Origin of the sequence: Streptomyces sp. NPDC020597, from assembly GCF_044335095.1 — a bacterium.
In the GTDB taxonomy this organism is placed as follows: Bacteria; Actinomycetota; Actinomycetes; order Streptomycetales; family Streptomycetaceae; genus Streptomyces.
On record NZ_JBIRUL010000041.1, the window covers coordinates 1 to 53,213 of the forward strand.

At 71.3% G+C, this 53,213-nt stretch carries 46 protein-coding genes, 1 pseudogene and 1 riboswitch; of the genes and pseudogenes, 26 read left to right on the forward strand and 21 right to left on the reverse strand.

Going from position 1 to position 53,213, the window contains the following annotated elements:
- Together ACH4ZA_RS37045 and ACH4ZA_RS37050 are read left to right on the forward strand one after the other, a co-directional pair.
- A pseudogene (locus tag ACH4ZA_RS37045) lies at window positions 1-289 on the forward strand (dehypoxanthine futalosine cyclase); the annotation flags it as partial.
- Window positions 290-296: 7 nt separating this feature from the next.
- Window positions 297-902: a hypothetical protein gene (locus ACH4ZA_RS37050; protein WP_319280012.1), complete on the forward strand. Its 606-nt coding sequence runs from the start codon at window positions 297-299 to the stop codon at window positions 900-902.
- 75 nt (window positions 903-977) lie between these two features.
- Here ACH4ZA_RS37050 and ACH4ZA_RS37055 read toward each other — a convergent pair whose 3' ends face one another.
- Complete coding sequence (locus ACH4ZA_RS37055; protein WP_398433511.1) at window positions 978-2,060, reverse strand: chitinase; 1,083 nt, start codon at window positions 2,058-2,060, stop codon at window positions 978-980.
- Between the two features lie 334 nt (window positions 2,061-2,394).
- On the opposite strand from ACH4ZA_RS37055, the gene ACH4ZA_RS37060 reads away from it, so the two are divergent.
- Complete coding sequence (locus ACH4ZA_RS37060) at window positions 2,395-3,090, forward strand: demethylmenaquinone methyltransferase (RefSeq protein ID WP_319280010.1); 696 nt, start codon at window positions 2,395-2,397, stop codon at window positions 3,088-3,090.
- A 5-nt stretch (window positions 3,091-3,095) separates the two neighbouring features.
- On the opposite strand, the gene ACH4ZA_RS37065 is transcribed toward ACH4ZA_RS37060, so the two are convergent.
- On the reverse strand, window positions 3,096-3,410 hold the full coding sequence (locus ACH4ZA_RS37065; RefSeq protein ID WP_398433512.1) for a PASTA domain-containing protein: 315 nt from the start codon (window positions 3,408-3,410) through the stop codon (window positions 3,096-3,098).
- A 132-nt stretch (window positions 3,411-3,542) separates the two neighbouring features.
- A complete protein-coding gene (locus ACH4ZA_RS37070) occupies window positions 3,543-4,049 on the reverse strand; it encodes a GNAT family N-acetyltransferase (protein WP_319280008.1) in 507 nt (168 codons plus the stop codon).
- 97 nt (window positions 4,050-4,146) lie between these two features.
- On the opposite strand from ACH4ZA_RS37070, the gene ACH4ZA_RS37075 reads away from it, so the two are divergent.
- Window positions 4,147-5,454, forward strand: a complete 1,308-nt coding sequence (locus tag ACH4ZA_RS37075; protein ID WP_319280007.1) for a geranylgeranyl reductase family protein — start codon at window positions 4,147-4,149, stop codon at window positions 5,452-5,454.
- A 325-nt stretch (window positions 5,455-5,779) separates the two neighbouring features.
- Here ACH4ZA_RS37075 and ACH4ZA_RS37080 read toward each other — a convergent pair whose 3' ends face one another.
- Window positions 5,780-6,580, reverse strand: coding sequence for a C40 family peptidase (locus ACH4ZA_RS37080; protein ID WP_319280006.1), 801 nt, complete (start codon window positions 6,578-6,580; stop codon window positions 5,780-5,782).
- Between the two features lie 739 nt (window positions 6,581-7,319).
- On the opposite strand from ACH4ZA_RS37080, the gene ACH4ZA_RS37085 reads away from it, so the two are divergent.
- The 15 genes from ACH4ZA_RS37085 to recQ all read left to right on the forward strand — a co-directional run bounded on the left by ACH4ZA_RS37085 (window position 7,320) and on the right by recQ (window position 25,689).
- Complete coding sequence (locus tag ACH4ZA_RS37085; RefSeq protein WP_007383963.1) at window positions 7,320-7,679, forward strand: NADH-quinone oxidoreductase subunit A; 360 nt, start codon at window positions 7,320-7,322, stop codon at window positions 7,677-7,679.
- A 14-nt stretch (window positions 7,680-7,693) separates the two neighbouring features.
- Window positions 7,694-8,248, forward strand: a complete 555-nt coding sequence (locus ACH4ZA_RS37090; protein ID WP_057584832.1) for an NADH-quinone oxidoreductase subunit B family protein — start codon at window positions 7,694-7,696, stop codon at window positions 8,246-8,248.
- On the forward strand, window positions 8,245-9,009 hold the full coding sequence (locus ACH4ZA_RS37095; protein ID WP_398433513.1) for an NADH-quinone oxidoreductase subunit C: 765 nt from the start codon (window positions 8,245-8,247) through the stop codon (window positions 9,007-9,009). The genes ACH4ZA_RS37090 and ACH4ZA_RS37095 overlap by 4 nt, the downstream gene beginning before the upstream one ends.
- Window positions 9,006-10,340, forward strand: coding sequence for an NADH-quinone oxidoreductase subunit D (locus ACH4ZA_RS37100; RefSeq protein ID WP_319280004.1), 1,335 nt, complete (start codon window positions 9,006-9,008; stop codon window positions 10,338-10,340). The genes ACH4ZA_RS37095 and ACH4ZA_RS37100 overlap by 4 nt, the downstream gene beginning before the upstream one ends.
- Window positions 10,337-11,209 (forward strand): NADH-quinone oxidoreductase subunit NuoE, encoded by an 873-nt coding sequence (gene nuoE / locus ACH4ZA_RS37105; RefSeq protein ID WP_351669714.1) that lies wholly within the window; start codon window positions 10,337-10,339, stop codon window positions 11,207-11,209. The genes ACH4ZA_RS37100 and nuoE overlap by 4 nt, the downstream gene beginning before the upstream one ends.
- Window positions 11,206-12,558 carry an NADH-quinone oxidoreductase subunit NuoF gene (nuoF, locus tag ACH4ZA_RS37110; protein WP_319280002.1) on the forward strand — a complete coding sequence of 451 codons (1,353 nt, stop codon included), beginning with the start codon at window positions 11,206-11,208 and terminating at the stop codon, window positions 12,556-12,558. The genes nuoE and nuoF overlap by 4 nt, the downstream gene beginning before the upstream one ends.
- Window positions 12,555-15,059, forward strand: a complete 2,505-nt coding sequence (locus ACH4ZA_RS37115) for an NADH-quinone oxidoreductase subunit G (protein ID WP_319280000.1) — start codon at window positions 12,555-12,557, stop codon at window positions 15,057-15,059. The genes nuoF and ACH4ZA_RS37115 overlap by 4 nt, the downstream gene beginning before the upstream one ends.
- Entirely contained in the window at window positions 15,056-16,417 is a 1,362-nt protein-coding gene (gene nuoH / locus ACH4ZA_RS37120) for an NADH-quinone oxidoreductase subunit NuoH (RefSeq protein WP_319279999.1), read from the forward strand. The genes ACH4ZA_RS37115 and nuoH overlap by 4 nt, the downstream gene beginning before the upstream one ends.
- Entirely contained in the window at window positions 16,410-17,051 is a 642-nt protein-coding gene (gene nuoI, locus ACH4ZA_RS37125) for an NADH-quinone oxidoreductase subunit NuoI (RefSeq protein WP_319279998.1), read from the forward strand. Before nuoH ends, nuoI begins: the two co-directional genes overlap by 8 nt.
- On the forward strand, window positions 17,048-17,902 hold the full coding sequence (locus tag ACH4ZA_RS37130) for an NADH-quinone oxidoreductase subunit J (protein WP_319279997.1): 855 nt from the start codon (window positions 17,048-17,050) through the stop codon (window positions 17,900-17,902). The genes nuoI and ACH4ZA_RS37130 overlap by 4 nt, the downstream gene beginning before the upstream one ends.
- On the forward strand, window positions 17,899-18,198 hold the full coding sequence (gene nuoK, locus ACH4ZA_RS37135) for an NADH-quinone oxidoreductase subunit NuoK (protein ID WP_003974374.1): 300 nt from the start codon (window positions 17,899-17,901) through the stop codon (window positions 18,196-18,198). Before ACH4ZA_RS37130 ends, nuoK begins: the two co-directional genes overlap by 4 nt.
- A 15-nt stretch (window positions 18,199-18,213) precedes the next feature.
- Complete coding sequence (gene nuoL, locus ACH4ZA_RS37140) at window positions 18,214-20,127, forward strand: NADH-quinone oxidoreductase subunit L (RefSeq protein ID WP_398433514.1); 1,914 nt, start codon at window positions 18,214-18,216, stop codon at window positions 20,125-20,127.
- Between the two features lie 5 nt (window positions 20,128-20,132).
- Window positions 20,133-21,704 carry an NADH-quinone oxidoreductase subunit M gene (locus ACH4ZA_RS37145; RefSeq protein WP_319279995.1) on the forward strand — a complete coding sequence of 524 codons (1,572 nt, stop codon included), beginning with the start codon at window positions 20,133-20,135 and terminating at the stop codon, window positions 21,702-21,704.
- Window positions 21,701-23,359, forward strand: coding sequence for an NADH-quinone oxidoreductase subunit NuoN (gene nuoN, locus ACH4ZA_RS37150; protein WP_398433515.1), 1,659 nt, complete (start codon window positions 21,701-21,703; stop codon window positions 23,357-23,359). The genes ACH4ZA_RS37145 and nuoN overlap by 4 nt, the downstream gene beginning before the upstream one ends.
- Before the next feature lie 263 nt (window positions 23,360-23,622).
- Window positions 23,623-25,689, forward strand: coding sequence for a DNA helicase RecQ (recQ, locus tag ACH4ZA_RS37155; RefSeq protein ID WP_398433524.1), 2,067 nt, complete (start codon window positions 23,623-23,625; stop codon window positions 25,687-25,689).
- Between the two features lie 124 nt (window positions 25,690-25,813).
- Here the strand turns inward: recQ and ACH4ZA_RS37160 are convergent, their stop codons facing one another.
- The 8 genes from ACH4ZA_RS37160 to fahA form a co-directional block, all read right to left on the reverse strand.
- The gene (locus ACH4ZA_RS37160) at window positions 25,814-28,738 is read right to left on the reverse strand and encodes a fumarate reductase/succinate dehydrogenase flavoprotein subunit (protein WP_398433516.1); all 2,925 of its coding nucleotides are present in this window, start codon (window positions 28,736-28,738) and stop codon (window positions 25,814-25,816) included.
- An 11-nt stretch (window positions 28,739-28,749) separates the two neighbouring features.
- Entirely contained in the window at window positions 28,750-29,670 is a 921-nt protein-coding gene (locus ACH4ZA_RS37165) for an ATP-binding cassette domain-containing protein (protein ID WP_319279992.1), read from the reverse strand.
- The gene (locus ACH4ZA_RS37170) at window positions 29,654-30,586 is read right to left on the reverse strand and encodes an ABC transporter permease (RefSeq protein WP_319279991.1); all 933 of its coding nucleotides are present in this window, start codon (window positions 30,584-30,586) and stop codon (window positions 29,654-29,656) included. Before ACH4ZA_RS37170 ends, ACH4ZA_RS37165 begins: the two co-directional genes overlap by 17 nt.
- A complete protein-coding gene (locus tag ACH4ZA_RS37175) occupies window positions 30,583-31,926 on the reverse strand; it encodes an ABC transporter substrate-binding protein (RefSeq protein WP_398433517.1) in 1,344 nt (447 codons plus the stop codon). The genes ACH4ZA_RS37170 and ACH4ZA_RS37175 overlap by 4 nt, the downstream gene beginning before the upstream one ends.
- Window positions 31,927-31,942: 16 nt before the next feature.
- The gene (locus ACH4ZA_RS37180) at window positions 31,943-32,170 is read right to left on the reverse strand and encodes a ferredoxin family protein (RefSeq protein ID WP_020130156.1); all 228 of its coding nucleotides are present in this window, start codon (window positions 32,168-32,170) and stop codon (window positions 31,943-31,945) included.
- A gap of 140 nt (window positions 32,171-32,310) precedes the next feature.
- Complete coding sequence (locus tag ACH4ZA_RS37185) at window positions 32,311-33,099, reverse strand: GntR family transcriptional regulator (protein ID WP_319279989.1); 789 nt, start codon at window positions 33,097-33,099, stop codon at window positions 32,311-32,313.
- Window positions 33,100-33,241: 142 nt separating this feature from the next.
- Window positions 33,242-34,180 (reverse strand): M56 family metallopeptidase, encoded by a 939-nt coding sequence (locus tag ACH4ZA_RS37190; protein WP_319279988.1) that lies wholly within the window; start codon window positions 34,178-34,180, stop codon window positions 33,242-33,244.
- Between the two features lie 313 nt (window positions 34,181-34,493).
- Entirely contained in the window at window positions 34,494-35,705 is a 1,212-nt protein-coding gene (fahA, locus tag ACH4ZA_RS37195; protein ID WP_398433518.1) for a fumarylacetoacetase, read from the reverse strand.
- 420 nt (window positions 35,706-36,125) lie between these two features.
- Between fahA and ACH4ZA_RS37200 the strand changes: the two genes are divergently transcribed.
- Entirely contained in the window at window positions 36,126-36,950 is an 825-nt protein-coding gene (locus ACH4ZA_RS37200) for an HAD family hydrolase (protein ID WP_057584850.1), read from the forward strand.
- Between the two features lie 31 nt (window positions 36,951-36,981).
- Here ACH4ZA_RS37200 and ACH4ZA_RS37205 read toward each other — a convergent pair whose 3' ends face one another.
- A complete protein-coding gene (locus ACH4ZA_RS37205) occupies window positions 36,982-37,464 on the reverse strand; it encodes a transglycosylase SLT domain-containing protein (protein WP_319279987.1) in 483 nt (160 codons plus the stop codon).
- A 4-nt stretch (window positions 37,465-37,468) separates the two neighbouring features.
- Window positions 37,469-37,670: riboswitch (cyclic di-AMP (ydaO/yuaA leader) on the reverse strand.
- A 756-nt stretch (window positions 37,671-38,426) separates the two neighbouring features.
- On the opposite strand from ACH4ZA_RS37205, the gene ACH4ZA_RS37210 reads away from it, so the two are divergent.
- From ACH4ZA_RS37210 to ACH4ZA_RS37225, 4 genes are all read left to right on the forward strand, one after another.
- The gene (locus ACH4ZA_RS37210; RefSeq protein ID WP_319279986.1) at window positions 38,427-39,437 is read left to right on the forward strand and encodes a polyprenyl synthetase family protein; all 1,011 of its coding nucleotides are present in this window, start codon (window positions 38,427-38,429) and stop codon (window positions 39,435-39,437) included.
- Window positions 39,438-40,006: 569 nt separating this feature from the next.
- Complete coding sequence (locus ACH4ZA_RS37215) at window positions 40,007-41,272, forward strand: outer membrane lipoprotein carrier protein LolA (RefSeq protein WP_398433519.1); 1,266 nt, start codon at window positions 40,007-40,009, stop codon at window positions 41,270-41,272.
- Between the two features lie 138 nt (window positions 41,273-41,410).
- The gene (locus ACH4ZA_RS37220; protein ID WP_319279984.1) at window positions 41,411-42,427 is read left to right on the forward strand and encodes an ABC transporter ATP-binding protein; all 1,017 of its coding nucleotides are present in this window, start codon (window positions 41,411-41,413) and stop codon (window positions 42,425-42,427) included.
- 280 nt (window positions 42,428-42,707) lie between these two features.
- Entirely contained in the window at window positions 42,708-43,529 is an 822-nt protein-coding gene (locus ACH4ZA_RS37225) for an ABC transporter permease (RefSeq protein ID WP_398433525.1), read from the forward strand.
- Window positions 43,530-43,573: 44 nt separating this feature from the next.
- Here the strand turns inward: ACH4ZA_RS37225 and ACH4ZA_RS37230 are convergent, their stop codons facing one another.
- From ACH4ZA_RS37230 to ACH4ZA_RS37240, 3 genes are all read right to left on the reverse strand, one after another.
- Window positions 43,574-44,161: an NAD(P)H-dependent oxidoreductase gene (locus tag ACH4ZA_RS37230; RefSeq protein WP_319279983.1), complete on the reverse strand. Its 588-nt coding sequence runs from the start codon at window positions 44,159-44,161 to the stop codon at window positions 43,574-43,576.
- Window positions 44,162-44,283: 122 nt separating this feature from the next.
- On the reverse strand, window positions 44,284-45,594 hold the full coding sequence (locus tag ACH4ZA_RS37235) for an amidase family protein (RefSeq protein WP_398433520.1): 1,311 nt from the start codon (window positions 45,592-45,594) through the stop codon (window positions 44,284-44,286).
- A gap of 112 nt (window positions 45,595-45,706) precedes the next feature.
- Window positions 45,707-46,225, reverse strand: a complete 519-nt coding sequence (locus ACH4ZA_RS37240; RefSeq protein ID WP_319279981.1) for a DUF6668 family protein — start codon at window positions 46,223-46,225, stop codon at window positions 45,707-45,709.
- A gap of 213 nt (window positions 46,226-46,438) precedes the next feature.
- Here ACH4ZA_RS37240 and ACH4ZA_RS37245 point away from each other — a divergent pair, with 213 nt between their 5' ends.
- A complete protein-coding gene (locus ACH4ZA_RS37245) occupies window positions 46,439-48,112 on the forward strand; it encodes a tetratricopeptide repeat protein (protein WP_398433521.1) in 1,674 nt (557 codons plus the stop codon).
- A 111-nt stretch (window positions 48,113-48,223) separates the two neighbouring features.
- Here the strand turns inward: ACH4ZA_RS37245 and ACH4ZA_RS37250 are convergent, their stop codons facing one another.
- From ACH4ZA_RS37250 to ACH4ZA_RS37265, 4 genes are all read right to left on the reverse strand, one after another.
- The gene (locus ACH4ZA_RS37250; RefSeq protein WP_319279978.1) at window positions 48,224-49,177 is read right to left on the reverse strand and encodes a M28 family metallopeptidase; all 954 of its coding nucleotides are present in this window, start codon (window positions 49,175-49,177) and stop codon (window positions 48,224-48,226) included.
- Between the two features lie 206 nt (window positions 49,178-49,383).
- On the reverse strand, window positions 49,384-49,914 hold the full coding sequence (locus tag ACH4ZA_RS37255; RefSeq protein WP_398433522.1) for a VOC family protein: 531 nt from the start codon (window positions 49,912-49,914) through the stop codon (window positions 49,384-49,386).
- Between the two features lie 63 nt (window positions 49,915-49,977).
- Window positions 49,978-50,928, reverse strand: coding sequence for an EamA family transporter RarD (gene rarD, locus ACH4ZA_RS37260; protein ID WP_319280013.1), 951 nt, complete (start codon window positions 50,926-50,928; stop codon window positions 49,978-49,980).
- Window positions 50,929-51,135: 207 nt separating this feature from the next.
- Complete coding sequence (locus ACH4ZA_RS37265; protein ID WP_319279977.1) at window positions 51,136-51,993, reverse strand: SDR family oxidoreductase; 858 nt, start codon at window positions 51,991-51,993, stop codon at window positions 51,136-51,138.
- 95 nt (window positions 51,994-52,088) lie between these two features.
- Between ACH4ZA_RS37265 and ACH4ZA_RS37270 the strand changes: the two genes are divergently transcribed.
- On the forward strand, window positions 52,089-52,481 hold the full coding sequence (locus ACH4ZA_RS37270) for a helix-turn-helix domain-containing protein (protein WP_319279976.1): 393 nt from the start codon (window positions 52,089-52,091) through the stop codon (window positions 52,479-52,481).
- Between the two features lie 31 nt (window positions 52,482-52,512).
- Here the strand turns inward: ACH4ZA_RS37270 and ACH4ZA_RS37275 are convergent.
- Window positions 52,513-53,213, reverse strand: a 701-nt coding sequence (locus ACH4ZA_RS37275; RefSeq protein WP_398433523.1) for a thiamine pyrophosphate-dependent enzyme, incomplete at its 5' end; no start/stop codon positions are given.

The following is a 53,213-nucleotide window of genomic DNA, read 5'->3' on the forward strand; positions in this document are numbered from 1 at the left end:
CCAGCTCTCCCTGCACTACGGCGCGGACGACCTCGGCTCGATCATGCTGGAGGAGAACGTCGTCTCCTCGGCCGGCGCCAAGCACCGCTCCAACCGCATGGAGATCATCGACCTGATCAGGAAGGCGGACCGGGTCCCGGCCCAGCGCGCCACGACGTACGAGCACCTCGTCGTGCACGACGACCCGGCGAACGACCCGGTCGACGAGCGGGTCATGTCCCACATCTCGTCCACGGCGATCGAGGGCGGCACGGCTCACCCCGAGCTGAAGCTGCTGACGTCCAACTAGCCGCCGCATGCTGACCATTCACGCGGATTCCAGGGACCGGGCGCTGGCCGTCAAGGGCGCGTGGATCGCCGACGCCGGGCCGCTCGCGGAACTCGTCGCCGCTCATCCGGGCGCGCGCGTGCGGACGTGGCCCGGCATCCTGACGCCGGGGCTGATCAACCTGCACGGCAACGAGCTGCTGGAGGAGGCGTACCACCCGGACCCGCGCGAGGCCGACGAACTGGGCGTCGAGCCGCTGACCGGGGAGGCGCTGGCGGCCCTCACCATGGACGACGCCCGATGGAGTGCGAGCGTGCGGCGCTGTGTGCAGCGCATGCTGGCGCACGGCACGGTCAGGGCGGCCTGCGAGGACCTGCGCAACCGCGCGGTGCGGGAGGCCCTGCACCGGTCCGCGCTGGCGGGCATGGGCCGGATCGGACGTCCCGGCGGGACACCCGCGCTCGACCCGTACGCCGCCGGGATCCCGGTGGAGTTCGCGCAGCCGCGGGAGCGGCATTCCGCGGCCCGCTTCGCGGTGTTCGACGTACGGGACGAGGCCGAACTCGCGGAGCGCGGCGCGGGCACCTGCGTGGCCACGGTGGCGGACGGCCGCCTCGTCTACCGGCGCCGGTGAGGGCGCCCCGTCAGGAGCGCGGGAGAGGGCCGCGAGTGCTCCACCGCACCTCAACCTGAACCCCTACCTCCCTCTTCACCGCGAGAACGCCTCCGCGAACGCCCCGTCCTCCTGCGCGACCCCACTGCAGTTGCTCAGCGCGTCATCCGTGTCCGTCCCGGCCGCGCACTGCCGATCCCGGAACGTCGACCACATCGACACCCATGCGATGCCCTTCTTCTCGGCGAACGCCCGCACCTGGGCCGCGTCGGCGAGCGTGAACGTCTCGTCGGCGACGTCGTTCGTGCCGACCATCGACGTCAGCGCCATCCCCCGCCACGCGGCGGAGTCGTCGGTCCCGAACACCTTCTTCAGCTGTGCCTGCGCGGCGGTCGCCGAGGCGATCGCGTATCCGCCCATGTCGCCGGCGTACGACTCGGCGTAGTTCATCGTCATGAGATTGACGGTGGAGACCTTGACGTCGTACGTGTTCGCCGACTCCAGCAGCGCCAGACCGGCGGAGTCCAGTCCGGAGGGCATCACCGGGAGCGTGAACGTGACCTCCAGGTCCGGACGCTCCTTCTGCAGTGCCGCGATCGCGGCAGAACGCCGGGCGACCGAGCCGGAGTCCGTCAACTCGTCGCCCTCGACGTCGAAGTCTGCCTGCGTGGAGCCGGCCGCGTCGAGCGCGTCCCCGTACGCCTTCGCGAGCGCCGGCGCGCTGTCGCAGGCGGCCGCCAGTTCCGTGCCGGAGGCTCCGCCGAAGGAGACCCGCACCGTGGCGCCCGTCCTCGTCAGCGCGGAGATGCGGGACTTCACCGCCTTGTCCCCGAGGGCGTCGACGCCGTTCCACTTCGGCGCGCAGTCACGGCCGTCGGCGATGACGAACGCCAGGTTGAACGTCGTCGGCGAGCCGGCGGCATCGTTGGCGGAGGCCTCGTCCGCGCTCACGTAGGGCGCGTAGGCGGTGCCAGTCCGGGTGCCGGCGCCGTGCTTCCCGGCACGCCCCGACGTCGAGGCGTCCGGCGTCGGCGAGGCGTTCGCGGACCGCCCGCCGGCCCGGACGGCGGCCGCGGGCGCCGCGTCGTCCGGCGCGCCCCCGGACTGCGCGGAGCATCCCGCCAACATCAGGGATATCAGGCAGGCGACCCCGGCCGTCGGCACCAGGAGACTCCTCATTGCGTCAGCACCCGCTCTCGTGATTTCCGCGCGGTTCGGGAAACGCGATGTGCGTTCCCGAACCCGGGGAATCTCCCACATCCCGGCGGGCCGCGGGGGAGTCGCGGGCACACGGTCGGTTCAGGGCGGCAAGCGTTCAGGACACGACATCCGTCCGCCCGAACAGGAGCTGTTCGCGACCTGGTGCACGCCGTCCGGGCCCGCGGTCGACGGACGAGGGGTCACGCCGGAGGACGACGGGGACGGTCGCCCTCGCCGGGCGGGCCGCGGCGGCGCGCGGGAGGCCGAGGCTCCTGCCGTGAGCCGGCGGGGGAGGGGCTGACACAATGACCGGGTGACCCGTGCTTCCCTGAACAAGCAGCCCCACGAAGTCGCCTCGATGTTCGACCGCGTGGCGGAACGGTACGACCTGACCAACGACGTCCTGTCGCTCGGCCAGGACCGGCGGTGGCGCAAGGAGGTCGCGAAGGCGGTCGACGCCCGCCCGGCGCAGAAGGTCCTGGACCTCGCCGCCGGCACGGCGACCTCCTCCCTGCCGTTCGCGCAGACCGGCGCGTACGTCGTCCCGTGCGACTTCTCCCTCGGCATGCTCCAGGTCGGCAAGAGGAACCACGCCTGGCTGCCCTTCACCGCCGGTGACGCGACGAAGCTGCCCTTCAGGGACGACTCGTTCGACGCCGTCACCATCTCCTTCGGCCTGCGCAACGTGCAGGACTTCGACGCGGCACTGCGCGAGATGCACCGCGTGACCCGGCCCGGCGGGCGCGTCGTGATCTGCGAGTTCTCACATCCGACCTGGGCGCCTTTCCGGACCGTCTACACCGAGTACCTGATGCGCGCGCTGCCCCCCGTCGCCCGCGCGGTCTCCTCGAACCCGGACGCCTACGTCTACCTCGCCGAGTCCATCCGCGCCTGGCCCGACCAGCCCGCCCTCGCCGAGCACCTGCGCAAGGCAGGCTGGTCGAAGGTCGCCTGGCGCAACCTGACGGGCGGCGTGGTGACCCTGCACCGGGGCTTCAAGGAGGCCTGAGGCCGTCACCCGGTGATCGCCGCGAAGGGGTCCTTCGGCCGGTCCAGCTCGCGCTCCAGCCCGCCCCCGCCGGGTCGCGGCACGCGCGGTTCGCGCACGCCCGCGCCCCCGCCGCCCTCCCCTTCGCGGAACTCGAACCACACGGTGACGACGGCGCCTCGAGGCACCTCGACGCCGGGTGGGGGGTACTGCCGTACGACGTAGTCGACGACCGCGCGGTGGAAGTCGGGCCGGTCCGGCGCGGCCAGCAGCACACCCTGCGCCGCAGCCGCCTCGCGCGCGTCCACGGCCATCAGACCGACGAGCCTCGGCACACGCACTTCGGGTGTTTTGGGTGGTATGAGCACAGATGTCACCCCCAGCGGTACTGGAAGGGTAACCGCCCGGGGGTGCCGTCCGGAAGCGTCAGGTGTCTTTCCGTAGCCGACGACTGCGCGGAGTGACCGAAGCCGTCACCAGGCTAGGCGGTAGCAGTGCGACTCCCGCGTCGACTGCGGCCTCGCGTACGTCTCCGCGAGCCGCATCCCCAGCCGCTCGGCGACGGCGATGGACCGCCGGTTGCCCGCGTCGACCATGGCCACCACCTCCGGCACCCCGGCCGCCCGCACCCGCTCCAGCGTCGACCGGGCGGCCGCCGTCGCGTACCCCCGGCCCCAGTGCTCCCGCCCCAGCCGCCACCCGATCTCGATCTCCCCCCGGGGACCCCAGTCCCGCGGCCACGGCTGAGCGCCGGTGAACCCGATGACCCGGTCGTCCGCGTCCAGCAACGTCCACAGGCAGAAGCCGTGCTCGGCGTCGTGCCGGCGCTGGCGGGCGGTGAGCTCCTCGTAGGCCGAGAGCTCCGCGGATCTCCCGCCGAAGAACTCCATGACGTCCGGATCGTCGAAGACCCGGTGCCAGGCGACCGCGTCCTCGTCCGTGGGGACGCGCAGCCGTACGACGGGGAGAGCTCGGTTCACGGGGCAGCCCTTCAGCCGGGTGATCAATGCTGCTGAATAGACTGCCCGTGTCCAGTGCCGGTCGGCACGCAGATTCCGAACTTGGGGAGATCCCGCCGTGACCGCCGTGACCGAGCCCCACTCCGAGCCCTTCACCGCGAACACCGCCGACGTCATCGTCGTCGGCGCGGGACCGGCCGGCTCCACGACCGCCTACTACCTCGCCAAGGCCGGACTCGACGTACTCCTCCTGGAGAAGACCGAGTTCCCGCGCGAGAAGGTCTGCGGGGACGGCCTCACCCCGCGCGCCACCAAGCAGCTGGTGGCCATGGGCATCGACATCTCCGAAGAGGCCGGCTGGCTGCGCAACAAGGGCCTGCGCATCATCGGCGGTGGTGTCCGGCTCCAGCTGGACTGGCCCGATCTGGCCTCCTTCCCCGACTACGGCCTCGTCCGCAAGCGCGACGACTTCGACGAGCAGCTCGCCCGCCAGGCCCAGAAGGCGGGCGCCCGCCTCCACGAGCGCTGCAACGTCGGCGCCCCGATCGTCGACGACCGCACCGGACGTATCACCGGCGTGCACGCCAAGCTGGGGGAGGACAAGCGCGAAGTCACCTTCCACGCCCCGCTCGTGGTCGCCGCCGACGGCAACTCCACCCGCCTCTCCCTGGCGATGGGCCTGCACCGTCGTGAGGACCGTCCGATGGGCGTCGCCGTCCGCACCTATTTCACCTCCCCGCGCCACGAGGACGACTACCTCGAGTCCTGGCTGGAGCTGTGGGACCGTCGCGGCCCCGGCGAGGACCGGCTGCTGCCCGGCTACGGCTGGATCTTCGGCATGGGCGACGGCACGTCGAACGTCGGCCTCGGCGTGCTCAACACCTCCGACTCCTTCAAGGAGCTCGACTGGCGCGAGGTCCTCAAGGCGTGGTGCGCGTCCATGCCGGAGGACTGGGGCTACACCCCCGAAAACATGACCGGCCCGATCCGCGGCGCCGCCCTCCCCATGGCCTTCAACCGCAAGCCCCACTACACCAAGGGCCTGCTGCTGGTCGGCGACGCCGGCGGCCTGGTGAACCCGTTCAACGGCGAGGGCATCGCCTACGCCATGGAGTCCGGGCAGCTCGCCGCCGACGTCATCGTGCAGGCCCACGCCCGCGCCACCCCCGGCCAGCGCGAACTCGCCCTGCAGCGCTACCCGCAGATCCTCGCGGACACCTACGGCGGCTACTACACGCTGGGCCGCGCCTTCGTGAAGCTCATCGGCAACCCGAAGGTCATGAAGATCGCGGCCCAGCGCGGTCTGACCCACCCGATGCTGATGAAGTTCACGCTGAAGATGCTCGCCAACCTGACGGACCCCACCGGCGGCGACGCGATGGACCGCATCATCAACGGCCTGAGCAAGGTGGCCCCGAAGGCCTGACCGGCCGGTGAGCGCGGCGGGCTCGACCGCGGGGCGGGGGCCCGCCGTTCGGCGGTCGACGCGCGGGGCCGAGTCCCTCCGCTCCACCGAATGTCGAAGTGCCCGACATGTCGGGCATCTTCGTCGCCCCGCCGTTCGTGAACGAACAGCCGGGCGTCGACGCCCCGTCCGGCGGCCGTGACGCGCGCCCCGGCGGGGGCGCACCCGGTGACGGGCCGCAGTCCGCCCCGGCGGGCGCGCGCCCGGAGAAGCCCGAAGGGCCGCTGCCCCCGAGCGGCTGCGGCCCTTGCGTGCGTGAGGCGCCCTCAGAGGCGCCCGGGAGCGGTCAGAGCACCCTCACCGCGCCGCTCGGCGGGTCGTACGACAGCGGCTTCTCGGCCACGCCGGTGGACGGGTTCTGCGCGCCGACGAACATGCCGTCGCCGACGTAGACCGCCACGTGGTACGCGCTGCCCGCGCCGCCCCAGTAGAGGATGTCGCCGGGCTGCAGGTTGTCCAGCGACACCTGGGTGCCGGCCGTCGACTGGTCCTGCGAGACGCGCGGCAGGTCGATGCCGACCTGCTTGAAGGCGGTCTGCACCAGCCCCGAGCAGTCCCACGAGTTGGGGCCGGTGCCGCCGGAGACGTAGGCGTCACCGATCTGCGCCTTCACGAAGGCGATGACGGCCGCGGCCGAACCCGTCGCCGTGGAGGAGCTCGTGCTGCTGAAGGCCTTGGCCGACGTCGAGGTCAGCGTGGTGCGCTCGGCGGCACGCGTGGCCCGCTCGGCGGCGTCCCTACGAGCGGCCTCGGCCTTCTTCTTCGCCTCGGCCTTGGCCTCGGCGAGGTCCTTCTTGGCTTCCTTGGCGGCGGACGCGGCGGCCGCGTCGCGCTCGGCGTGGAGCTGGTAGTTCGCCGCGGCCTGCTGTGTGGCCTGGGCGGACTGCGCGACCTGGGCGGCCAGGTCGCCGGTGAGCACGGGCAGTTCGAGCGTCTGCGTCACCGGTTCGGCGGCGTTGGCCGAGCCGGCTGCTGTGGCGACGGCCAGCGTGCCGAGAACACCACTGGCGACTCCGGCCCGCATCGCGATCGTCGACGCGCTGCGGCGGGGTTTCCGGTGGCTGCGTATGTGAGCGGTGAGGGACATGGGTACAACCGGTATCAGGGGCTCCTCCATACCTTCAAGAAACGTGTGGTGCGCCACAGTTGTTCAACGGACGCCCCAAATTCCCCGCCTCGAGTTCTTTATTGACGCCGTAACGGACATTGCGGACGCATGCGATCAAGCCTGTGATCATGATGTTTCGCGGTTACGCCCGAATTGCCCTGCGCCTACCACCGGTCGAGACAGTTGGCCAAGCCCCGCTCTTGGGAGCCCCTCGCGGGTGTGGCGGAGGTCACGGAACGGTTACCGGGACGCCCGCGTCTCGCGCCCGCGGCATGACGGCTTCCGTTCGTGAACGCGTGCACGCGTCCATGTCCGGCCCCTCTCTCCCTCTGATGTGTGAACGCGGTCCTGTACCAGCCCTCCGCGTCCATCTCCAATTTGCATGCAAGGGAAGCCTCTTGATATGGAGACGCCTCTCCGGCCTGCGGTGACGAGCGCAAATGTCACTTCTTGTGATCACTCTGACGCTTCGCGTACGAAGATCACCGCTGATACGACTTCATGATCGTTCGTCAGGTGGTGGAGATCACAAAGCTTGTGTAATACCCCGTGTCGCAGATCACAGAGCGGCGGGCATAGGATGCGAGGCAGTTGGGCTTGTGACCTGCTTCACATGTTCGCGATCTTCGTCTGGACGGGCGGTGTTCGCGGGCCTGCGGGCAGTGAGAGTCCGATGTCATCGCCAGCAGTCAGTGCCGACTGAGAGGAGCGAGGAGCGGTGAACGCGTATGCGCCCATCCTCGTACTGGGAGCCCTCGGGGCAGGCTTTGCGATCTTCTCCGTGGTCATGGCCACGCTGATCGGGCCGAAGCGGTACAACCGCGCCAAGCTCGAGGCCTATGAGTGCGGTATCGAGCCGACCCCCACGCCGGCCGGCGGCGGGCGCTTCCCCATCAAGTACTACCTGACGGCGATGCTCTTCATCGTCTTCGACATCGAGATCGTCTTCCTCTACCCCTGGGCCGTCACCTTCGACGCCCTGGGTGTCTTCGGGCTCGTGGAGATGCTGCTCTTCGTGCTCACCGTCTTCGTGGCGTACGCGTACGTGTGGCGGCGCGGCGGCCTGGAATGGGACTGAGGGGCCTTTAAGTCATGGGACTCGAAGAAAAGCTGCCGAGCGGTTTCCTGCTGACCACCGTCGAGCAGGCCGCGGGCTGGGTGCGCAAGGCGTCCGTCTTCCCCGCCACGTTCGGTCTGGCCTGCTGCGCCATCGAGATGATGACGACCGGCGCAGGCCGCTACGACCTGGCGCGCTTCGGCATGGAGGTCTTCCGCGGTTCGCCCCGCCAGGCCGACCTCATGATCGTCGCCGGCCGGGTGAGTCAGAAGATGGCGCCGGTGCTCCGCCAGGTCTACGACCAGATGCCCGCCCCGAAGTGGGTCATCTCCATGGGCGTCTGCGCGTCCTCGGGCGGCATGTTCAACAACTACGCGATCGTCCAGGGCGTCGATCACATCGTGCCCGTCGACATCTACCTTCCGGGCTGCCCGCCGCGGCCCGAGATGCTGATGGACGCGATCCTCAAGCTCCATCACAAGATCCAGAACTCCAAGCTGGGCGTGAACGCCGAGGAGGCGGCCCGCGAGGCGGAGGAGGCGGCGCTGAAGGCCCTGCCCATGATCGAGATGAAGGGGCTGCTGCGGTGAGCGACGCGAACGGCACCCACGGCGCGAACGGCTCCTCGAACGGGGTGAACCCCGAGAAGGACCTCTCCGCCTCCAACCTCCCCGGCCAGCGCGGCCAGGGCGGGGAGGAGGTCCGCGTCCAGCGCGGCATGTTCGGCGCCGACAACGGCGGCGACACCTCCGGCTACGGCGGCCTGGTCCGCTCGATCCGGCTCCCGGGGGCGGCGAGCCGGCCGTACGGCGGCTGGTTCGACGAGGTCGCCGACGAACTGGAGGGCGCACTGGAGGAGCAGGGTCTCCTCCCCGCCAACGCGATCGAGAAGACGGTCGTCGACCGCGACGAGCTCACCTTCCACATCGAGCGCGAGCACCTGCTCCGCGTCGCCCGCACCCTGCGCGACGACCCGGCCCTGCGCTTCGAGCTCTGCACCGGTGTCAGCGGCGTGCACTACCCGCACGACAAGGGGCGCGAACTGCACGCCGTCTACCACCTGCGCTCGATCACCCACAACCGGCTGATCCGCCTGGAGGTCAGCGCCCCGGAAGGCGACCCGCGCATCCCGTCCCTGGTCCCGGTGTATCCCACCAACGACTGGCACGAGCGCGAGACCTACGACTTCTTCGGCATCGTCTTCGACGGCCATCCGGCCCTCACGCGGATCATGATGCCGGACGACTGGCCGGGCCATCCGCAGCGCAAGGACTACCCCCTCGGCGGCATCCCCGTCGAGTACAAGGGCGCCCAGATCCCGGCTCCGGACCAGCGGAGGTCGTACTCGTGAGCACGCAGTCATCAGCCGCGTCCGCCTCGGCGCGCGAGACCACAGAGGGCACCGTCTACACGGTCACCGGCGGCGACTGGGACGAGGTCGTCCAGTCCGCGGCCCGCGCCGACGACGAGCGCATCGTCGTCAACATGGGCCCCCAGCACCCCTCCACCCACGGGGTGCTCCGCCTCATCCTGGAGATCGAGGGCGAGACCGTCACCGAGGCCCGCTGCGGCATCGGCTACCTCCACACCGGCATCGAGAAGAACCTCGAGTACCGCACGTGGACGCAGGGCACCACGTTCGTGACGCGCATGGATTACCTGACGTCCTTCTTCAACGAGACCGCGTACTGTCTCGCCGTCGAGAAACTCCTCGGCATCGAGGACCAGATCACCGAGCGAGCCAAGATCATCCGAGTGCTCCTGATGGAGCTGAACCGGATGTCGTCGCACCTGGTGTGCATCGCCACGGGCGGCATGGAACTCGGCGCCACCACGATCATGATCTACGGATTCCGTGATCGTGAAATGATTCTCGACATCTACGAGCTCATCACGGGCCTGCGGATGAACCACGCGTACATCCGCCCCGGCGGACTCGCCCAGGACCTGCCGCCCGGCGCGGTGGACCAGATCCGCGAGTTCGTGAAGAAGATGAAGAAGAACCTCCCCGAGTACGACAAGCTCGCCACCGGGAACCCCATCTTCAAGGCCCGTATGCAGGACGTCGGCTACCTCGACCTGGCCGGCTGCATGGCCCTCGGCGCCACCGGCCCCATCCTGCGCTCCACCGGCCTGCCGCACGACCTGCGCAAGACCCAGCCCTACTGCGACTACGAGACGTACGACTTCGACGTCCCGACCGCCGACTCCTGCGACTCCTACGGTCGCTTCCTGATCCGGCTGGAAGAGATGCGCCAGTCGCTCGGGATCGTCGAGCAGTGCCTGGACCGGCTGCAGCCCGGTCCGGTCATGGTCGCCGACCGGAAGATCGCCTGGCCGGCCCAGCTGGCCCTGGGCCCCGACGGACTCGGCAACTCCCTCGACCACATCAAGAAGATCATGGGCACGTCCATGGAGGCCCTGATCCACCACTTCAAGCTGGTCACCGAGGGCTTCCGCGTGCCGCCGGGTCAGGCGTACGCGGCGGTCGAGTCGCCCAAGGGCGAGCTCGGGGTGCACGCCGTGTCCGACGGAGGCACCCGCCCCTACCGGGTCCACTTCCGGGACCCGTCCTTCACCAACCTGCAAGCCATGGCGGCGATGTGCGAGGGCGGCCAGGTCGCCGACGTGATCGTCGCCGTCGCGTCCATCGACCCCGTGATGGGAGGCGTCGACCGGTGACCACCTCTTCTTCCGAGCGGGGCGTCAGCCTGGGCATGCCCGAACTGCCCGCGCCCGCCTACCCGGACGACGTCCGAGCCCGGCTGGAGGCGGACGCGCGCGAGATCATCGCCCGCTACCCCGACTCCCGGTCCGCGCTCCTGCCGTTGCTGCACCTCGTGCAGTCGGAGGAGGGGCACGTCACGCGCACCGGAATGCGCTTCTGCGCCGACGTGCTGGACCTCACCACCGCCGAGGTCACCGCGGTCGCCACCTTCTACACCATGTACCGGCGCCGGCCCAGCGGCGACTACCAGGTGGGCGTCTGCACCAACACGCTGTGCGCGGTGATGGGCGGCGACGCGATCTTCGACGAGCTCCAGGAGTACCTGGGTGTCGGCAACGGAGGCACCACCGACGACGGAAAGATCACTCTGGAGCACATCGAGTGCAACGCGGCCTGCGACTTCGCGCCGGTCGTGATGGTCAACTGGGAGTTCTTCGACAACCAGACCGTCCAGAGCGCGAAGCGCCTGGTGGACGACCTGCGCAGCGGCGCCACGGTGTCCCCGACGCGCGGGGCGCCGCTCTGCTCCTTCAAGGAGACCGCCCGCATCCTGGCGGGCTTCCCCGACGAGCGGGAGGGCGCCGTCGAGGCGAGCGGCAGTGCGGGACCGGCGTCACTGGTGGGTCTTCGCCTGGCAAAGGGAGAGACCGCACCCGCGCGCGTGGTCCATCCGCGCGACGGCGGGCCGCACGACGAGCCGCGGGACCGGGCCGTCCACGAGCCGTCGCCCACCGAGCACCTGAGTTCGCACGACGCGCCACAGGACACGTCGGCCTCCGACCCGGCTCACCCGGCAGGGCCTACCGCCGAGGAGGGGGAGTGATGACCTTGGCACCCGAACTGAAAGGCGGCAGCCCCGAGAAGCTGCTCGCACCCGTGCTGTCGGCCTTCTGGGACGAGGACAGGTCCTGGAGCCTGGACGTCTACCGAAGGCACGAGGGGTACGAGGGCCTGCGCAAGGCGCTCGCCATGTCGCCGGACGAACTGATCGCGTTCGTCAAGGACTCCGGTCTGCGCGGGCGGGGCGGCGCGGGATTCCCGACGGGAATGAAATGGCAGTTCATTCCCCAGGGGGATGGAAAGCCGCACTATCTAGTTGTCAATGCCGACGAATCGGAGCCCGGGACCTGCAAGGACATCCCGCTCCTCTTCGCGAACCCGCACAGCCTCATCGAGGGCATTGTGATCGCGTGTTACGCCATCAGGTCGTCTCATGCCTTCATCTATCTGCGTGGCGAAGTCGTCCCCGTTCTGCGGCGGTTGCACGAGGCCGTGCGCGAGGCCCAGGAGGCCGGCTACCTCGGCGAGAACATCCTGGGCAGCGGACTCGACCTCCAGCTCACCGTGCATGCCGGCGCCGGCGCGTACATCTGCGGTGAGGAGACCGCGCTGCTCGACTCGCTCGAAGGCCGCCGTGGTCAACCGCGGCTTCGTCCCCCCTTTCCTGCGGTCGCGGGCCTCTATGCGTGCCCGACTGTGGTGAATAACGTCGAGTCGATCGCGTCAGTTCCCGCCATCCTGCAAAAAGGCAAGGAATGGTTCAGGTCGATGGGAAGCGAGAAGTCCCCGGGCTTCACGCTCTACTCCCTCAGCGGCCACGTCGCCAGCCCCGGCCAGTACGAGGCCCCGCTCGGCATCACCCTGCGCCAGCTCCTCGAGATGAGCGGCGGCATGCGGCCCGGGCACCGGCTCAAGTTCTGGACGCCGGGCGGCTCCTCGACGCCGATGTTCACCGACGAGCACCTCGACGTCCCCCTCGACTACGAAGGAGTGGGCGCCGCGGGGTCCATGCTCGGCACGAAAGCCCTGCAGTGCTTCGACGAGACGACCTGCGTGGTGCGTGCCGTGACCCGCTGGACCGAGTTCTACGCACACGAGTCCTGCGGCAAGTGCACGCCGTGCCGCGAAGGCACGTACTGGCTCGTGCAGCTGCTGCGCGACATCGAGGCCGGCAAGGGCGCGATGTCCGACCTCGACAAGCTCAACGACATCGCCGACAACATCAACGGCAAGTCCTTCTGCGCCCTCGGCGACGGCGCCGCATCGCCGATCTTCTCCTCGCTCAAGTACTTCCGCGAGGAGTACGAGCAGCACATCACGGGCCGCGGCTGCCCCTTCGACCCGGCCAAGTCGACGGCGTGGGCGGACAAGCACACGGAGGTGAACGCATGACGGTGACCACCAGCGCTCCCTCCGGAGGCGGCGAGGCGACGGTCCCGCCGGAGGATCTCGTGACGCTGACGATCGACGGCGCCGAGATCAGCGTGCCCAAGGGCACCCTGGTCATCCGGGCCGCCGAGCAGCTCGGCATCGAGATCCCCCGCTTCTGCGACCATCCCCTCCTCGACCCCGCAGGCGCCTGCCGCCAGTGCATCGTCGACGTCGAGGGCCAGCGCAAGCCGATGGCGTCCTGCACGATCACGTGCACGGACGGCATGGTGGTGAAGACACACCTCACCTCGCCGGTCGCCGAGAAGGCGCAGCACGGCGTGATGGAGCTGCTCCTCATCAACCACCCGCTGGACTGCCCGGTCTGCGACAAGGGCGGCGAGTGCCCCCTGCAGAACCAGGCCATGTCGCACGGCCAGGCCGAGTCCCGCTTCGAGGGAAGGAAGCGGACCTACGAGAAGCCCGTGCCGATCTCCACCCAGGTGCTCCTCGACCGGGAGCGGTGCGTGCTGTGCGCCCGCTGCACCCGGTTCTCGAACCAGGTGGCGGGCGACCCGATGATCGAGCTGATCGAGCGCGGGGCGCTGCAGCAGGTGGGCACCGGCGAGGGCGACCCCTTCGAGTCGTACTTCTCCGGCAACACCATCCAGATCTGCCCGGTGGGCGCGCTGACCTCGGCGGCGTACCGGTTCCGCTCCCGGCCGTTCGACCTGGTCTCCTCCCCGTCGGTCTGCGAGCACTGCTCCGGCGGCTGCGCCACCCGCACCGACCACCGCCGCGGCAAGGTCATGCGGCGGCTGGCCGCCGAGGACCCCGAGGTCAACGAGGAGTGGCTCTGCGACAAGGGGCGCTTCGCGTTCCGGTACGCGCAGCAGCGGGACCGGCTCGACACGCCTTTGGTGCGCAACGCCGAAGGGGACCTCGTACCGGCTTCCTGGCCGGAGGCACTGCAGATCGCGGCTCAGGGTCTGCTGGCGTCACGCGGTAGGACCGGCGTGCTGACGGGCGGCCGTCTCACCGTCGAGGACGCCTACGCGTACAGCAAGTTCGCGCGCGTGGCGCTCGACACGAACGACATCGACTTCCGGGCGCGGGTGCACAGCAGCGAGGAGGCCGACTTCCTGGCCGCCCGCGTCGCCGGCCGCGGCCGCGATCTGGACGGTACGGGCGTCACGTACTCCTCCCTGGAGAAGGCGCCCGCCGTCCTGCTGGTCGGGTTCGAGTCCGAGGAAGAGGCGCCCGGCGTCTTCCTGCGACTGCGCAAGGCCTGGCGCAAGCACGGCCAGCGGGTGTTCTCGCTGGCCACGCACGTCACCCGGGGCCTGGAGAAGGCGGGCGGCACGCTGCTGCCGGCCGCTCCGGGCACGGAGACCGAGTGGCTGGACGCGCTGGCGAGCGGCTCCGGCCTGGCGGACGCCGGCGCCACGGCCGCACAAGCGCTGCGGGCCGAGGGCGCGGTGATCGTCGTCGGTGAACGGCTGGCTGCGGTCGAGGGCGGGCTGACCGCCGCGGCCCGGACCGCCTCGGCGACCGGCGCCCGGCTGGTGTGGATTCCGCGCCGGGCGGGGGAGCGGGGCGCGATCGAGGCGGGCGCCCTGCCGTCGCTCCTGCCGGGCGGCCGTCCGGCCACCGACCCCCGCGCGCGTGAGGAGGTCGCCGCGGCCTGGGGCCTGGCCGAACTCCCGCACCGTTACGGCCGGGACACCGGGCAGATCGTCGAGGCCGCCGCCTCCGGCGAACTGCAGGCGCTGCTCGTCGCCGGTGTCGAGGTCGCGGATCTGCCCGACCCGGCACGCGCGCGTGAGGCGCTGGCCGAGGCCGGCTTCGTGGTGTCGCTGGAGCTGAGGCCCGGTGAGGTCACCGAACACGCCGACGTCGTCCTCCCGGTGGCCGCGGTCGCCGAGAAGCCGGGCGCCTTCCTCAACTGGGAGGGCCGGGTCCGCTTCTTCGAGGCGGCACTGAAGCCCGACCAGATGACCCGCCGTGTGGCGCCCGCCGACGCGCGCGTGCTGCAGATGCTCGCCGACGCCATGGACGTCCATCTCGGTCTGCCGGATCTGCGCACCGCCCGCGCGGAGCTCGACCGGCTCGGGTCCTGGGAGGGTCCCGGCGCCTCCGAGCCCACGGAGCAGGCCGCGCAGTTGCCGCGGCCCGCCGCCGGGGAGGCCGTCCTCGCCGGACACCGTCTGCTGCTCGACCAGGGCGTCCTGCAGCAGGGCGACGAGGCGCTCGCCGGGACCCGGCACGCGGCACGCGCGCGTGTCTCGGCCGCCACGGCAGCCGAGGCCGGTGTCGAGGACGGCGGCCTGCTCGCCGTCACCGGACCCGCAGGAACGGTCGCACTGCCGCTGCAGATCACCGTGATGCCCGACCGGGTCGTCTGGCTCCCGCTGAACTCCACCGGCCGGGGCGTCGCCTCCGACTCCGGGGCCACGCCCGGCTCCCTCGTACGCATCGGACCGGCGACGCTCGCCGCCGACGCCCCCAAGGAGGTGGAGGCATGAGCCCGTACTTCGCCGCTGAAGACCTCTCGATGTTCGGCCGCGACCCCTGGTGGCTGGTCGTCGTCAAGGCGGTCTTCTGCTTCGCCTTCCTGATGGTGACCGTGCTGTTCTCCATCGTCTGGGAGCGCAAGGTCGTCGCCTGGATGCAGTTGCGCATCGGCCCCAACCGGCACGGTCCCTGGGGCATGCTCCAGTCCCTCGCCGACGGCATCAAGCTGATGCTGAAGGAGGACCTCGTCGTCAAACGCGCGGACAAGGTGGTGTACATCCTCGCGCCGATCGTCGCGGCCATCCCGGCCTTCATGGCGATCGCGGTGATCCCCTTCGGTCCCGCCGACAACGAGGTCTCGATCTTCGGCCAGCGCACCACGATGCAGCTGACCGACCTTCCGATCGCGATGCTCTACGTCCTCGCGGTCGCCTCCGTCGGCATCTACGGCATCGTGCTGGCCGGCTGGAGCTCCGGCTCCACGTACCCGCTGCTGGGCGGCCTGCGGTCCTGCGCGCAGATGATCTCCTACGAGATCGCCATGGGCGCGGCGTTCGCCTCGGTGTTCCTCTACTCGGGGTCGATGTCGACCTCGACGATCGTCGAGCAGCAGCAGGACCGCTGGTACATCCTCCTGCTGCCGGTCTCCTTCGTCCTCTACATCATCACGATGGTCGGCGAGACCAACCGCGCCCCCTTCGACATGCCGGAGTCCGAGGGCGACCTGGTCGGCGGCTTCAACACCGAGTACTCGTCGATCAAGTTCGCGATGTTCATGCTCGCCGAGTACGTGAACATGGTGACGGTCTCCGCCGTGGCGACCACGCTCTTCCTCGGCGGCTGGCGCGCCCCCTGGCCGATCAGCGGTTTCTGGGAGGGCGCGAACCACGGCTGGTGGCCGATGCTCTGGTTCGTCGTCAAGGTGCAGCTGCTGCTGTTCTTCTTCATCTGGCTGCGCGGCACGCTTCCCCGCGTCCGCTACGACCAGCTGATGAAGCTCGGCTGGAAGGTCCTGATCCCGGTGTCGGTGACGTGGCTGATGCTCGTCGCGACCGTACGGACGCTGCGCAACGAGAACTACGACTTCACCGACATCGCCCTCTACGTGTGCGGCGGCGTTCTGGTCCTGCTGTTGCTCTCCTTCGTCGCGGACATGTTCCGCAACGCGCGGAAGGAGGCTCAGGCCCCCGCCGAGCCGGCCGAGTTCGACCCGATGGCGGGCGGATTCCCCGTGCCGCCGCTGCCGGGGCAGGAGCTGCCGCCGGTGCCGAGGCGCCGCCCGAGCCGGGAGCGGGAGCTCATTGTCAGTGGTGGAGTGGACACTGTGAGTGACGGATCGCTGGATGGAAAGGAGGCGTCCGATGGCTGAGGAGCCCAAGGAGACCAAGCCCGGTTTCCAGAACCCCGTGGCCGGCTTCGGCGTGACCTTCAAGGCCATGTTCAAGAAGCGGCTGACCGAGCAGTACCCGGAGCAGGAGAAGACCACAGCTCCCCGGTTCCACGGACGGCACCAGCTCAACCGCCATCCGGACGGCCTGGAGAAGTGCGTCGGCTGTGAGCTGTGCGCCTGGGCCTGCCCCGCCGACGCCATCTACGTGGAGGGCGCGGACAACACCGACGAGGAGCGCTACTCCCCGGGCGAGCGGTACGGACGCGTCTACCAGATCAACTACGCCCGCTGCATCCTGTGCGGCCTGTGCATCGAGGCGTGTCCCACGCGCGCGTTGACGATGACCAACGAGTTCGAGCTGGCCGACTCCAGCCGCGCCAACCTGATTTTCACCAAGGAGCAGCTGCTCGCCGGCCTCGAGGAGGGCATGGTCGACTCGCCGCACGCCATCTACCCGGGCACGGACGAGCAGGACTACTACCGGGGGCTGGTCACGGAGGCCGCGCCCGGCACGGAACGCCAGACGGCCGTCTCCAAGGGCGAGAGCCCGCAGGACGCGGCCTCCGCGTCCGGCTCGGGCGAGCCGGCGTCGGAGGAGGTGGTCGGCCGATGAGCGCGCAGCTCGCCGCCTACGCCACCTCGACCGGCGAGGCCTTCCAGTTCTGGGTGCTCGGCACGGTCGCGGTGGCCGGCGCCCTGTGCACCGTCTTCATGAAGAAGGCCGTGCACAGCGCGCTCTGTCTCGCCGGCACCATGATCGTCCTGGCGGTGTTCTACCTCGCCAACGGCGCCTACTTCCTGGGCATCGTGCAGATCGTGGTCTACACCGGCGCGATCATGATGCTCTTCCTGTTCGTGGTGATGCTCGTCGGCGTCACCGCGGCGGACTCGCTGAAGGAGACGATCAAGGGGCAGCGCTGGCTGGCCCTGCTGTGCGGTCTCGGCTTCGGCGTCCTGCTGATCGCCGGCATCGGCAACGCCTCTCTGACGGAGTTCAACGGCCTCGCCGAGGCGAACGCGCACGGCAACGTGGAGGGCCTCGCCGCCCTCATCTTCACGAAGTACGTCTTCGCCTTCGAGATCACCGGCGCCCTGCTCATCACGGCGGCCGTGGGCGCCATGGTGCTCACCCACCGCGAGCGCACCGAGCGGCCCAAGACCCAGCGGGAGCTGGCCGAGCAGCGCGTCCGCGAGGGCAGGCACGTTCCGCCCCTGCCGGCCCCCGGCGTGTACGCGCGGCACAACGCGGTGGACGTCCAGGGCCTGCTTCCCGACGGCACCCCGTCGGAGCTCACGGTCAGCAGCACGCTCCGGGAGCGGGGCCAGATCAGGGACGTGTCCGCCGAGGCGCTGAGCGACCTCAAGGCCCTCGAGCAGCGTGCCGAGGAGCGTCTGGAGCGGGCCGCGGTCGAGCCGCCCCGCCTCAAGCCGAACTCCCGGCGGACCGAGGAGGCGTCGAAGTGAACCCCGTCAACTACCTCTACCTCGCGGCCCTGTTGTTCACGATCGGCGCGACGGGCGTGCTGATCAGGCGCAACGCGATCGTCGTCTTCATGTGCATCGAGCTCATGCTCAACGCCTGCAACCTCGCGTTCGTCGCCTTCTCCCGGATGCACGGCAATCTCGACGGCCAGATCATCGCCTTCTTCACGATGGTCGTCGCGGCCGCGGAGGTCGTGGTCGGACTCGCGATCATCGTGTCGCTGTTCCGTTCCCGCCACTCGGCCTCGGTCGACGACGCCAGCCTGATGAAGCTGTAAGGGGTCGGAAGAATCGTGGACAACCTGATTGCGCTGCTGATCGCGGCGCCCCTGCTCGGAGCGGCCGTCCTGCTGGTCGGCGGCCGCCGGCTCGACGCCGTCGGCCACTGGATCGGCACGCTGCTCGCGGCCGTCTCCTTCGTGATTGGCGTCGTCCTGTTCAGCGACCTGCTGAGCAGGAGCGCCGAAGACCGCACGCTGACACAGCACCTGTACAGCTGGATCCCGGTCGAGGGTTTCCAGGCGGACGTCGCCTTCCGCCTCGACCAGCTGTCGATGACGTTCGTGCTGCTGATCACGGGCGTCGGCTCGCTGATCCACCTGTACTCGATCGGGTACATGGAGCACGACGAGCGGCGGCGCCGCTTCTTCGGCTACCTGAACCTGTTCCTCGCGGCGATGCTGCTGCTCGTCCTCGCCGACAACTACCTGCTGCTGTACGTCGGCTGGGAGGGCGTCGGTCTCGCGTCCTACCTCCTCATCGGCTTCTGGCAGCACAAGCCCAGCGCCGCGACCGCCGCGAAGAAGGCGTTCCTGGTCAACCGCGTCGGCGACATGGGTCTGTCCATCGCCATCATGCTGATGTTCACCACCTTCGGGACCTTCGCCTTCGGCCCGCTGCTCGGGGCGGAGGGCGAGCCCGGCATCGCCGGCGACGCGTCGGAGGGCAGGCTCACGGCCATCGCCCTGATGCTCCTGCTCGCCGCCTGCGGCAAGTCCGCCCAGGTGCCGCTGCAGTCCTGGCTCGGGGACGCGATGGAGGGCCCGACGCCCGTCTCGGCCCTCATCCACGCGGCCACCATGGTGACCGCGGGCGTCTATCTGATCGTCCGGTCGGCCGCCGTCTTCAACGGCGCGCCCGACGCCCAGCTCGTCGTCACCGTCGTCGGCGCCGTCACGCTCCTGTTCGGTGCGATCGTCGGTTGCGCGAAGGACGACATCAAGAAGGCGCTGGCCGGCTCCACCATGTCCCAGATCGGCTACATGGTGCTGGCCGCGGGCCTCGGTCCCATCGGCTACGTGTTCGCGATCATGCACCTGGTGACGCACGGCTTCTTCAAGGCCGGGCTGTTCCTCGGCGCCGGCTCGGTCATGCACGGCATGAACGACGAGGTCGACATGCGCAAGTACGGCGGCCTGCGAAAGTACATGCCGGTCACCTTCGTCACCTTCGGTCTCGGTTACCTGGCGATCATCGGCTTCCCGGGGCTGTCCGGGTTCTTCTCCAAGGACAAGATCATCGAGGCGGCGTTCGCCAAGGGCGGCGCCGAGGGCTGGATCCTCGGCGGATGCGCCCTGCTCGGAGCGGCCATCACCGCGTACTACATGACCCGCGTGATGCTGATGACGTTCTTCGGGGAGAAGCGCTGGCTGCCCGACGCGGACGGCCACGAGCCGCACCCGCACGAGTCCCCGAAGTCCATGACGATCCCCATGATCGTGCTGGCCTTCGGATCGGTCTTCGCGGGTGGGTTCTTCAGCATCGGTGACCGATTCCTGCACTGGCTGGAGCCCGTCACGGGCCACTCCCACGGCGACTCGCCGGTCAGCGCCCTCACCGTCACCCTCGCCACGATGGCGGTGCTGGTGGTCGGCGTGGCCATCGCCTACGCCCAGTACGGCCGCCGTCCCGTCCCGGTCGTCGCCCCGCGCGGGTCGCTGCTCACCCGGGCCGCCCGACGGGACCTCTTCCAGGACGACTTCAACCACGTCGTGCTGGTCCGCGGTGGCGAGCACCTCACACGCTCCCTGGTCTACGTCGATCACACCCTGGTCGACGGAGTCGTCAACGGCACGGCGGCCTCGGTCGGCGGCCTCTCCGGGCGACTGCGCCGACTGCAGAACGGCTTCGCGCGGTCGTACGCGGTCTCGATGTTCGGCGGTGCGGTGGTCCTCATCGCCGCGACCCTGCTGATGAGGGCGGTCTGATACCGATGTCCTTTCCTCTGCTGACAGCGACGGCGGCGCTCCCGGCGATCGGGGCGGTGGCCACGGCCGCCGTGCCGGCCGCGCGGCGCAACGCCGCCAAATCGCTGGCGTTGCTGTTCTCCGTCGCCACACTGGTCCTGGCGATCGTCGTCCTGGTCCGCTTCGACCCGGACGGCGCCCGCTACCAGCTCACCGAATCCCACTCGTGGATCGCCGACTTCGGCGTCCGTTACGAACTCGGCGTGGACGGCATCGGGGTCGCCCTCGTGGCGCTGACCGCGCTGCTGATCCCGTTCATCATCCTCGCGGGCTGGCACGACGCCGACCCGCTGGAGACCGGCAGCAAGCGCTGGCGGCCCACGCAGGGCTTCTTCGCCCTGATCCTGGCCGTCGAGGCGATGGTGATCCTCTCCTTCGAGGCCACCGACGTCTTCCTCTTCTACATCTTCTTCGAAGCCATGCTCATCCCGATGTACTTCCTCATCGGCGGCTTCGGGGACCGTGCCCACGCGCACGGCGAGGAGACGGCGGCCACCCAACGGTCGTACGCGGCGGTCAAGTTCCTCCTGTACAACCTGGTCGGCGGTCTGATCATGCTGGCTGCGGTGATCGGCCTCTACGTGGTCGCCGGGAACTTCTCGCTCACGGAGATCGCCGAGGCCCGCGCCAACGGCACGCTCGACATGGCGACGAACACCGAACGCTGGCTGTTCCTCGGCTTCTTCTTCGCCTTCGCGGTGAAGGCCCCGCTGTGGCCGCTGCACACCTGGCTGCCCAACGCCATGGGCGAGGCCACCGCTCCCGTCGCGGTGCTGATCACGGCGGTGGTCGACAAGGTGGGCACCTTCGCGATGCTCCGGTTCTGCCTCCAGCTCTTCCCGGAGGCGAGCAAGTGGGCTACGCCCGCGATCCTCGTCCTGGCGCTGATCAGCATCATCTACGGGGCGCTGCTCGCCGTCGGCCAGCGGGACATCAAGCGCCTGGTGGCGTACGCGTCGATCTCGCACTTCGGGTTCATCATCCTGGGCATCTTCGCGATGACCAGCCAGGGTCAGTCCGGCGCCACGCTCTACATGGTCAACCACGGCATCTCGACGGCCGCCCTGATGCTGGTCGCCGGATTCCTGATCTCGCGGCGCGGTTCGCGGCTCATCGCCGACTACGGCGGTGTGCAGAAGGTCGCCCCGGTGCTGGCCGGCACGTTCCTGATCGGTGGTCTGGCGACGCTGTCGCTGCCGGGCCTCGCGCCCTTCGTGAGCGAGTTCCTCGTGCTGGTGGGCACGTTCGCCCGCTATCCGGCCGTCGGCATCATCGCCACCTTCGGCATCGTTCTGGCCGCCCTCTACACGCTGGTCCTCTACCAGCGGACGATGACGGGGCCGGTCAAGCCCGAGGTCTCCGCGATGCCGGACCTGCGCGCGCGTGAGCTCGTCGTCGTCGCCCCGCTGATCGTGCTGTTGATCTTCCTGGGCGTCTACCCCAAGCCCGTCACGGACATCGTGAACCCGGCGGTCAAGCAGACCTTGTCCGACGTGCACAAGAAGGACCCCCGGCCCGAGGTGGAGGCGGCCAAGTGAGCGCATCAGCCGTCCACAGCCTGTGGACAACGGCGGCAGCCGCGACCGAACCTATCTCGAAGATCGACACGCCGAAGATCGAGTACGGGCAGCTGTCGCCCACCTTGATCGTCGTGGGCGCGGCGATCGTCGGGGTGCTGGTCGAGGCGTTCGTGCCGCGCAAGCACCGCTACTACGCACAGCTGTTCGTGACCGTCGTGGCGCTGGTCGCCGCATTCGCCGCGGTGATCGCGCTGGCGGAGGGCGGCTACGGCACCACGAAGGCGCGCATCGCGGCCATGGGCGCGATCGCCGTCGACGGACCCGCCCTCTTCCTGCAAGGGACGATCCTGCTGGCCGCACTGGTCGGAGCGTTCACCTTCGCCGAACGGCGGCTCGACCCCGCGGCGCACGGCAACCGGGTCGACTCCTTCGCCGCCCAGGCGGCCTCCGTACCCGGCAGCGACAGCGAGAAGGCCGCCGTCAAGGCCGGCTTCACGACCACCGAGGTCTTCCCGCTGCTGCTGTTCGCGGTCGCCGGCATGCTCGTCTTCCCGTCGGCGAACGACCTGCTGACGCTCTTCATCGCCCTGGAAGTCTTCTCGCTGCCGCTGTACCTCCTGTGCGCCGTGGCCCGCCGCAAGCGGCTCATGTCGCAGGAGGCCGCGGTCAAGTACTTCCTCCTCGGGGCGTTCGCCTCGGCCTTCACCCTCTTCGGCATCGCCCTGCTGTACGGCTACGCGGGATCGGTGTCGTACGCGACGATCGCGCAGGTCGTCGACGGAACGGTGCAGAACGTGAACCCGGCGCTGGCCGACACCATGGGCAACGACGCGCTGCTGCTCATCGGCGTCGCGATGATCGTCATGGGTCTGCTGTTCAAGGTCGGCGCGGTGCCCTTCCACATGTGGACGCCCGACGTCTACCAGGGTGCGCCGACCCCCGTCACCGGCTTCATGGCCGCGGCGACCAAGGTGGCCGCGTTCGGCGCGCTGCTCCGCCTGCTCTACGTCGTCCTGCCCGGCCTGCGCTGGGACTGGCGGCCGGTGATGTGGGGCGTCGCGGTCGTCACCATGCTGGGCGGCGCGATCGTGGCGATCACACAGACCGACATCAAGCGGCTGCTGGCGTACTCCTCGATCGCGCACGCCGGCTTCATCCTCGCCGGCGTCATCGCGACCACCCCCGACGGCGTCTCGTCCGTCCTCTTCTACCTGGCCGCGTACTCGTTCGTGACGATCGGCGCGTTCGCCGTGGTCACCCTGGTGCGCGACGCCGGCGGTGAGGCGACGCACCTGTCCAAGTGGGCCGGGCTCGGCCGACGGTCGCCGCTGGTGGCGGCCGTGTTCGCGGTGTTCCTGCTGGCCTTCGCGGGTATCCCGCTCACCTCCGGGTTCGCCGGTAAGTTCGCCGTGTTCAAGGCGGCGGCGGAGGGCGGCGCGGCACCGCTGGTCGTCGTCGGCGTGATCTCGTCCGCGATCGCGGCCTTCTTCTACATCCGGGTGATCGTGCTGATGTTCTTCAGCGAGCCGCGGCCCGAGGGCCCGACCGTCGCCGTCCCGTCACCGCTGACGATGACGGCCATCGGAGTGGGCGTGGCGGTCACGCTCGTGCTCGGTGTGGCGCCGCAGTACTTCCTGGACCTGGCGAACCAGGCAGGAGTGTTCGTGCGCTGAACCGGCGACGCCGCGCCGGTGCGCGACCGCCGACACGTTGGGCCCGACTCCCTCAGAGGAGCCGGGCCTAACGTCGTCGCCCGGGTGGGCGAGCCGGCCCGCGGAGCGCTGACGCGGCGCACGACCACCGCGGGGCACGGGACGTGCGACCGGCGCCGTCACGCATAGTCACCGGATCGGGTCTGTGGATAACTCCGGCGGTGTCGGTGCGGACCCCTATCGTGGAGGCAGTGGTCGAAGGGCGACGTACGGGGGACCAGACGATGGGCGCGACGGGCGGGATCAGCGAGATGACAGGGACCACCGGGACACCGGAGCGGACCGACAGCGAGGCATTGGCCACGCTGCACCGGATCTTCGGATACGAGGCCTTCCGCGGCGCGCAGGAAGAGGTCATCGAGCACGTGGTGGCCGGCGGGGACGCAGTGGTCCTCATGCCGACCGGCGGCGGCAAGTCGCTCTGCTACCAGATCCCCGCCCTGGTCAGACCCGGCACGGGAATCGTCGTCTCCCCGCTGATCGCGCTGATGCAGGACCAGGTGGACGCGCTGCGGGCGCTCGGCGTGCGCGCCGGGTTCGTCAACTCCACCCAGGACTTCGACGAGCGGCGCGTGGTCGAGGCCGAGTTCCTGGCCGGCGAGCTGGACCTGCTGTACCTCGCACCGGAGCGACTGCGCCTGGAGTCGACCCAGGAGCTGCTCTCGCGCGGCAAGATCGCGGTGTTCGCGATCGACGAGGCGCACTGTGTGTCCCAGTGGGGCCACGATTTCCGCCCCGACTACCTCACCCTCGCCGTGCTCGGCGAGCGCTGGCCCGACGTCCCGCGGGTCGCCCTCACGGCGACGGCGACGCGCGCCACCCACGACGAGATCACCCAGCGGCTCAACATGCCGTCGGCCCGGCACTTCGTGGCGAGCTTCGACCGGCCCAACATCCAGTACCGGATCGTGCCGAAGTCCGACCCCAAGAAGCAGTTGCTGAGCTTCCTGCGCGAGGAACACCCGGGCGACGCGGGCATCGTGTACTGCCTCTCGCGCAACTCCGTCGAGAAGACGGCCGAGTTCCTCTCCCGCAACGGCGTCGAGGCGGTCCCCTATCACGCGGGTCTGGACGCGGGGACGCGCGCGGCCCACCAGTCGCGGTTCCTGCGCGAGGACGGCCTGGTGGTCTGCGCGACCATCGCCTTCGGCATGGGCATCGACAAGCCCGACGTGCGGTTCGTCGCCCACCTCGACCTGCCGAAGTCGATCGAGGGCTACTACCAGGAGACCGGGCGCGGCGGCCGCGACGGGCTGCCGTCCACGGCATGGATGGCGTACGGCCTCAACGACGTCATCCAGCAGCGCAAGCTCATCCAGTCCGGTGAGGGCGACGAGGCCTTCCGGCGGCGGGCCGGCGCTCACCTGGACTCGATGCTGGCGCTGTGCGAGACCGCCCGGTGCCGCCGTGGACAGCTCCTCGCCTACTTCGGCCAGGAGCCGGACGCGGCGGGCTGCGGCAACTGCGACACCTGCCTCACCCCGCCGGAGACGTGGGACGGCACGGTCGCGGCCCAGAAGGTCCTGTCCACGGTGGTGCGGCTGCAGCGCGAGCGCGGCCAGAAGTTCGGCGCCGTGCAGATCGTGGACATCCTGATGGGCAAGCGCACGGCCAAGGTGATCCAGTTCGACCACGACCAGCTGTCGGTGTTCGGCATCGGCGAGGATCTCACCGAGGGCGAGTGGCGAGGGGTCGTCCGTCAGCTGCTCGCGCAGGGGCTGCTGGCGGTCGAGGGCGAGTACGGCACCCTCGTGCTGACGGAGGCCAGCGGGGCGGTGCTGCGTCGCGAGCGGGACGTACCGCTGCGCAAGGAGCCGAAGAGGCCCGCCGCGTCGTCCAAGGCGTCGGGTGGGGCCTCGTCCGGACGCAAGGGGGCCAGGGCGGCCGTGGCGGAACTGCCCGAGGAACTGCAGCCCGCCTTCGAGGCGCTGCGCGCCTGGCGCGCGGAACAGGCCCGTGAGCAGGGCGTTCCGGCGTACGTCATCTTCCACGACGCCACGCTTCGGGAGATCGCCACGGTGTGGCCGACGTCGGTGCGGCAACTCGGCGGGATCAGCGGAGTCGGTGAGAAGAAGCTGGCGACGTACGGGGAGGGAGTGGTCGCGGTCCTGGCCTCAGTGGGCGAGCCCCCGGCGGGCGGTGCCCCCGCCGGCAGCGCCGAGGACTCGGCAGCCGACGTCGGGGCCGGTGTGCGCAGCGCCGCAGCCCCTGCGCACACCGACCAGAACGCGGGCACCGCGGATCTCTGGCCCGACGTGGACGAAGAGCCCGCGCCCGAGGACTGGATATAGGGAGCCGTAGCAGCAGCCGGAGCCGGAGGCGGACGCGAGTCGGAGGAACCTGGGCCGGAGGCGCGCCCGTACCGCGCTGGTCCTCGGAGTGCCCGGCCCGTGGTCGCCGTTCCGGGCACGTTCCTCACAGGGCGCGGCCCGCGTAGGCCCTGACGTCGGCGTCCGAGTCGGTCGTCGCGGTGGCGAGGGCGGCGCGGGCGGCCTCCGAGGCGCGCAGGCGGGTCAGGGCCAGGACGGCGGCCTTGCGGACGTCCGCGTTCGGGTCCGCCAGGGCCTTGGCGAGGACGGGCACGGCCGTGTCGGGGTGGGTCACCGACAGCGCGGTGGCGGCGCCGGCGCGGACCTGCCAGGCCGGGTCCGTCAGGGCCTCCACGGCTCGGGCGGCGAGCGGCGCCGGGCAGCCGGTCGTGCCCAGCGCCCCGTAGGCGGCGGCACGGACCAGGGCGTCGGGGTCGTCGACCAGCCGGACGAGCGCCGCGTGCACGGCGTCCGGCGCGAGAAGCACGCCTGTGTCGGCACCCGTTTCCGCGCCCGTGCCTGAGCCGGTGGCGCCGTCCACGACCGGTGCCAGGCCGGTCCCGCTGACGGACACCGGGCCTGCGCCGTGGCCGGTCCCGGGTCCGGTCGGCGTGTCGCCGCCGAGGCGTCCGGCAGCCACCGTGGCGAGGGACTTGGCGATCGTGACGCGGACCTCGCGGGAGGGGTCGGCGGTCGCCGCACGGGCCAGTTCGTCGGCGGCGTCGACGGAGACCAGAGCACGGACGGCCTCGATCCGGACGGCGATGTCCGCGTCGGTGAGGGAGCCGGCGAACAGGGCCGCGTCCCCGAGGCGCAGGGCGCGCAGCACGTCCAGGGCCGCCGCACGGACGACGGGGTCGGGCTCGCCCAGCGCGGCGGCGAGACCGACCCGAAGGGCGGGCTCCGCGGGCAGGGTCTCGACGAGCTCCCGGAGCGAGCCCGCCGCCGCGGCGCGCACCGCGGCAGCGGGGTCGCGCAGCGCTTCGGCGAGCGCGGGCCCGGTGCCCGAAGGCAGGGTCTCGGTGAGGACGGCGACGGCCTCGCGCCGCACGGAGGGCGCCGGGTCGGACAAGTAGGGCAGCAGGGCGTCGAGTTCGGGCTCCTCCTCGGCGAGGGCGACGAGCTCGAGCAGACGGGACGACGACCGGAGTGAGGAGGCGTGATCGAGGGCGGGCTCGGACCCGGCGGGCGCGGGGACGTCCGTCTGCGCGGCGAAGGCGTCGACCCCCGCGGCGACCGGGGCCACGTCCCGTGAACCGGCCGTCGCCACGTTCTCGGCGTGGACCTCGCCGATGTGCCGCGACGGGCCGCCGACGGGGGTGAACTCGTCGATCGGAACGAGATACGGAGCCACCGGCCGGGCCGTGAACTCCATGGCGCCGGAAGGGGACTTGTGCAGATCCAGGTGATGGAACCAGGAGGAGTCGTCACGATGAGGATGGTCGAGACGGTCGTGGTAGAGGCCCCAGCGGGACTCCGTGCGGGCCAGCGAGGCGCGTGCGGCCATCTCCGCGCAGTCGCGGATGAAGGTGACCTCGGCGCAGCGCATCAGCTCGTGCGCGGTACGGGCGCCCATCTCGGCGATGTCGTCGCGCATCCGCTCGAAGGACTCCAGGGCGAGCGACAGCCGGGCGCCCGACTTCGGCGGGGCGACGTAGTCGTTCACGAATCGGCGCAGCTTGTACTCGACCTGGGGCTGCGGCGGGCCCTGCGGGTTGCGCAGCGGGCGGTAGATCAACTCGTGTGCCTGGCGCAGCTGGTCGGCGGGCAGCTCGCCTTCGTACGCCCGGTACTGGGCGGCGTCCGAACCCGCCAGGTCGCCGAAGACGAAGGCGCCGATCATGTAGTTGTGCGGGACGCAGGCGAGGTCGCCCGCCGCGTACAGCCGGGGGACGGTGGTGCGGGCGTGCTCGTCCACCCGGACGCCCGAAGCGGAGTGGCCGCCGCACAGGCCGATCTCGGAGATGTGCATCTCGATGTCGTGGGTGCGGTAGTCGTGGCCGCGGCCGGCGTGGAAGGTGCCTCGGGAAGGACGCTCGGTGGAGTGCAGGATCGACTCCAGGGAGGCGATCGACTCCTCGGGCAGATGGCTGAGCTTCAGGTAGACGGGGCCGCGGTCGCTGGCGACCTCCGCGGCGAACTCGGCCATCATCTGGCCCGACCAGTAGTCGGAGTCGACGAACCGCTCGCCGTGCCGGTTGACCTGGTAGCCGCCGAAGGGGTTCGCGACGTAGGCGCAGGCGGGACCGTTGTAGTCCTTGATGAGCGGGTTGATCTGGAAGCACTCGATGCCGGTCAGCTCGGCGCCCGCGTGGTAGGCCATCGCGTAGCCGTCGCCCGCGTTGGTGGGGTTCTCGTACGTGCCGTACAGGTAGCCGGAGGCGGGCAGGCCGAGGCGGCCGCACGCGCCGGTGGCGAGGATGACGCCGCCCGCGCGGACGGTGACGAACTGCCCCGTGCGGGTGTTGAAGCCGACCGCGCCGATGGCCCGCCCGTCGTCGGGGGACGTCAGCACGCGCACCGGCATCACCCGGTTCTCGATGCGGATCCGCTCCCGCATCTCGCGCCGCCGCAGCTGCCGGTACAGCACCTTCTTGACGTCCTTGCCCTCCGGCATGGGCAGTACGTAGGAGCCGGAGCGGTGGACCTGGCGGACCGCGTAGTCGCCGTGCTCGTCCTTCTCGAACTTCACGCCGTACGACTCCAGGCGCTGCACCATGGCGAAGCCCCGGGTGGCGGTCTGGCGGACGGTGGACTGGTCGACGATGCCGTCGTTGGCGCGGGTGATCTCGGCGACGTAGTCGTCCGGCTCGGCGCGGCCGGGGATGACGGCGTTGTTCACGCCGTCCATGCCCATCGCGAGCGCGCCCGAGTGGCGGACGTGGGCCTTCTCCAGGAGCAGCACGTCCGCGCCCCGCTCGGCGGCGGTCAGGGCCGCCATGGTGCCGGCGGTGCCGCCGCCGATGACGAGGACGTCGCAGGTCAGTTCTTCGGCGTCGGTGAGCGCGGGGATCTGCAGGGGGGTGTCCACCGGGGTGCCTTTCAGGTGCTCAGGGAGGTCAGGACGTCGCGTCGCAGTGCCGCGCGCGCGGGGTCGTCGTGGGCGGCGCGGTCGCGGGGTCGGGGCACGTCCCGTACGGCGACGAGCCGGCCCGCGCCGAGCAGGGCCACGCGGTCGCCGAGGAACAGGGCCTCGTCCACGTCGTGTGTGACGAAGACGACGGTCGCCCCGGTCCCCTGCAGTACCTCCACGAGCAGGTCCTGCATGCCGGCGCGGGTCTGGGCGTCCAGGGCGCCGAACGGTTCGTCCATGAGGACGGCGCGCGGGCCGGTGGCGAGGGCGCGGGCCAGTTGCGCCCGCTGGCGCTGTCCTCCGGAGACGCGGTGCGGCAACTGCCGTGCGCGGTCGGCGAGTCCGACCCGCTGGAGCCATCCGGCGGCCTTCTTCCCGCGTTCCGCGCGCCGAAGGCCCTGGATGGCGAGGGGCAGTTCGACGTTGGCCTGCAGGGTGCGCCAGGGCAGCAGGGCGTCCTCCTGGAAGACCAGCGCGCGGTCCGCCGCGGGTCCGCAGATCGGCAGGCCGTCCTGCTCCACGGCGCCGCCCAGCACGGGCAGCAGCCCGGCGAAGGTGCGCAGCAGCGTCGACTTGCCGCAGCCCGAAGGGCCGACGACGGTGAGGATCTCGCCCGGGGGGACGTCCAGGTCCACGTCGGCCAGGGCGGTGGCGTCGGGGCGACCCAGAGCGGCAGCCCGGAGGGTGAGTCGGGTGCCCCGTGCGGGTGAGCCCGTTGCCGTACCGTCCGTCTGCGTCCCGCCTGTCCGCCCGCCGTCCGTCGCCGTGCCGGCGGCTTCGGATCGGGCGGTTTCCGCGGCGGAGGGGGCGGGGTCGGAGGTGGGCGTGGCGTCAGCGGCCGTCCCGGTCGCGGGGCCGGTGGTCTCGCGGGTGTCAGACGAGGTGCTCATGGCGCGTCCCCTCGGGTTCGGGTCCGGCTCCGGTGCGGACGGCGTCGTGGGCGGTGCCGCCGGAAGAGGCGGAGGGGGACGCGGCGGAGGCGGACGAGGCAGGCGCCGGCGCGGGCACCCTGGGGCGCTGCGGACGCGGCCTGCCCGCGGGGACGTACGACGTGCGCGGCAGCCAGCGCGTCAGTCGGCGGCCGAGGAGTTCCACGGCTGTGGAGGTGGCCCAGCCGAGCACGCCGATCGTGACCATGCCGACGAAGACGCCGGGGTAGTCGACGACCGTGTAGTCCTGCCAGGTGCGGTAGCCGACGCCGTACTGTCCGGAGATCATCTCGGCGGAGATCACGCAGATCCACGACACGCCGATGCCGACGGAGAGCCCGCCGAAGATGCCGGGCAGCGCTCCCGGAAGGACGACCGAGCCGAGGATCCGCCACCGGCCGCCGCCCATCGTGCGCACCGCTTCCTCCCAGCCGGGACTCAGCGCGCGGACCGCGTGGCGGGTGGAGACCATGACGGGGAAGAAGGCGGCGGTGAAGGTGATGAAGACGATGCCCTGTTCATTGGAGGGGAAGAGGAGGATCGAGACGGGCACGAGGGCGATCGCGGGGATGGGCCGCACGACCTCGAGGACCGGTCCGAGCAGGTCCTCGGCCAGCCGCGAGCGCGCCACGAGCACGCCCGTGGCGACGCCGACGACGGCTGCCAGCAGGAAGCCGCTGAGGATGCGGGTGAGACTGTCGGTGAGATCGGTCCAGTAGTCGTCGCCGGCCATGCGGTCCTCGAAGGCCCGGGCCACGTCGGCGACGGTCGGGAACTGCGAGAACCGCAGCCACAGGTCGACGTTCAGGCTGGTCAGCAGTTGCCAGACGCCGAGGGCGGCGGCCACCGAGGCGACTCGCAGCGCATACCGGGTCATGACGCGCGCCCCAGGGCGTCGGCATAGGTGACGACGCGGGCGCCGCCGTGCCCGGCGACGTACGCCTGCGCGGTGGCCGGGGTGACGAAGGGCAGGAGGGTCGTGCCGTCGGCCACCCATACGGCCTTGTCGGCGAACCACAGGGTGCCGGTGGTGGCGTCGGGGACGTAGGCGGCGCGGATCTCGTCCTTGTGCCCGGCGACGTAGGTCAGCAGCTCGGCGGGCGTCTTGAAGGCGAGGGTCTTCGCGGCGTCGCCCTTGGGCCAGACCTCGCTCGCGGCGGGCGGGGGAGCGGCGGCGAGCTGCCGGGCGTACGACGGGCCGAGCGCCTTCTTGACGTACTTGTCGTCGACGAAGGAGTCCACGTCGACGTCGCCGGTCAGCTTCGCCCCCTTGAGGATCGACACGTCCTCTTCGAGGGCGGAGACCAGCTGGGGCTTGACGGCCGGGTCGAACGTGGAGATGCCGTGGGCGCCGTTGTAGAGGTAGACGACCTCGGCGGGCAGTTTGGTGGCCTCGGCGACGCTCTCGGCGGCGGCCACGGGGTGGTCGTTCAGATAGGCGGTGGCCTCGGACTGCGCCTTGAGGAACGCCTCCAGCACCCCGGGTCGTTCCTTGGCGAACTTCTCGCGGACGGTGACGCCGTGGAACGTGGCCAGGTTCAGCTGGGCGCCGTCGTAGAGGGCCTTGGCCTTGCCCTGGTAGGCGAGCAGGCCGGGCCAGGCGACGAACTGCGAGAGGGCGTCGGCGCTGCCCGCGGAGAGCGCCGAAGCGCCCACCGCAGGCTGCTGGTTGAGCTTCTCGATCCCCTTGTCCGGGTCGATGCCGGCCCGCTGCAGGGCGCGCACGAGGGTGCCGTCCGCGGCGGAGCCCACGCTGGTGGAGACCTTCTTGCCCTTCAGGTCCTGGAGCGAGGCGAGTTTGGAGTCGGGCGCGGTGACGATGGTGTTGAGGCCGCCGCGGAGGTTGTATCCGGTGATCGACACCAGGTGCGTGGGCTGGTTCAGCTGCTTGCCGCGGGCCGCGTTGATGAGGAGCGGGAAGTCGCCCATCGAGCCGATGTCGATCTTTCCGGCGGTCATCTGCGCGGTGATGGGAGCGCCGGTGGCGTAGTCCTGCCAGTCCACCTTGTACGTCTTGCCGTCGCCGAGCGCGTTCAGTTCCTTCTCGAAGTAGCCGAGGGAACGCAGGAGGGTGCCCGCGGTGACCGTGTTGATGGTCTTGGACTGGTAGCCGACGGTGACGGTGACCGTGGAGCCGCTGCCGGCCTCGGCGCTGCCGCACGCGGCGAGCGGGAACAGCAGGAGGGCGGCGGTCGCGGCGGCTGCTTGGGTTTTCATGGGAGATGCGGGCCTTTCACCGGAGCAGGTAGGGCATGTTGACCGTGACGGCTCCGGTGGGACAGCGGGCCGCGCAGGGGCCGCAGTACCAGCACTCGTCGACGTGCATGTAGGCCTTGCCGTTGCTCTCGTCGATGGCGAGGGAGTCCAGCGGGCACATGTCCACACAGAGGGTGCAGCCGTCGATGCACTTCGACTCGTCGATGGTCACGGGCACGTCGGCCCGCTGGGGCGCCAGGGTCATGGCTGTCTCCGAAAAAGTCCCGAGGAATTCTGAGAAATTCCGCGCGGCAGCGAACCGATGGGGCCCTGCCGAACGATGAAGGGGTGAGAGCGGGGAAGCGGGGGCGAAACGGCTGGAGGAGGGCGGCGGGAGATGGAAGGTCACAGCGAGCGGTGCAGTTGGCCGCTCATCGAGATGCGGTCGCCGCGGAAGCGGATGAACTCGAGGTCCACCGGGCGTCCGTCGGCGAGATGGGTGAGGCGTTCGAGCATCAGGACGGCCGCCCCGCGCGGCGCCTCCAGCACGGCCGCTGAGTGGGCGTCCGCGTTCACCGCCTCCAGGGTGATCTCGGCATGGCCGAGGCGCTGCCCGGTGAGAGCCTCGAGAAGACGGAAGACATCGGTGTTCTCCAGATCGGCGCCCAGCAGATCGACGCCGATGTCGATCGGGACGTAGGTGAGATCGAGGGAGAGGGGCACGCCGCCCAGACGGCGCAGGCGTTCGATGTAGAGGACGTCGGAGCCGGACGGGACGCGGAGGCGTTCGGCCACCGGCGCGGGTGCGGCGACGGGACCCATCGTGCGGACCTCGTTCGTGACGTGGCCGTGTTCGTGCAGGGTCTCCGCGAGCCCCATCAGACGGTCCAGCCCATGGGGGTACTTCTGCGCCACCACGATCGTCCCGACGCCGGGCAGGCGTTCCACCAGGCCTTCGGCCCGCAGGAGGTCGAGGGCCTCGCGGACGGTGTTGCGGGAGGCGCGGTAGTCGGCGGCGAGGGTCGCCTCGTGGGGGAGCGTGCCGGCCGGGAAATCGCCGGTGAGCAGTTGGCGACGGAGAAGGTCGGCGAGCTGACGTGCCTGGTCCGCGCGCAGCCGACGCCGCGCACGGTGGGCGGCGACGGTGGTCGCGCCCTGGCCGGCGTGGTCTCGGATGCGGTCGGTGGCTGGCATGTTTTGAACCATACCGACCCACTAGGAAAAGCAGTGTTGCCGGAATGTTGCGCCATCTGCGGCACCGTCAGGCACGGCTTTGACCTGGGTAAATGCTCGTCCGTCGAGGTAGATCCGCCAGTTTTGGGGGAGATCCGCCGCATCAGGACAGCGCGGTCAGCCCCGGGGCGAAAGTGATCAGCAGCGGCAGCAGCGGGACCAGCGTGGCGACGGTCGTCGTCAGCGCGCGGTGTCGGCGCAGCAGGCGCGGGGGCGGCTCGAGGAGGCGGTCGACGCGCTCGCCCAGCAGACGGTGACTGGAGGCGCAGGACAGGACGCCGCGGTGCTGGTTCAGCTCGATCAGGGCCAGCGCCGTCGTCAGGTGTCCGCAGCGGCGTGACGCCGTGTCGTCGGCGGCGAGTTCGACCAGGCGGTGCGTCTGGTCGCAGAAATGCGAGAAGAGCGGAATGCGGGGGAAGCCGGTGGCGAGGGCGGTGGACAGGTGCAGCAGCCAGTCGTGGTGGGCGCGGGCATGGCCGCGCTCATGGGTGAGGACGGCGTCCAGCTGGTGGGAGGTGAGGCGATGCAGGGCCCCGGTGGTCACGATCAACTGGGGAGGGCTGCCGGGCATCCACCAGGCGTCCGGGTATTCGTCCTCCAGCACGAGCAGCGGGCCCCGGGCGGGTGGCAGGCCCGCGGGCAGGTCGGGGGCGCGTTCGCGCAGGTGGGCCCGCGCGCGGTCACGGCGTCGGCGCGCCTCGACGAGTTCACGGGCGAGCATGGCGGTGGTCCACGCGGCCCCGCAGGCCAGCAGCAGGGTCAGGGCCGTCGCCCACAGCGGGGCGGCGGAGAGGTCGTACGCCTCGGTGACTCCCGCCGGGGCGGGCGCGAAGACCCGCGAGCGGACGGTGTGGAAGACGGCTGCGGCGCCCAGCACCAGGGCCGTCAGGCAGCACAGCAGGACGGTGGCGACCAGGCACTGCCACACCCACAGTCCCACCACCGGCTCCCGCTCGGGCCAGGCGGAGCGGGTCAGCGCACGGGGGGCCGGCACCGCGGCGGTCAGGCCGACGATGCTCAGCAGGAGCAGGCAGACGGTCATGCCGGGGGCTCCGGATCCTGGTCGGGAAGGGGGCGCGCGCCACCCGGGCGCGACGCGCGTGCCGTCGTCGCGCACACGTGCGGCCTGCCACGGGCGGCGGGCCCGGTACGAGGACCGCGCCCGACGCCAGTATGACGGCGGTTCCTCCGGGAGTCAGCCCAAGTCGACGCCCGGATTCGGCCCCCGCCGCCCTGCCCGGGCGTGGACCCGGAGGCCGGCCGGCGCACCGCCCGCCGTCCCGTCGCCGGGCACGGCGCCGCCCGCCGTTGCGCGGCCCGTCAACGGGCGCGGGGGCGGGAGCGTGGGCCGCGCCTCAACCGGCGACCACCCGGCCGCTCACCTCGCCCAGACCCACCCGCACTCCGTCGGGGCCGGGAGCCCACGCCGAGAGGGTCACCACATCGCCGTCCTCCAGGAACGCCCTTTTGCCGTCGGGCAGTTCCAGCGGGTCACGGCCGTTCCAGGTCAGCTCCAGGAGGGAGCCGAGCTGGTCCGGGTCCGGTCCGCTCACCGTGCCCGAGCCGTACAGGTCGCCGGTGCGCAGGGACGCCCCGTTGACCGTGAGGTGGGCCAGTTGCTGGGCGGCCGTCCAGTACATGGTGGAGAAGGGCGGCTCGGAGACGACGTGACCGTTGACCGCGACAGAGATGCGCAGGTCGTAGCCGGCGGGTTCGGCGTCGGAGTCGTCCAGGTAGGGAAGGAGGGGGTGGGTCCGCTCCGGAGGCGTGGTCCGAGCCTCGTCCAGGGCGTCCAGGGGGGTGATCCACGCCGACACCGACGTGGCGAACGACTTGCCGAGGAAGGGGCCGAGGGGTACGTACTCCCAGGCCTGGATGTCACGGGCGGACCAGTCGTTGAGCAGGCACAGCCCGAAGACGTGCTCGCGGTAGTCGGCCAGTGCGACCGGGCTGCCCTGCTTCGACGGCACGCCGACCACGAAGCCGACCTCGGCCTCGATGTCGAGCCGCACGGAGGGGCCGAAGACGGGGGCGGGGTCGGAGGGCGCCTTGCGCTGGCCCGAGGGGCGCACCACGTCCGTTCCGGAGACCACGACCGTGCCGGCACGGCCGTGGTAACCGATCGGCAGGTGCTTCCAGTTGGCGAGGAGGGTGTCGCCGGCGTCCGGGCGGAAGATCGCACCGGCGTTCCTGGCGTGATGTTCGGAGGAGTAGAAGTCGACGTAGTCGGCGACCTCGAAGGGGAGGTGCAGGGACACCGCGGACAGGGGATGCAGCAGCGGTTCGACGGTGGGGCGGTGAGCGGGGTCGGTGACCCACTCCGTGAGCGCACTCCGCACCTGCGACCAGACGGCGCGACCCGCCGCGAGCAGCGGGTTCAGGGTCGGCGCCGACAGCAGCTCCGCGTGGGGCGAGCCGAGCGCCCGGGCAGCCGCGCCCGCGTCCAGCACGTGCTCGCCGAGCCGGACGCCGACGGTCCGCCTGGTGGAGCCCGAGAGGGAGAACACGCCGTACGGGAGGTTGTGCGGGCCGAAGGGGTCGCCCTCGGGAAGGTCGAAGGGGGGCATCGGGTACTGCCTCTCTTTCCTGCACTCTCTGGTGCTCGCCATGTCGTGGTCACCGGACACCGGGCGGATGTCGCGCGGGTGCGGCGAGCCGCGCCACACGTTACGGCTGACCTGGCGAAAGCGACATGGGGGACGGGCCGGCGAGGCGTTTCGGCCGGCAACACCGTCCGTCCGGCGCGGCCCGCCCCGGCGCGCGCCGCCTGGCCCCGGCCGGTTCAGGATCCGGCGCCCGATCTCCGACCGGTGCGCAGGCCGTCGAGCGTCCGCCGGCCGGCGATGGGTCAGAAAGCCGCTTCATTGAGCCAGTCCCGGGACGGCACGAGGCCAGTCCCGCAAGGAGAGTTGGCAGAACAGGGCAGGACCTGGCCGTGGTTCGCCTCACGTCGAACCCGGGGGGTACGGGATCCGTATTCTCTGATCATGGCCGCACCCACCGCATATGCCGCGCGCACCGCGTACTCCCTGATCGCCACCGACCTGGACGGAACGCTGCTCCGCGGCGACGACACCTTCTCCGACCGGTCGCTCGACGCACTCGCGCGGGTGGCCGCCGCCGGCGCACGCCACCTGGTGGTGACGGGACGGCCCGCGCCCCGGGTGCGGCCGCTGCTCGAGCGCCTGCACAGCAGAGGGCTCGCGGTGTGCGGACAGGGTGCGCAGCTGTACGACGCCGGTGCGGACCGGCTGCTGTGGTCGGTGACCCTGGACCGGGAATTGGCGGAGACCGCGCTCGGCAAGATCGAGGCGGAGGTCGGGCAGCTCTACGCGGCGGTCGACCAGGACGGGGTCGACGGGCTGACGCTCATCGAGCCGGGCTACCGGATGCCCCACCCGACGCTGCCGGCGCTGCGCGTCGGCCGGCGCGACGACCTGTGGTGCGAGCCGATCAGCAAGGTGCTGTTGCGCCATCCCGCCCTGTCCGACGACGAGTTGGCGGCGACAGCCCGCTCGGTGGTGGGTTCCCTCGCCACGGTCACCATGTCGGGTCCCGGCACGGTCGAGCTGCAGCCCTGCGGGATCACCAAGGCGACGGGGCTCGCGCTGGCCGCGGAACACCTCGGGCTGCGGCCCGAGGACACCGTGGCCTTCGGGGACATGCCCAACGACATCCCGATGTTCGACTGGGCGGCGCGCGGCGTGGCCATGGCCAACGCCCATCCCGAACTCAAGGCGGTGGCCGACGAGGTGACGACGTCGAACGAGGACGACGGCGTGGCCGTCGTCCTCGAAAGACTGTTTCCGTGAGCCCGACCCGCCGGTCGACCCCGCCGGATCGTCAGTAGGCGCCGAAGACGTTGTCGATCGAGCCGTAGCGCGCGGCCGCGTAGTTGCAGGCGGCGGTGATGTTCGCCACCGGGTCGTAGGAGTTCCAGGAGGTGCCCTCGACGTGGTAGGCGCGGAAGGTCGGGTCGATGACCTGCAGCAGGCCCTTGGACGGGATGCCCGCGGCGGCGTTGGAGTCCCAGAGGTTGATGGCGTAGGGGTTGCCCGACGACTCGCGGATGACGTTGCGGTAGATGCCGTTGTACGACCCCGGGATGCCGTGCTGCGACATGACCTGCAGGGAGGCTCGGATCCAGCCGTCGAGGTTGTCGGAGTAGCCGAGGCTGGTCGCGGTGGCGACGGTCGGGGTGGTGGCCGCGGAGGCGGTGGTCGCGCCGATGAGCGGGAGCGCCAGTACGGCGACTCCGGTGCCGGCGACGGCGAGCTTGCGGACCAGGCGGGACGTGCGGTTGGAACGCTGAGCGGCAGCGGACATGACGAGCTTTCCTCTCCGTCGCCTGCGAGGTGAGCTGTCGGGTTCGGGCGGGAGCTGCCCGGTCGCGTCCTGACGGTCGCGACTTCACCCCGAGCCGTAGCGGATTGCCCGTAAAGGTCTGGATGTCCAGAACGTCAGAGCAATGCGCTGCGGCGGCCTACCTGGTTCCCCCGCTCCTGCCATGCGTTTCTCGGTGGGTGTTACGGGCGGCGGCAGGATTAGGCGTCCGCCCGACAGGCCGGGAACGTATGCGAGAGCACATGTCCGAAACAAGTGCCGGATTCACAGATGACCCCTATTGACCTTGGTCTGTGCCGTATGGGGCACTTGATCCTTTGTGGGTGCAAAGCATCAACTCGCCTGCCGGGTGCGGTGGATCGAGGGGTGGCGGACGCCGGTCGCCGCGCGGAAGCCAGTGAGCCATGTCACGCTGGATCACAAGGTTCGCTAATCGGGCATTAGCCTCAACTGGCTTGTTATGGCGCATGGGAGAGGTGGGCGGCCTCTGCCGCACCCCCGGTCGCGCCCCTCGTGGCGCTACCGACCGCCTGAGGCGTCCCCGGTCGCGGCCCGTGTCACGCCGGGGGGCCGTGCCGGCGGTCGCGTCGCGCGGTTGCGTTCCGCGATCGCGTTGCGCCGGGGTCACTCTCTGTATGTGTGGCGGCATGGTCATGTCGCCACGGCACACCCGGCCGGGTGCCGGCCTCGGCGGGAACATGATTCGGCACTTCGCGGCAACCCGATGAATATCTCTTCGTATGGGCTGATCAGAAACATCGCGGACGTGATCAGATACGGTCTGGCCCGATGCGTGCACCTCGCGGGCGAGTGCATTCGCCCCCGGGGGACGTGGGGGCTATCGGTGATCGAAACGTGACCGGATACGCTGACTCGAGTGATGGCAGCGACCTATCGACAAACCGCGTAATCGCCAGTAGACACCAGCAGACAGGAGACCCCTCGTGACCGTCGTCGGGCCGTTCGGGCTGAGCGTGCGGGACCAGGCTCTGGAAGCCGATGTCCAGGCCGGATTGGCGGCTGTCGAGGAAGGCTTGCTCGAGGCCACCAAGAGTGAGGTTCCGTTCATCACGGAGGCCGCCCAGCACCTGGTGCGGGCGGGCGGGAAGCGGTTCCGCCCGCTGCTCGTGATGCTCGCGGCGCAGTTCGGTGACAGGCACGCGCCGGGCATCGTGCCGTCGGCCGTGGTGGTGGAGCTGACGCACCTGGCCACGCTGTACCACGACGACGTGATGGACGAGGCCGCCGTACGGCGCGGGGTCCCCAGCGCTAACGCCCGCTGGGGAAACTCGGTGGCCGTCCTCACCGGTGACTTCCTCTTCGCGCGTGCCTCGCACATCCTGGCCGATCTCGGTCCGGAGGCGGTGCGGGTGCAGGCGGAGGCGTTCGAGCGGCTGGTCACCGGCCAGATCCTGGAGACGGCGGGGCCCACCGACGGGCGGGACCCGGTCGAGCACTACCTCGACGTGCTCGGCGGCAAGACCGGTTCGCTGGTCGCGGTCGCCTGCCGGTTCGGCGCCATGATGTCGGGCGCCGACGACACGGTCGTCGACGTGCTGACGCAGTACGGCGAGCGGCTCGGCGTCGCCTTCCAGCTGGCGGACGACGTGCTGGACATCGCGTCCGACTCGCACGAGTCCGGCAAGACGCCCGGCACCGATCTCCGCGAGGGCGTGCCCACCCTGCCCGTGCTGCGGCTGCGGGAACGGGCCGCGCGACTGTCCCTGCCCGAGGACATCGCACTGTGCGAGCTGCTGGACTCCGACCTGAGCGACGACGCCCGGCTCGCCGAGGCCATCGAGGCGCTCCGGGCCCACCCGGCGCTGGAGCAGGCCCGCCGGGACACCGTGCGGTACGCGAACGACGCGCGGGCCGCGCTGGCGCCGCTGCGCGAGTGCGACGCGAAAGCGGCGCTGATGGAACTCTGTGACGCGGTGGTCCACCGGGCGGGCTGAACCCTCCCCGCACGTCCCGCCCCCCGGCTCCCGGCTCCCGCCCCCCCCCGCCCCTCGGCTCCCGACCGCCGATGTCCGGCCGGCTGTCGAGCCCGCGAGCCGTGCGGCTGTCGAGCCCGCGGCCGTCGGCCGTCGAGCCACCGAGCCGTGCGGCCGGCGACCCTCGTCGTCGGCCGCGCCGCCCGACGCGCATCGCCGGCCGCCTCCGCCTCCGTATCCGCATCCGTAGCAGCCGCCGCAATCCTGTCTGCCGCTGTCTCTGCCGCGGTCTCTGTCTCTGTCTCTGTCTCTGTCTCTGTCTCTGCTGCCGTCTCTGCCACTGCTTCTGCGTTCGCATCCGCGTCGAGCCGTCGCGACCCCTACGGGTCCGCAGCCGTCCTGACGCTCCCGTGTCATACCGCAGGTGTATGCGGAGTTGAGCCCTCGGGTTGACGCTTCCGAGGAGTCGATTTGGTCAGATGGGAACCACGGAAAACACCACTCCTCACCGATTCGGGTGAGAATGGCGGCTCGGGGTGGGACGTTCAGCGTGATGACCAGCCGCCGCCGACGACGGAGGTAAGGGACACATGGCACCGAAGGCATCCGACGACACCATGACCGGCGGGGACGCCATCGGCGGGGAGGCCGACGACCTGCGCGTCGGACGGCGCAAGGCCGTGCGTTACGTCGTTCCGGTCACCGTGATCGGTGTCGCGGCCGCGACGATCGGGCTGGTCCCGGCGCTCGCCGACTCCGGCGACCCCGACCTGCCGAAGATCACCGCACAGCAGCTCCTCGACAAGATCGCCGCCTCGGACGTGCAGCAGCTGTCCGGAACGGTGAAGATCACCACGGACCTCGGGCTGCCCGACCTCGGCGGTCTGGAGAGCGGCCTCCTCTCGGGGGCGGCCAAGGGCGACGACGGCTCGGCCGCCGATCCGTCCGCCAAGCTCACCGAACTCGCCTCCGGGACGCACACGTTGCGCGTCGCCGCCGACGGGCCGGACCGGCAGAAGCTCTCGCTGCTGGAGCACGCCGCCGAATACAGCGTCATCCACAACGGCAAGAACGTGTGGGGGTACGACAGCGCATCCAACGAGGTCTACCACTCCACCGTCGAGGAGAGCGCGGGGAAGAAGGCGGAGCCCCCCGTTCCCGCGACGCCGAAGGACCTCACCGAGGACGCCCTGAAGGCCGTCGACGGCACGACGTCGGTCACCGTGGACGGCACGGTCCAGGTCGCCGGCCGCGACGCCTACAAGCTGCTCGTGAAGCCGAAGCAGTCCGGGTCCACGGTGGGCGCGATCAGCGTCGCGGTGGACGCGAAGACGGGCCTGCCGCTGAAGTTCACGCTGACCCCGGCGAGCGGCGGCGCCGCCGTCGTCGATGCCGGCTTCACCCAGGTCACCTTCGCCAAGCCCGCCGCCTCCACCTTCGACTTCACCGCTCCCAAGGGCGCGAAGGTCACCGAAGGCGACGAGGGCGGCAAGGACCGCAAGGGCGGCAAGACTCACGAGGGAGCCATGCCGGCCCCCGGGCGCGGCGACTCCGACGGCTTCGCCGAGGCCTTCGGCGGTCAGGGCGGTCCCGAGGGCCTCGACGTCATCGGCGAGGGCTGGACCTCGGTCGCCGTCTTCGGCGCCGGCGGTGAGGGCGCGCCCTCGGGCGGCGAGGCCGGCGGCGACCTCGGCGGGTTCCTCGGCTCCCTCGGCGACAAGGTGAGCGGCAAGTTCGGCTCCGGGACCGTCTTCTCCACGCGTCTGATCAACGCCCTGATGACGGACGACGGCAAGGTCTACGTCGGTGCGGTCACCAAGGACGCCCTGGTGAAGGCAGCCGACGCAGGCAAGTGAGCGGCGCAGACGCAGCGGGGCAGGCGTCGCCGGCAGCGGCGCAGGCGCAGCGGAGCACGCACTGACAGGGTGCGGGAACAGCGCGGTCGGCGCCCTCGGGTCGAGGGCGCCGCGGGGAGGAAGCCGGTGAGGGAGTCCATGGACGACGTCGACGCAGTGGCCCACGTCGACGCAGCCATCCGGGACGACGATGACGCCGCCGCCGAGGGCGACGCCGACGAAGCCGTCATCCGCACCCGCGCCCTCACCAAGCGCTACCGCGGCGGACAGCTCGCCGTGGACGGTCTCGATCTCACCGTCCCGGCGGGCAGCGTCTTCGGCTTCCTCGGGCCCAACGGCTCGGGCAAGACGACCACCATCCGCATGTTGATGGGGCTCATCGAGCCCACGTCCGGCACGGCCCGCGTCCTGGGGCAACCCATGCCGCGGGCCGTCCGGGCCGTGCTGCCGCACGTCGGGGCCCTCATCGAGGGGCCTGCCCTCTACGGCTTCCTCTCCGGCCGGGACAACCTGCTGCGGTACGACGCGGCCGATCCGACGGCGGACCCGCGCACCCGGCGTGCGCGGGTCGGGGCGACGCTGGACCGGGTGGGGCTGACGGCCGCCGCGGGCAAGAAGGCGAAGGCGTACTCCCTCGGCATGAAGCAGCGTCTGGGGCTCGCGGCGGCCCTGCTGCAGCCCCGCCGGCTGCTCGTCCTCGACGAGCCGACGAACGGGCTGGATCCGCAGGGCATGCGGGAGATCCGTTCGCTGATCCGGGAGTTGGCGTCGGAGGGCACGACCGTCTTCCTCTCCTCGCACCTGCTCGACGAGATCGAGCAGGTGTGCACCCATGCGGCGGTGATGGCTCAGGGCCGGTTGATCGTGCAGGGCCCGGTGGCGGATCTCGCGGCGGGGACCCGCGGCCGGCTGGTCGTGACGACCCCGGACCCGGCGGACGCGGCCCGGGTGCTGAAGGAGCAGGGCCTGGCCGACGTCGTCGCCGGCGAGGACCGGGTGAGCGCGGAGCCGCCGCCACCGGACCGCGACCCGGCCGACCTGAACACGGCGTTGGTGACGGCGGGCGTCCGCGTCCGCGGCTTCGCCGTCGAACGGGCCTCCCTGGAGGACGCGTTCGTGGCACTCACGGGGGAGGGCTTCGATGTCGCGGGCTGAAACGGAACCGGTGGACGACGGCCACCGCCCCCGAACCGCCGGAACGAATCCGACAGGCCCTCAGCCGGAAGCCCCCCGGCCCCCGTCCCTGTCCCCGTCCCGGCCCCCGACCCCCTCCCCGTCCAGGGCCCCATCGCCGTCCCTGTCCCGAGCCCCATCGCCGTCCCCGTCCCGGACCACGTCACGGTCCTCGGCCCCGCCCGCGTCCCCGGACCCGTCCTCGTCCTCGTCCTCGTCCCAGCTTCAGTCCCGGCCGCGTTCGTGGACCTGGACTCTCGGACTGTTCCGCAGCGAAGTGCTGACGACCTTCCGGCGCTGGCGCACCCTGGCCCTGCTGGGCGTGCTGGCGGCCGTGCCGGTCCTGGTCGGGATCGCCGTGAAGCTCGAGACCGGTGACGGCGGCTCAGGCGGCGGGGGAGGAGGCGGCGAAGGGCCCGCGTTCATCGCGCAGGTCACCAACAACGGCCTGTTCCTGGTCTTCACGGCGCTGGCCGTGACCCTGCCGTTCTTCCTGCCCATGGCGATCGGCGTCATCGCGGGCGACGCGATCGCCGGCGAGGCGAACGCGGGCACCCTGCGCTACCTCCTGGTCGCCCCGGCCGGCCGCTCCCGCCTCCTGCTCGCCAAGTACGCGACCGTCATGACCTTCTGCCTCGTCGCCACCCTCGTGGTCGCGCTCTCGGCGCTGACGGTCGGCGCGCTGCTCTTCCCGCTAGGCGATCTGACGACGATCTCCGGCACCCGGATCGGCTTCGGGGACGGACTGCTGCGGGCGCTGCTGATCGCCCTGGTCGTGGCGGTCTCCCTGATCGGCGTCGCGGCGCTCGGCCTGTTCGTCTCGACGCTCACCGGCAGCGGCATCGCGGCGATGGCGACGACCGTCGGCCTGCTGATCACCGTCCAGATCCTCGACCAGATCCCCCAGCTCGACGCGCTGCAGCCGTACTTCTTCTCGCACTACTGGCTGTCCTTCGCCGACCTCATGCGCGAGCCGGTCTACTGGGACGACCTGCGGAAGAACCTCGGCCTCCAGGCGCTGTACGCGGCGTTCTTCGGCTCGGCGGCCTGGGCGCGCTTCACGACGAAGGACGTCACGGCGTAGCGGGCGCGCCGCAAGCGGTGTTCCCACGCCCCTCCAGCGGTCCTTCAGCGGGTCGCGTCCGGGAAGCGGGCGAGCGGGGTGTCCTGCGCGAAGAACGTCTTCGCCCGTGCCAGCGCCTGCGTGTCGTTCAGGACGTCGCCGGGCTTGCTGCCGTTGCCGAGCAGCACCCCGCCGAAGCGCATCCCCAGGTACGCGGCCGAGTTGCGGAGCGTGCCGACGAGCGGGTCGGCGACCGAGGGCTGATCGTCCGCCAGCACGGTGACGCCCCACAGGGTGCGCCCCGCCAGTGTCGCCTTGAAGTCGAGGCCGGGGGTGCGCAGCCAGCCCGACCAGTGGTCGAGGTAGCGCTTGGTCTGCGCGGAGACCGAGTACCAGTACAACGGGGACGCGATCACGATGTCCGTCGCGGCCAGCGTGGCGTCGAGCAGCAGGGCGGCGCTGCCCTCGGTCGGTCGGACGTGGTCGACGTCATGACGCTGGTCGGCGAAGTCGGGCAGGGGATGCTCCACGAGGCTGATCCATGTCTGCTCCACATCGGACGGCAGCTGCTCCGCCGCCGCGCGGGCCAGGGACTCGGTGTTGCCGTCCGGGCGGCTGCTGCCCAGCACGAAAAGGACGGTGCGTCGCGTCATGACTGATCCCCCAGTGATCGGTACGTGGTGAAAGGTGCACGGTGCGGGTTCGGCACCGACAACAGTATGCGCCTGCATTAAATGTGTACGCAAGTATATTGGGAGGGAGTGCCGCGGGGGTGTCAGCTCTCGGCGGCCCGGGCGACGGCCAGCAGCGCCGCTTCGGCGCCGTGGGCCGCGATCACCTGGAGCCCCAGCGGACAGCCGTCCGTGCCGATCCCCGCGGGGAGACTGATCGCCGGGTGACCGCTCAGGTTGAACGCCCAGGTGAGCGCCGTCGAATACCGGTCGCCCGGGCCCTCGTGACCGTGCGCGGGGTTCGGGGTGGTGGGCGTCAGCAGCAGATCCGCCCGGGAGAAGAACGCGGCCAGCAGCCGGTCGTTCGCCGCGCGGACGCGTTCGGCGGGGTCGCGGTCCGCGCCGGACGCGCGCAGCGCCAGCCAGGCCGGAGCGGGGTCCTCCAGACGCGGCGGGGCCACGGAGGGCGACAGCCGGACGGCTCCGCGCGCGCCGAGACGCTGGGCGGCGGCCCGGGCGAGGGCGACCGGCTCGGGGTCGGGGCCGGCGAATCCCAGATCGGGGGAGAAGACGGCGACGGGCGGTTCGGGATTCGCTCTTTCGGGCATTTCGGAAGCAGCTTCCCCGGCAGCGATCCGCCAGTACGCCGCGGCGTCCACCGCGTGCCGGACGATCACACCGGGTGCCGCCAGCCCTGTAGGGTCCCCGGCCCGTCCTTCCGTACGCTCCCGCCCCGCCGGCTCCGGATCCCGCCCACGCCCCTGCCCCTGCCCCGGTCTCTGCTCCCGCTCCCTCCCTTGCTCCCGGTCCCTCTCTTGCTCCCGGTCCTCCCGCTGCTCCCGGTCCTCCCCCTCGTCCCGTTTCGCGGGCCGGCGGCGGGCGTTGGTGGTCTTCAGGCCGGTCACCCCGCACCACGCGGCCGGGATGCGGATCGACCCGGCGCCGTCGCTGCCGGTCGCGAGCGGGACCAGGCCGGCGGCCACCGCTGCCGCCGCGCCCGCCGAGGAGCCGCCGGGCGTGCGGTCGGCCCGCCAGGGATTGACCGTGCGGCCGTGGGCGCCGAGTCCCCACGTCTGCCAGGGCGTCCCCGCGCCGGGCACGGCGGTCGCCCCCATCGGCACACAGCCGGCGGCGATCAGCGGGCCCGCCGTACGCAGCCCGTACCGCCCCTTCACGCCGATCGGCACCCCGGCCAGCGGAAGCCGCTCACCCGCGGCGATCCGCGCGTCGACCCGACGCGCGGCCGCACGGGCCCGTTCCTCCCACACCTCGGCGAAGGCGCACAGGAAGCGGTCGGCCCGGGCGATCCGGTCGAGCGCCTCGTCGGCGACGTCCGTCGCCCGGAGCAGCCCCGTCCGCACGGCCTCGGCGAGCTCCACGGCTGCGGGCCACTCCCAGGTTCCCGCCGCCCTCATCCCGCCGCCCTCATCCCGGCCCCTGCCCGGCCCGCCGCCCTCATCCCGGCCCCTGCCCGGCCCGCCGCCCCGCCCGGCCCGTGCCCGCTCTGCGGGGCCGGCCCGTGTCCGCTCAGCGAGTTCGTCCGGCCAACGCGCCGGTGAGGCGGGACAACGGCTGGGTCTCCCGCGGCGGGTTGCCGGTCAGGTCGCCGAGCCGCCAGTTGGCCACCCACGGCACGCGGTGCACGTCGATGACCGATTCGATCGTCCGGGCCCGCTCGGCGAGCGGTCGCGGCAGCCGTCCCGGCGCGTCCGCCACGAGGACCACCGCCGTCAGGTCGAGTCCCTGCGGGGCGTCTCCGCGCCGGAACGCCTCCAGTGCGCGGAGGGCGCACTCCAGCCCCGTCGCATGGGTGCGAGCGACCAGCAGGACGGACGGCGGGTCGCCGGGGCCGGGCCAACCGCGCCCGCAGTCGTGGCCGCCGTAGACCGCCGCGAGCGTGGTGCTGCCCGCCCCGCCGTGCGCGGCGACCCAGGAGAAACACGGGGGCGTGGCGGCCGCGGGGTGGAGCGGCGGCGCCGGATCCGGTGCGGGCACCGGACCGCGGATCCAGATCTCCGGCCCGCGCTGCCCGTCCGTCGTCCACATCCCCGTGTTCCTCCCGGTCGTCGCCGCTGCTCCGGGTCGCTCGGTTCCGGCCGGTTCCCGGCGTGCCCCGAGAGGGGACGTGGGTTCCTGGAACGAGGCTGTGACGTCGTGGTGACGTGAGGACCGGGAGCGCTCGGAGAGACTCAACAGTACGTGTACATGTATGCGTACGTGGACGACCGGAGCGTGACGGCGCATCCGAGTGAGGAACCGATGTCTCGACTCAGCCGCGAGAAGAAGCGCGAACAGAAGCACGCCGGCCACCCGGTCGCCGTGGCGCCGCTCGACGTCCACGTCCGCGGGGGCGGGGCGGCGACGATAGGCGGTGTGCCGGTCGCGGCGGTCGACGGCGAGGAGATCCAGCGCGCCGTTCTCGGCCACCTGCACCGCATCGCCCTCGCCACCGGCCGGTCGGTGCTCGCCACCGTCCACGACGAACGCATCGGTTACGTCGTCCCCCTGCGCGTGGACCCGGACGGCTCCAGCCACTTCGCGGCGGAGCCCCTGCGCGCACCGGCGGCCCCGACTGCGGCTCCGGCTCCGGTGGGCGTGGCCCCGACCCCGGCGGCCGAGGCCTCCGCTCCGGCGGGCGGGACCACGCCTCCGCCGGCCGCCGTTCGGCACGCCGCCGCCCCGCACGCCGATGTTCAGCCGACCGTCCCCAGGGCGTCCCCGACGGCGACTTCCGCGCCTGTCATGCCGGTCGCGCCGGACATGCCGGTCGAGCCCGTCGCGCCTGCTGCTTCCGCCGTCGTCCAGGACGGACGGCCGTCCGAGCCCGGGCGGGACGGCGACACGCATCTCCTGCGGCCGGTGTCCGGGCCGGTGCGTGACATGACCCCCACGTTCCCCTTGCGCACGGTGCCGGAGGCGGTGCCGGAGGCGGAGACGGCGGAGGCGGTACGGACGCCGGGATCGGATTCGGCCCCCACGTACGCACTCCGGGCCGTACCGGAGTCGGCCCCCGAGCCGGACGGCGCGGCGGGTTCCGAGCCGGACCACGCGGGAGCCCCGGGTGACGTTCCGGCCCCCGGCACGGTCGCCGCCCCGACCGGTGTGTTCGGCCCGCCCCCGGCCATGGACGAGCAGCCGGACCCGGAAACCGTCACCCCGTCCCCGTCCCCGTCCCCGTCCCCGTCCCCGTCCCCGTCCGCGACAGCGTCCCCGACGTCGTCCCCGGTGCCGCATCCGGCGCCGGACCCGGCGCCGAACCCGCCCTCGGTTCCGATTCCGCTCCCGCTTCCGGTCTCCGCCGCCCCGTCAGCGTTCACCTCGGCCTCCAGCCCCACGCCGTTGGTCCCCGAGGGCCTCATCTCCGTCCCGGGCCTGGACCCCGACCCCAAGCCCACCCCCGCCCGGGGCTTCGACGCGGTCGCGGAGGCGGTGCTCGGGGACGATCCCCGCACCCTGGCGGGCCCTGACGGAGCGCCCGCGCTCCTCGCCGAGCCGATCGCGCGGATCAACGAGGCCGTACGGGCGGGCCGGACGGACGTCGCGTCCGGCCTCGCGGAGCGGACCGTCCTGGAGGCGTCCGGGACGCTGGGGCCGGAGCACCCCGAAGTGCTCCGGCTTCGCGAACTCACCGCCTACATCTCCTACTTGGCGGGTGACCCGCTGCGGGCCTTCCATCTCTCCCTCGAGCTGGCCCGCATCCACCGCCGGGCCCGGGACGCGGAAGGCGCGTACGGCAACGTCCAGAGCGCGGCCGCGGCCTGGCGTGCCGTGCGCGACCCCTTCCAGGGCCTCAACCTGGGGACGGAACTCCTCGGTCTGTGGACGGAGCTCACCGCCGAGGAGGGCCCCGCCGCGGACGACGTCGAGGAGCTGGAGTCGGCCCGCGCGCGGATGCTCCGGCTGGCCGCACGCGCCCGCAGGTCGGGCGGGTAGCGACCACGACCGGCCGGGGCGCGACCCGCCCGGCCCGCCGGGCAGCGGCACGACCCGCCGGGGCGCGACACGGGCCGCGCCCCGGTCAGGACGGCGGGGCCGGAACCCCCGTCAGGACGACAGCGTCCAGACGGCGTACGCGGCTGCGTCCGCGTTGCGGTTCAGGGCCGTGTCGTCGATGTTGGCGGAGGTGTCGCAGGACGAGTGGTAGCAGCGGTCGAAGGCCCGACCGGACGTGCCGCCCCACTTGGCCGCCTGCGCCGCCGTCTTGGTGTAGTCGGCGCCGCTGAACAGACCGCCCACCGGCACGCCGACGTTCTTGAAGGGGGCGTGGTCGGAGCGGCCGTCGCCCTCGGTCTCGATCTCCGTCGGGACGCCGATGCCGGCGAAGTAGTCCTTGAAGGTCTTCTCGATGGTCGGATCGTCGTCGTAGACGAAGTAGCCGGGGTTCGGCGAACCGATCATGTCGAAGTTGAGGTAGCCGCTGATACGGGCGCGGTTCGCCGAGGACAGGTTGTTGACGTAGTAGCGGGAGCCGACCATGCCCAGTTCCTCCGCGCCCCACCAGGCGAACCGCAGGTGCTTGGTCGGCTGGTAGCCGGTACGGGCCACGGTCAGCGCGAGCTCCAGCACGGCCGCCGATCCGGAGCCGTTGTCGTTGATGCCCGCGCCGGCCGTGACGCTGTCGAGGTGGGAGCCGGCCATGACGACCTGGCCGGTGTTGCCGCCGGGCCAGTCGGCGATCAGGTTGTAGCCGGTGCGCCCTGACGACGTGAACTGCTGGACGACGGTGGTGTACCCGGCGGCGTCCAGCTTGGCCTTCGCGTAGTCGAGCGAGGCCTTGTAACCGGCCCGGCCGTGGGCGCGGTTGCCGCCGTTGGCGGTGGCTATGGACTGCAGCTGGGCCAGATGCGCCTTGACGTTGGCCACGGGGATGTCGGGAGCGGCGGCGAGGGGCGCGGATCCGGGTGAGGGGGCCGCGCCGGCCGTCGAACCTACAGTCAGGAGCATGACAATCGAGGCTGCGCCGGCGGCCGCCGCGCGGCCGGAGACGGGGAGCTTCATGTGGGGGCTCCGAATTCCTCGGGAATCACCGGATCACAGGGATTCCACAGTGAGTGGGGTTCCAGGATCGTGAACGCTCACTGACTACGCGTCAAGAGCGCCGACGGGACACCCGGCCCCGCCGTGCGCTTTCCCGTACGCGGAAGCGGTCTGCCGCGGAAGCGGTCTCTTGTATGCGGAAACGGTCTCCTGCATGCGGAAGCGGTCTAGTGCACGCAGAACTCGTTCCCCTCGGGGTCGGCCATCACCACCCACTCACCGGACGGTTCCTTCACCTCCCGCAGCACGCTCGCCCCCAGCGCCGCCAGTCGCGCCACCTCCTCGGCCCGTCGTTCCGCACCGGGATGCAGATCCAGATGGAGCCGGTTCTTCGCCGTCTTGGCCTCCGGCACCCTCTGGAACAGCAGCCGCCGCCCGAGTCCGGTCCCGCTCTCGGGGTCGTACGGGTCGTCGGGGTGGCGCACCGCGACCAGGTCGCGGAAGGCGGGCCGGCCGTGGAACTCCACCGTCGCCGCGCCCGGCAGCGCGCCCATCTCCAGCAACCGCTCGATGAGAGCGCCGTTGTCCTCGGCCGTGTAGTGCAGCGCGGCGGACCAGAAGTCGGCCTGCGCGTGCGGGTCGGCGGCGTCGATCACGAGCTTCCAGTGCACGGGCGTGGGCGCGGCCGCCTCCGCGGGGGCCGTCCCGGTGGAGGCGGCCGGTTCGGGCGAGACCGGCGATGCGGGTGTCTGCGTCATGCCGTCCACTCAACCAGCGAGTACGCCGCGGCGCTCGAGGATCGCCCGGAAGGCGGCCGGTCGTCAGGCGTCTGCGGGGGCGGGTGTGGCCATCGACGCCTCGGTCACCTCGACGTGCCGCTTCGGGCGGCGTGCGAAGCGCCACGCGTCCGCAGTGAGCAGCGCCAGCGCGAGCCAGACCAGGCCGAAGCCGGCCCACCGCTCGGGCGGCATCGCCTCGCCGAAGTAGAGGACGCCGAGCAGGAACTGGAAGACGGGAGCCAGGTACTGCAGCAGGCCCAGCGTGGACAGCGGCACGCGGATCGCCGCCGCGCCGAAGCAGACGAGGGGGAGGGCGGTGACGACGCCGGTGGAGGCGAGGAGGGCCGCGTGCCCGGGGCCCTCGGTCGAGAACGTGGCGTGGCCGTGCGCGGAAAGCCAGATCAGGTAGGCCAGCGCCGGCAGGAACTGGACGGCGGTCTCGGCGGCCAGCGACTCGACCCCGCCGAGGCCGACCTTCTTCTTCACCAGCCCGTAGGTGGCGAACGAGAAGGCGAGGCAGAGGGAGATCCACGGCGGGCGGCCGTAGCCGACGGTCAGCACCAGCACCGCCGCGAAGCCGACGCCGACCGCCACCCACTGCACGGGCCGCAGCCGTTCCTTGAGGATCAGCACGCCCATGGCGATGGTGACCAGCGGGTTGATGAAGTACCCGAGGGACGCCTCGACCACGTGGCCGCTGTTGACGGCCCAGATGTAGACGCCCCAGTTCACGGTGATGACGGCCGCCGCGACCACCACGAGCGCCAGCCGGCGAGGCTGCCGCAGCAGTTCGCCGGCCCACGCCCAGCGCCGCACCACGAGCAGCGCGACGCCGACGAAGGCGAGGGACCACACCATGCGGTGGGCGAGGATCTCGGTCGCCCCGGCCGGTTTGAGCAGCGGCCAGAAGAGCGGCACGAGGCCCCACATCCCGTAGGCCGCGAAGCCGTTCAGCAGCCCTGTCCGGCCTTCACTCCTCGACGTCCCGACCACCACGGGCCCCTCTCTCTCGCGTCAGGCCCTCCCACGTCAGGCATGCGTGGACGACGGTAACGCCGAGCACCCCCGCCTGTCATGCCCGTATCGCCATACGGTCATGACAGGCGGGGGTGCGGTGGTACCGCCGCGGCCTCGCGCACGCGTGCGGAAGGATCTGGTGCGCGCGTGCCGAGGGGTCTCACGCACGCGTGCCGAGGCGCGTCAGCCCTTGAGCGCGAGCGCGATCGAGTCGGCGATCGGCGTCGTCGGGCGTCCGGTCAGCCGGGACAGGTCGCCGCTGGTGCCGGCCAGCTCGCCCTTCGCGATGGACGCCTCCACGCCGCCCAGGATCGCGGCGAACGGGCCCGGGAGTCCGGCGTGGGTGGTCAGGATGCCGACGAAGTCGTCGACCGAGACGGCGTTGTAGGCGATCTCCCGCCCGGTCTGCCGGCTCAGCTCGGCGGCGTACTCGGCGAAGCTCCAGGCGGTGTCGCCGCTCAGCTCGTAGGTCGCGTTCTCGTGTCCCTCGCCGGTGAGGACGGCCACGGCGGCGGCGGCGTAGTCGGCCCGGGCGGCGGAGGCGACGCGGCCCTCGCCGGCGGCCTGGGTGACGGCGCCGGTCTGCAGCACGGGGGCCAGCTGCTCGGTGTAGTTCTCGTTGTACCAGCCGTTGCGCAGCAGGACGTAGGGGACGCCGGACTCGAGGAGCGCCGCCTCCGTGCCCTTGTGGTCGTCGGCGAGGGCGGCGGTCAGCGACCCGGGGGCGCTGGTGTAGGCGAGGAGGGCGACGCCCGCGGCCCTGGCGGCGTCGATGACGACCTTGTGCTGGCCGACACGGCCCTTGTCGAACTCGTTGCCGGAGACGAGGAGGACCTTGTCGCCGGCGGCGAAGAGGCCGTCGAAGGTCTCGGGGGCGTTGTAGTCGGCGACGGCGAGCCTGACGCCGCGGGCCGCGAGGTCGGCGGCCCTGGCCTCGTCGCGCACCACGGCTGTTATCTGCTCTGCCGGGACCTTCTCCAGCAGCTGCTCGACGACGTGACGGCCGAGGTTTCCGGTGGCTCCGGTGACGACGATGCTCATGTCTCAGACACTCCTGGTGGGGGTTGCGGGGATGCACTAACTCTAAGGAGTGCGCTAACTGAGCGAAAGTACCCACTTTGAAGTAAGGTACTTGCATGGCAGTAAGTACCCCGAGGGGCGACGACGACACGATGTGCCCGCACCGTCGGGTCCTGGAGCACCTGACCAGTCGCTGGGGCGTTCTCGTGCTGATCCGCCTCCTCGACCGCTCGTACCGGTTCAGCGAACTGCGCAGGGCGATCGGGCAGGTCAGCGAGAAGATGCTGACCCAGACCCTGCAGAACCTGGAGCGGGACGGCCTGGTCCACCGCGACGCCAAGCCGGTGATCCCGCCCCGCGTCGACTACTCCCTCACCGACCTCGGCCGGGAGGCCGCGGAGCAGGTGCGCGCCCTGTCCGGCTGGACGCATCAGCGCATGCCCGACGTGGAGAAGGCCCGCCGGGCCTACGACGAGGCCCGGGACCACCGGTCCCGGGCCCGCTACTAGCCGCTTACCGCGTCCGCCCGCGCGGTACGCCTCAGCCGGTGACGGTCCAGGTGTCGCTGCCGGTGAGCAGCGCGCCGAGGTCGCCCTTGCCGTGCTGCTCGATGGCGGTGTCGAGCTGGTCCGCCATCAGCGTGTCGTAGACGGGCCGCTCCACTGAGCGCAGTACGCCGATCGGGGTGTGGTGGAGGGTGTCGGGGTCGGCGAGGCGGGAGAGGGCGAAGGCGGTGGTCGGCGACGCGGCGTGCGCGTCGTGGACCAGGACGTCCGCCTCGTTCTCGGGCGTCACCGCCACCACCTCCAGGTCGCCGGTCGCCGGGTCGCGCACGACCCCCTTGGCCAGATCCGCCCCGAACCGGATGGGCTGCCCGTGCTCCAGCCGGATCACCGCCTCCTCGGCGGTCTCACGGTCCTTCAGGGCGTCGAACGCCCCGTCGTTGAAGATGTTGCAGTTCTGGTAGATCTCGACCAGTGCGGTGCCGGGGTGGGCGGCCGCCTGCCGCAGCACGTTGGTGAGGTGCTTGCGGTCGGAGTCGACGGTGCGGGCGACGAAGGAGGCCTCCGCTCCGATGGCGAGCGACACCGGGTTGAAGGGCGAGTCCAGAGAGCCCATCGGCGTCGACTTGGTGATCTTGCCGACTTCGGAGGTCGGGGAGTACTGGCCCTTGGTGAGGCCGTAGATCCGGTTGTTGAAGAGCAGGATCTTGAGGTTGACGTTGCGGCGCAGGGCGTGGA

Excerpts from the sequence above, each read along its gene's own strand:
- ACH4ZA_RS37270 (WP_319279976.1), top strand. The coding sequence starts at position 52,089 with ATGGCAGTAAGTACCCCGAGGGGCGACGACGACACGATGTGCCCGCAC.
- ACH4ZA_RS37205 (WP_319279987.1), bottom strand. The coding sequence starts at position 37,464 with ATGTCCGCTGCCGCTCAGCGTTCCAACCGCACGTCCCGCCTGGTCCGC.
- ACH4ZA_RS37130 (WP_319279997.1), top strand. The coding sequence starts at position 17,048 with ATGAGCGCGCAGCTCGCCGCCTACGCCACCTCGACCGGCGAGGCCTTC.
- ACH4ZA_RS37265 (WP_319279977.1), bottom strand. The coding sequence starts at position 51,993 with ATGAGCATCGTCGTCACCGGAGCCACCGGAAACCTCGGCCGTCACGTC.
- ACH4ZA_RS37200 (WP_057584850.1), top strand. The coding sequence starts at position 36,126 with ATGGCCGCACCCACCGCATATGCCGCGCGCACCGCGTACTCCCTGATC.
- fahA (WP_398433518.1), bottom strand. The coding sequence starts at position 35,705 with ATGCCCCCCTTCGACCTTCCCGAGGGCGACCCCTTCGGCCCGCACAAC.
- nuoH (WP_319279999.1), top strand. The coding sequence starts at position 15,056 with ATGAGCCCGTACTTCGCCGCTGAAGACCTCTCGATGTTCGGCCGCGAC.
- ACH4ZA_RS37235 (WP_398433520.1), bottom strand. The coding sequence starts at position 45,594 with ATGAGGGCGGCGGGAACCTGGGAGTGGCCCGCAGCCGTGGAGCTCGCC.
- ACH4ZA_RS37145 (WP_319279995.1), top strand. The coding sequence starts at position 20,133 with ATGTCCTTTCCTCTGCTGACAGCGACGGCGGCGCTCCCGGCGATCGGG.
- ACH4ZA_RS37080 (WP_319280006.1), bottom strand. The coding sequence starts at position 6,580 with ATGTCCCTCACCGCTCACATACGCAGCCACCGGAAACCCCGCCGCAGC.
- ACH4ZA_RS37220 (WP_319279984.1), top strand. The coding sequence starts at position 41,411 with ATGGACGACGTCGACGCAGTGGCCCACGTCGACGCAGCCATCCGGGAC.
- ACH4ZA_RS37240 (WP_319279981.1), bottom strand. The coding sequence starts at position 46,225 with ATGTGGACGACGGACGGGCAGCGCGGGCCGGAGATCTGGATCCGCGGT.
- nuoI (WP_319279998.1), top strand. The coding sequence starts at position 16,410 with ATGGCTGAGGAGCCCAAGGAGACCAAGCCCGGTTTCCAGAACCCCGTG.
- ACH4ZA_RS37170 (WP_319279991.1), bottom strand. The coding sequence starts at position 30,586 with ATGACCCGGTATGCGCTGCGAGTCGCCTCGGTGGCCGCCGCCCTCGGC.
- recQ (WP_398433524.1), top strand. The coding sequence starts at position 23,623 with ATGGGCGCGACGGGCGGGATCAGCGAGATGACAGGGACCACCGGGACA.
- ACH4ZA_RS37055 (WP_398433511.1), bottom strand. The coding sequence starts at position 2,060 with ATGAGGAGTCTCCTGGTGCCGACGGCCGGGGTCGCCTGCCTGATATCC.
- ACH4ZA_RS37250 (WP_319279978.1), bottom strand. The coding sequence starts at position 49,177 with ATGAAGCTCCCCGTCTCCGGCCGCGCGGCGGCCGCCGGCGCAGCCTCG.
- ACH4ZA_RS37215 (WP_398433519.1), top strand. The coding sequence starts at position 40,007 with ATGGCACCGAAGGCATCCGACGACACCATGACCGGCGGGGACGCCATC.
- ACH4ZA_RS37190 (WP_319279988.1), bottom strand. The coding sequence starts at position 34,180 with ATGACCGTCTGCCTGCTCCTGCTGAGCATCGTCGGCCTGACCGCCGCG.
- ACH4ZA_RS37090 (WP_057584832.1), top strand. The coding sequence starts at position 7,694 with ATGGGACTCGAAGAAAAGCTGCCGAGCGGTTTCCTGCTGACCACCGTC.
- ACH4ZA_RS37180 (WP_020130156.1), bottom strand. The coding sequence starts at position 32,170 with ATGACCCTGGCGCCCCAGCGGGCCGACGTGCCCGTGACCATCGACGAG.
- ACH4ZA_RS37175 (WP_398433517.1), bottom strand. The coding sequence starts at position 31,926 with ATGAAAACCCAAGCAGCCGCCGCGACCGCCGCCCTCCTGCTGTTCCCG.
- ACH4ZA_RS37185 (WP_319279989.1), bottom strand. The coding sequence starts at position 33,099 with ATGCCAGCCACCGACCGCATCCGAGACCACGCCGGCCAGGGCGCGACC.
- ACH4ZA_RS37255 (WP_398433522.1), bottom strand. The coding sequence starts at position 49,914 with ATGACGCAGACACCCGCATCGCCGGTCTCGCCCGAACCGGCCGCCTCC.
- ACH4ZA_RS37230 (WP_319279983.1), bottom strand. The coding sequence starts at position 44,161 with ATGACGCGACGCACCGTCCTTTTCGTGCTGGGCAGCAGCCGCCCGGAC.
- ACH4ZA_RS37115 (WP_319280000.1), top strand. The coding sequence starts at position 12,555 with ATGACGGTGACCACCAGCGCTCCCTCCGGAGGCGGCGAGGCGACGGTC.
- ACH4ZA_RS37050 (WP_319280012.1), top strand. The coding sequence starts at position 297 with ATGCTGACCATTCACGCGGATTCCAGGGACCGGGCGCTGGCCGTCAAG.
- ACH4ZA_RS37245 (WP_398433521.1), top strand. The coding sequence starts at position 46,439 with ATGTCTCGACTCAGCCGCGAGAAGAAGCGCGAACAGAAGCACGCCGGC.
- ACH4ZA_RS37165 (WP_319279992.1), bottom strand. The coding sequence starts at position 29,670 with ATGAGCACCTCGTCTGACACCCGCGAGACCACCGGCCCCGCGACCGGG.